Origin of the sequence: Marinobacterium zhoushanense, from assembly GCF_014641945.1 — a bacterium.
GTDB lineage: Bacteria > Pseudomonadota > Gammaproteobacteria > Pseudomonadales > Balneatricaceae > Marinobacterium_D > Marinobacterium_D zhoushanense.
Window position 1 is genome coordinate 270,362 of the sequence record NZ_BMIJ01000004.1, and the last position, 57,671, is coordinate 328,032.

Consider the following 57,671-nt stretch of genomic DNA (forward strand, 5'->3'; position numbering starts at 1 on the left):
AATCAACGCTTCGACACCCACCACCTCGCCGGTGGTCAGACGGATCTTGGGCTGATACACCAGAGAGAACTCACTCTTCTCCAAGGCCCGGTGCAACTGAGCTGCGATCATATAGCGGGAGCGGCGCTTCTGATGCAGCTCCTGCGAAAAGAAGCTGTACTTGTTCTGCCCAAGCTCCTTGGACTGATGTAGAGCCGCTTCCGCCGAGCTGAGCAGTTCACCCGCGCTGTCTCCATCCAGAGGATACACAGCAGCCCCGATACTGGCGGTAATACGCACCTCCGTGGCATTCACCAACACCGGCATCGAGATTATTCTGGACAGATGTTCAATCCGTGTGTGCAGATTGTCTTCGGTGATTTCGGTCAGGATCAGATTGAATTCATCACCGCCAGGCCGCCCGGCGGTATCTCCGGCGCCCAGCGCCCCATCGATTCGATCGGCGATGGTTTTAAGAACCTCATCGCCACACTGCTGACCGAAGCGCTCGTTGATCCGTTTGAACATGTCCAGGTCAATCGCAAGCACTGCGATACTGCTTACATTGTCCCTGGCATAGCGCGTGGCCATCTCCAAACGGTCCTGGAACAGACGCCTGTTCGCCAGCCGGGTCAGATCATCGAACAACGCCATCTGCTGTATGCGTGCTTCCGAACGCTTTACTTCGGTCAGATCATGGAAAATCGCCGCATATTGGGTGACGCGCCCCTCGGCATCCGTAATCGCCGTAATGCTCAGCCACTCAGGATACACATCGCCGCGTTTCGTACGGTTCCAGATCTCTCCTTGCCACTCGCCATGCTGACGTAGCGCGCTCCACATACGGTCATAGAAGACGCGATCATGGCGGCCGGAGCTGAGAACCTTGGGGTTCTTGCCAATTACCTCATGCGCTTCATACCCCGTGATCGCGGTAAATGCTGGATTGACGCTTTGAATTGCGCCAGCCGCATCGGTGACCACGACGCCCTCCATCGACGCATTGATCACCCGCTCAATCAAGCGAAGATTCTGAATCGACTGCTCCAGCGCCTCGCTATTGGTCAGCAGCATTTGACGCAAGCGCGACACGTAGTCCCGCTCGACGCTGCGCAAAATATCGGTATAGGACAGCAGCCGTGTAATCCGCCCTTGTTCATCCTCGAGACCAAGGTGGCGGAAGCCATGACGACGGAAGATTTTGCGGGCCACGTAAAGACTGGTATCGGCCGCAACCGAGACCAGTTCGGACAGTGTGAAATCTCGCAGCGGCCGACTTAACGAGTCTCCCGACGCCAGAATACGGATCACGTCGGATTCGGTCAGAATATAGTGAATATCGCCATTTCGGATCAGCACAGCACTTTGGTTGTGGCTGCGCAACAGCGCGATCGCCTCACGCATCTGGGCAGACGCATCCAGCATCAGGGCACTGGCTGGCGCGATATCGGACACACTGCGCAGAAACAGATCGTGTTCGATCCCCTGGCTGTTAACGATATCGCTCTCGCTGGCGATACCGATCAGCTTTCCCCTGGTGTCGACCACAATGGCGTGCTTTAGTTGCTGTCCTAACAGCTCGACGCCTACCTCATCGACACTGGTTTCAGCGCCCACAATCAGAAGCTGAGTCGACATGACATCGGCAACGGGCAATTCGCGCCCCTGTGGGCCCGCTTTGATACAACAGCTCATCGCCTCACGGGTTGTCAGCATGCCGACTGGAGTTCCATCGTCGCAAATCAGCACAGAACCGATATGGTGGCCGGACATGAGCTGCAGCGCGTACTCAAGGGTATCGCCCGGATCGCAGCAGACCACGTCAGTTTGACATATACGCGCTACCGCCATGCCGTGGTTCATCAGTACTTCAGTGTTCATGCCGGGTGAAACGCTGTCCGTCGTTTAGAGTTGAAAATATGGCAGCATTGTAACAGCTGAGGGTAATTGCGGTAAGGATAAATCCCCGCTCGGCAGCCGACTGTAAAATTCAACCAACATCTTGTCTTGCTGACGATTTTCCTCAATTAAATACTGTATGATCTAACGATAGGGAAACGCGCGTTCGGAGTTAACACACATGCCTCATCCTCTCGCTACACTGACGGCGCTGGTCGAACAGATCGCCCGTACTCAAGACCCAGCCGCCATCATGGAAACGATCGTGCAGCGTCTTAGTGAACTGCTGGAGGTCGAAGTATGCAGCATCTATCTATGCACGCCCGAGCGGGATGCCCTGATACTTGCTTCTACGCAGGGCCTTTCCGATGCAGCCGTCGGCAAGGTGAGCCTGGCCATGAACGAGGGTTTGGTAGGTCATATCGCCGCCACATTGAGCGCCGTAAACCTTGCCGATGCACCATCGGACGATCGTTTTGTCTACATCCCCGAGACCCATGAGAAGCCCTATCATCGTTTCCTCGGCGTCCCCCTGTTGCATCTGCGCAAACTGGTCGGCGTATTGGTGATACAGGGCCATCAGCGCGAACCTTTCAGCGACGAGGATGAAGCGTTTCTGATCACCGTGGCGTCGCAGCTCGGCAGCACACTCTACCAGCTGCATCGGGACGGCAAGTGGATGTCCAACCTTCAGGATGTCTCTCCTTTTCGCCGCTATACCGGTATCAAAGGTGCCCCCGGAGTAGGCCAGGGGCGTCTGTGGCTGATCCACCCTCACCTGTCACTCGCCGACGTCAAGGAGGCGATGACCAGTAACCCTGCGCAACAGAAAAGCGATTTTGCCGACGCCCTCGAAGCCGTGCGCAAAGAGCTCGAGTCGGGTTCCGGCAAATTAGGCCAGCACCTGCCGGCAGACGTTCGCGCACTGTTCCACGTCTACGAGCTGATGCTGCAAAGCCCGGAACTCAGTGAGGGTGTATTGCGACTGATCAACGGAGGCGCGTCTGCAGACTGGGCACTGAAGCAGACCATCGATGAGATGGCCTCGATGTTCGAGCAGTCCAGCGATCCTTATATGCAGGCGCGCAGCGAAGATATACGCAATATAGGACAGCGGATCCTGAACCAGATCCTCGAACGTGACCAGCAGGTTCTCGAGGCCCCGGATGAAGAGCTGATTCTTGCTGGCGATCTGATCAGCATCGCCGACCTGGCGAGTTTTCCGCAGCAGCGTATCCGAGGCCTGCTTTGCACCGCCGGCTCCACGCTATCGCACACCGCAATCGTGGCCAACGCCTTGGGTATACCTGCGGTCATGGGCGTCGAGGGCCTCGAGCCAGAACACTATCGTGGCGCAAGGGTAATCATCGACGGCAACCGTGCCGAATGCGTGGTCAACCCGCCCCAGGCGTTGATGAACGAATATAAGCGCATGATCGATCAGGAGCAGCGCTTCATGCGCGATCTGGATCGATTACGCGACATGCCGGCGGAAACCCTGGACGGTATGCGCGTTAAACTGCTGACCAACACCGGTCTGCTCGCTGACGCCACTCCGGGGCTTCAGCGTGGTGCGGAAGGGGTCGGCCTGTACCGTTCGGAAATCCCGTTCATGATCCACGACAGCTTCCCGACGGAGCAGGAGCAATACCGCCTCTACAGCAAAGTGCTGAAGGCCTATGCGCCGCGTCCGGTTTCAATGCGCACGCTGGATATCGGCGGGGACAAACAACTGCCCTATTTTGAGATCAATGAAAGCAACCCCTATTTAGGCTGGCGGGGTATTCGCTTCACGCTCGACAACACTCAGCTGCTGGTCAGCCAGATCCGCGCCATGCTGCGTGCCCATGCTGAACATGGCAACCTCAAACTGCTGGTGCCGATGATCAGCCGTGTCGATGAGATCAAGACCGTCCGTGAACTGGTGGAGAAAGCGGCCGAAGCACTTAAACGTGATGGAATCGAGGTCGGCATACCGGAGATCGGGATGATGATCGAGGTGCCCTCAGCAATGTTGCTGCTGCCCAAGCTGGCTCCCTATATCGACTTCGTATCAGTGGGCTCCAACGATCTTACGCAGTACCTGCTGGCGGTGGACCGCAACAACCCCAGGGTATCGAACCTATTCGACAACATGCATCCGGCGATGCTGGTTGCGCTCGAGCATATCCTCGGCCAGTGTCGTCAACTTAATCTGCCGGTATCCCTGTGTGGCGAGATGGCGTCGGATCCCGTCGCCGTGCTGATGCTGGTAGCCTTGGGTTACGACTGCCTTAGCCTTAGCGCCTACAATATCCCGAAGATCAAACTGCTGATCCGCTCGCTACATCACGCCGATCTGCTTCCGCTGCTGGAACAGGCACGCCACTGCTCCGACGAAACACAGATAAGGGCACTGTTTTCACCGGTACTCGAGCGCCTGGGCTGGTCATCCGATCATCGCCAGCCACCGGAGCAAAGCAAACCGCAGCCTTAATCTCCCTTCCGGGCGGCCTACTGCCGCCCACCCCCTTTAAAATTCATCACAACGAAGAAAAACAGGAAAAATTTTCACTTAAAAAACTCATTTTTTGCTTGCTGCAAACGCGCTTCTGCCGTCCAATTGCGCCGCTCTCCTGCTGCCGTTACCAGCCTGCGCAGCGCACACTCAATATCGTGTAATACTAAAATCGATCACATAATTCTGCGCTCGACGATCCGATAGCTCCCGTCTCGGATGATTGCGCGTTGACAGGATAATGGTATGAAAATCTGCTTTCTGATGTATCCCTGGGAACAGGTAAAACCCGATACCGACAGCACACTGCGCATGGTGCATGAAGCGGTTCAGCGCGGCCATACCGTGGCGATCACCTCACCGGCGAGTTTGACTATTCGAGAAAGCGTGGCCAGCGCCTTCTGCAATGTGTTCGCTAAAAAAAGCCGCGTAACGGATAATTTTTCCAGTTTTTACCGCAATGCGGAGTTTCGCCGCAGCCGCCTGCCCCTGGCCGGATTCGATGTCATTATTGTGCGACTCAATCCGCCGCTGGATACGATCATCCTCAATTTCCTCGACTCGGTGCAGGACGATGTCTTCATCATGAACGACATCAACGGCATGCGCATTGCCAACAACAAGCTCTATACGGCTGCTTTCACCGGCCCCGCCGCCAAATACATGCCGACAACCCATGTCTCGAAGAACCGCGACTATCTTGAGAAAGTGCTGCAGGAGTCGCCGGGGGATCGCATGATCCTGAAGCCACTCAACGGTTTCGGCGGCAAGGGCGTTATCGTGGTCGAAAAGAGCGCCCGACAGAGCTTCCGTTCGCTACTCGATTTCTATGTCGGCTCGGGTAGCAGCAGCAACTATGTCATCCTGCAGGAGTTTGTCGAAGGCGCCGAGAATGGCGACGTCCGCATTCTGATGCTCAACGGCGAGCCGATCGGGGCGATGCGCCGAATCCCGGATGAGAACGATGTGCGTTCGAACGTTCACGCCGGCGGACGCGTGGTCAAGCACACGCTGACCCGTGAAGATAAGGAACTCTGCCGCGCAATCGGCCCCAAGCTGGTTCGCGACGGCCTGTACTTTACCGGGCTGGATGTGATTAACGGCAAGTTGATAGAGGTGAACGTTATGGCACCTGGCGGTATTGTCCGTATCAACAAGTTGAATCGTGTGCGCTTACAGCGTCAGGTACTGGACTTCGTCGAGAACGTGGTGGAAGCCAAAGCGCTTGTCGAGCGACAGAAGAACGCCTTCCGCCAGGCGATAGACGATGCAAACACTCTCTGAAGCCCGTTTACTCGAGCTGATCAGTCAGCGCCGCCCCGTGCATGCACGGATACGCGGCGCCGGCCTGCGGATCCGCATCGATCATTATCTGCCGGTGGTGGCCTGCGTCCTGCACGCCGGCACCACTCTCCCAGATGACTATGGCGAGCGTCTTGCCGTTAACGACGAACAGCGTCAGGCACTGGAGGAGCGCGGCTGCGAGCACCTTGCCGAGCTGATGCCGATCTCCATCATCCAGGAGGAGTCGCGGCTGGCCTGTGACCTGAACCAGCCGCTCAGTCACTGCTTACCTGAACATAGCGACGCCGGCGCCATCTGGCAGCGCCTCCCCACCAAACGGATGCGCGAACGAGCCGAGCGCAGTTATCGCCGTTTCTACCGTATCCTCGACGCCCTGATCGATATCCTGGAGAGCAAGGGCGACGCCTGCCTGGTGGTGGATCTGCACAGCCATACCCTGAGCAACCACTCGACAAGCCTGTTCCATATACCGACGGAGACCGGCGTACATGATGGAAAACAGCCACTCATCGAAGCGCTGTTAAAGCAGCTGGCGCGTGTAAAGCTGCCTCAGCTAACCACCAGCGTCAGCAGTGGGCCCGACAACGTGGAGAGCCACCAGCTCGCCAACGATATCGAAAGACGGCACGCCAACACCCGTGTGCTCAGTCTGGTAATTTCACCGATCTTTCGCGAGCCGAAAAGTGGTGCCGTATACCCCATACTGACGGAAGCACTGGCCAGCGCACTGCATGAGGCGCTGCTCAATACCGCCGCTCACCATGCCCATCAGCACTCCGGACGACCGGTAAACGTGCATGACCTGCTGCCTGACCGCCTGCCGTCGGAGGTGCTGAAGATCGACCGGGCGTTGAAAAAGCTTGCCCGCGGCCTGGAAACCCTGCTGTACATCAACCCGATCAACCTGAGTGCGGAACAGAGGCGCTTCCAACGCAGTAACGGACGTTATGCACCCGAATTCCGCTATCGCCCGTTGCGGATCGACCCTTTTGCACATCGGGAGAAACTCTACCGTTTGCCGGTGGATACGATTCGCGATCCTGCCCTGCGCCAGCTTTATCGCGAAGCGATCGATGCCCTGGCTCAGCGTATCGACCTACTGGTCAGCATCGGCAGCGAGCGCTTCCTGTACAACTCGTTACGCTACTACGGTGAGCCTGACGACATTGATCTGGCCAACGCCCGCTTCCTGCTGCACGCCGCCGAGCGCCAACAGGAACAACAGCAGAAAAGCTGCAGTGCCGAGCAGATGCTGGAGTTTTTCAGCCGCCGTGCCCGGGAGTGGGGCCTGCACTGTCGCACGGAACTCTCAGACCGAATACTCGCCGCCGCCATGGTATCAAGCGGGCGCAACGCACTACTGGTGAGACGCGACGCACGGGTAACGGAGTCAGAGATGCAGGCGCTGGCTCACCATGAGCTCGGCATCCACATGGTGACAACGTTAAACGCCCGCCGCCAACCTCTGCAGATATTCAGTCTCGGCCTCCCCGGTAACACCCATGCGCAGGAGGGGCTGGCCATACTGAGCGAATACCTCTGCGGCCACCTGACTCTCGGCCGTTTGAAAACGCTGGCGTTAAGGGTGATCGCCGTACACCAGATGCTCCACCATAACGACCTGCGCCGCACCTGGCGTACGCTAACGGAGGACTATGGCTGCAGCCCGGATGAGGCGTTCAGCATCAGCGCCCGCGTGCATCGTGGCGGTGGTTTTACCAAGGACCATCTCTATCTCAGCGGCTTTCGCGAAGCGTTGCGACTGTACCAGCAAGGTGATATTTCGGCGCTGCTGATCGGCAAAACCGGATTCAGCTACCTTCCACTGCTGCAGGAACTGCTGGCCCGAGGCTTGCTCCAGCCGCCCGAGTATCAGGCCCCTGCACTGACTGCGCCAGTGGAGAGCCACCCAGAGATAGACTACCTGGTGCGCAGCATCCGTTAGGCACGCAACTGAACACGCCAACAAAGAGAAAGGTCGCCAAGGCGACCTTTATAATGCATTTCACGTTGAACTTGGGAAGGGATACATAACATATCAAGCTGGCACACACTGGACCGGTGCCAGATCCATCAACGCCCACTGACAGTGGTGCTCCGGCACACCCAATCTGGAGCGGACTATCAGTTGACTGCAACCAAGATGAACGCCAGCTGAACGGAATACCGAACCGGTTCCGGCTCAAGCGCCGTGCGTCATCCCTTCAATCCGATTTAGTTAAAGCACTGTTTTACCGGCCTGCAATTTTAGCAGCAGGGTCAACAGCCTCAACAAGCGTGCTAGAATGGCAACAAAGCTGCGCCAGGGTGCGGCATGGCTACGAATCTGCAGAAGAACGATCAAGTATGAACATCGACGATCTACTGGTACAGGTTATCGAACCATCCAGGGTGCAACGCCATATCATCATCGAAAGCCTGCGCCAGCTGGGGATCCACGATATCGAGGATTTTGAGTCTGCCGAACCGGCTTTGGAGCGCATGCAGTCGGTCAAGCCCGATATCGTCATGTCGTCCATGCACCTACCCGACATGACCGGCACCGAGCTGGTGTCAAAGATGCGCGAAAGCCCCGATCTGTCTGAGATCACCTTTCTGCTGGTATCGACCGAAACGCACTACCGTTATCTCGAGCCCATACGTCAGGCGGGCGCTATCGCAATACTTCCCAAACCTTTCAGTCGAAACGATCTAATGCGTGCGCTGCAGAGCACCATGCACTATATCAACGACCGGCAGCACGAAGAGGACGACGACCTGTTCGACGATATGCGGGTGTTGCTGGTGGATGACAGCGCCCTGTCGCGCAAGTTCGTGCATCAGGTACTGACCGCCGCCGGCATACAGAACATCGTTGAAGCTCAGGATGGTGCAGAGGCATTACAGTGCTTGGCTGAACAGTCCTTCGACCTGGTCATATCGGACTACAACATGCCCAACATCGACGGTTTGGAGCTGGTGGATCATATCCGCAACCACAGCACTCAGCCAACCGTACCGGTGATGATGATCACCTCAGAGCAGAACAGCAGCCGGCTGGCCGCGATCCAAAGCGCCGGCGTTTCGGCACTGTGCAGCAAGCCTCTGTCCTACGATATGGTCAAGCAGCTCATCCAGCAGCTGGTGGCCGACCGCGACCTGTAAAACGCAACAGCCACCCGAGGGTGGCTGTTGCTGTTGCTTTCAGCAGTGTTTAAAGCTGGCTATTTGCCCTCATCGAGCAATCGCTGGGGATCAAAACCCATGATCAGTGCGCCCCAGTGCTGGCCGTTCAGATAGAGCGGGATCGACAGATCGTTCAACACCTCACCGGTATCACGGATGAAGGTCTGCATCAGGAAGGGCGCCGTGTGGCTTGCACGGCGTTTCTCGGCGCGGTTGCCGGCAAAAATACGCTTGTTTCGGCACTGCACATTATCGACCTCGAAGTTTCCGGAGATCGGCTTCGATACCTTGGTATGATGCGCCGGGGCGTAGCCGTTGCGATCAACAGCGATGGCATAGATGAAATCCGGTCGCTGCTGTATAAAACTGTCGAACAGCGGACGCAGCATCTGCTCGTAGGCCTGGGTATAACCCACTTCAAACTGTTCCGGGCTGCGCCCCTCATTGATTCGGCGATAGTTATGATCGAACAGATTCAGGCCCCGGGACTGCAACTGCTCGAGCGCCGCCGTCGTTTGCTGCGCCCACTTACGACCGGTCAGAATCATATCTTCGAAGCCGCCGAAGCCGATGATAAAGCGCGACAACAGCTCCTGCGTTTCCTCGGTAGAGAGTTCAAGGCGTTCGGAATAGGACAGCGACTGCTCCATCTCGGTCTTGATACCCGCCGAAAGCTCGGTGATCTGAGCAACGTGGCTATGCGACTCTTTATTGGTATAAGAGAGTTCATCGATCGCCGCACTGATACCCGCCAACTGGGAGTTCACCTCCTCGAAATCATGCACCAGGCGCTGGAACTGTTCGCTGGTATCACCGATAAACTTCTCGGTACTTTCAATACCGTCAAGAATCTCGCGCGCGGCCTCTCTGGTATTGCCCACCAGCTTTGCCATCTGGCCGATATTGGTATCGATTTCGGTGGTCGCCTCGCTTACCTTCTGCGACAGGTTACGTACCTCGTCAGCCACCACCGAGAACCCGCGCCCCGCATCGCCAGCACGCGCCGCCTCAATGGAGGCATTCAGTGCCAACAGGTTGGTCTGCTCGGAGAAATCCTGCACCATCGACAGGATACGGGTGATGTTTTCGGAGTTTTGCCCCAGTGATGTCACTGTTTCCTGGAAGTTTCCGGCCAGTTGGCGGATAGAGCCGATCTGCTCGAGTACGGTATGCAGCTCCTGATTTGAGGACCTTACCTCCTCCATATTGGTGCTGTTCTGCTCGTTGATCCTCAGCGTTGTACCGGCGATCTCATCGATCGCCTGGGTCGCTTCACTGCTGGACTGGAACACCAGTTGCGCCTGCTCCTCCTGAGTATGCGCAGAGCCCTGTGCCTCTATCACCACCTTTTGCAGCCGCTTGGCACTGACCGAGACGTTGACCGAACGGCGACGGGTTTCAGCGATAATCCGCTTCAGGTTTTCCGAGAATTCGTTGTAGGCCCGCGCCATTTCCGATATCTCGTCGTAGGTGTAATCGGGAAGAGTGGCCGAAATATCGCCATCCTTCTCACTGATCGCCTTCAGCACTGCGGTAATTTCGCGTATCGGGCGCAGGAACAGGTGGCGCATGAAGAAGATGGTGCCGATGCCGGCGAGCACTGCAAAGCTGATCGTCGCCAGTGCGTAGAACCAGAAATTATCGAGGGATCCACTCAGACTCGCCAACTGTTCCGGATCGATCCCTGCCTTACCCAGCGCCTCCCTGATCTTGCCCGCATAGACAGTCCCCAGTATCACCAGCGCTACGTGCGGCAGCAACAGGAACAGGACATTGCCTACGATCTTTTTGGTCAGAGAGTTGAACAGTGCTCTTTCTATCGCCGTATATAAGCCCATTGCCTTCTCGATCTCTTACGCCAGATGGCTGACCATCGGCAGATGATTTTTCTAGTTATAGTAGCGTCGTTTTTCGAGGACACTCCTTATCCTATTACGCCAGTGAGATGGTCGCGCCTAAGGTGTGCTAACCACAACCCTCCAAAAGTCTAATTCACCACATCAAATAGGGGTACGCGGTTGAAAGAGCGCTCCTGTATTGACGATAGTCAGGACAATGACGGGCCACCAGCGCCCAGAACCCTCGTCCGTGGTTCATTTCGGCGAGATGGCAGAGTTCATGAATCAGTACGTAATCTCGTTGCTCCGGCGGCAGATGCAGCAGCCGCCAGTTCAATGCAATCTCGCCACGCGCATTGCACTGCCCCCATTTGCGACGGTAATCACGAATCTGTACCGAACTCGGCGTCAAACCGCACTGCTCGCCAAGCTCGCCGCAGCGCGCTACAAGACGCTGCCCGGCCCGCTTAACCATCCACTGCTTGAGCAAGTCACGGGCGGCGTCAGTCTCATCCCGTCTGACCCGGCTGGACAGGGTTAGCTGCAGATGCCTATCCGCAATTGCCACTTCGGAGGTAGCACCTCGGCACCAGCCCAGAGTGTACGCCAGCCCTTCCAGTGCAATACGCCCGCCCTGCTCAATCACGACGGCATGGCGCTCAAGCGCCTGAGTCTGGGTTTCCAGTCTCGGCACAATCCAGTCGGCTTTACTGCGTACCCAGCTCTCGACCCACCCAGCGTCGGCAAGGGCCGGTACTCTCACCTCGACACGCCCCATATCCACCATCAGCGATGCGGTGCGACGGCGGCGACTACGCACCACTTGATAGCTGAATGGCAACTCTGCCGCCATCTATTTACCCCTATCCTCAGCATCGACGCGGCGCACAGTACGCAACGCGCGATAACAATCATTTATAGCGGCCAGCAGGTCGCGTCTTTGAGTACTCTTGCCGGCATAGCGAACAGCCTCGTCCTGGCGCGCCAGCGACTCCATACCGGCGCTCAACTCCGGATACTCCGTCACCACCCGTATGGCATACCTTTGCAAGGTTTCGTCGGTCCGCCGCGGAATGCCCAAACGCTCAAGCCGCGATATCAAACGCTGTAAGGCTCGGTCAATAGGGTCCTTGGGCTTGGCGCGGCGCCCCTTGAGCTGCATCCAGGCCATGACCAGCATGACCGAGGCGAACGGGAGCAATAGCGCAAACACCATTTTCAGCATACTGACCTGTCCCATCAACCCTGCCAGTAGCTCCATCTGCTGACCCTGATAGTTCAGCACCCAGCGATGCCAGTTGAAGTTCAACGCCTCTATCTGTCGGCGCAGATCGACAAGCCAGCCACTACCACCAAACCGCCAGCGCGCCAGGGGCGTATCGGCGAGAAACGCCGGATCCCCGGCGAACACCCGATCGGCGGTTTCTACGATACGCTCGGGCGATACCGCTGCAGTTGGATCAATACGCACCCATCCCCTATTTTCTATCCAGTATTCGACCCAGGCATGCGCCTCGTATTGACGGACCGTGATATAGCGCTCGTAGGGGTTCCACTCCCCGCCCTGATAACCACCCACGACCCGTGCCGGTACACCGATGCTACGCAGCAGAAACGCCAACGCTCCGGCATAATGCCCGCAGAAGCCCTGCTGGGTATCGAACAGAAATCGATCGATCGGCTCCTGCCCCAGTGGCGGCGGGGTCAGTGTATAGGTGAAAGAACGGCTGAACTGCCTCAACACGATAGCGACAAATCGCTCCGGGTTCTGATCTGCCTCCTGCCACCACTGTTCTGCAACTTCTCGACTGCGCTGATTTCCCTCGTTGGGCAGTTGCAGGTAGGCCGAGCGTTCCCGCTCCGACAATATCGGCTGCAACCGATACTCAAGCGCCGACCTCAAGCGGTAGTGCAGCCGCCTATCCACGCTGCGTACCGAATATAGCGTCTGTCCGGGGCCGAAACGCATCCCCTGGGGCGCCGACAAGGGCTGATCCAGCGCTACCAACCAGTTGCGATTGGAGGGTTCATAGACCACCTCATAGCTGAGCGACCTGCGTATCTGAGCCAATGTTTCCGCCCCTAGGTACCGGTGCTCATAGTCGCCTGGAACTCTCCAGCTACGACCGTCAAACTCACTGTAGATCAGCGAGCGCCAGTAACGCTGGGCGGGGCCCGGTACCTCACCGTCGAATCTGACCCTGAACGCCAACTCTGCCGATTTCGTCAGCTGCGAGATGTCACCCGGGGCCAGGGTATCGGAAAGCCCGGACAGTGCACGCTGCTGATTCATGGATACCGACCAGAGCGGCCCGATCCTCGGGAACAGGATGAACAAAACCAACATCAGCGGCAATGAGAGCGATACCAGGCGCAACGAACGCTTTAGCGGCCGGATCAGATCGGTCCGCAGAGGGTCCTGATAGATACTATTCAGGGCGGCGACCACCAGCACAACATTGAGCAGGGCGTAGAGTGCCATGGCGATACTCTGGTGGTACAGGAACGCGGTGGCGCAGACGAAAAGGGCTACGTAGAGCAGCACCAGCGCATCGCGACGATGGTAGATCTCGACCATCTTCAGCGCCAACCCCGCCACCAGCAGTGCCACGGTTGCATCCATGCCGGTTTCGCGACTGAAGCTGAGCAGCAAGCCAGCCGCCACGACCAGGATCAACAGCAGCTTCACTGACCAGTGTGGCAACGGCCAACGCCCGGTATGAATCATCAAGCGGACCGCCGGGGTAGCAAGGCAGAGCCCTATCAGCCAAAACGGCAGCCAGGCCAGATGAGGGATCACAACGCCCGCAAATGCGATCAACTGCCATATCACAGCAGCGCGGCTGATCTGTCGCATGACCTCTACGCCCCCTGTCCGAACAGCGCCAACTCTCGCATGACCCGCAGTCGGTGGGCCTCTCCCGAAGCCGGTGCCAAGCTCACACCCGGTATACGCACGCCGTAGGGCTGCTCACGCTGAGTCAACTCCAGCGCCCAGTAACAGATCCCCGACAGACGCTCCTCCTCGCTCACAGCAGGCCAACGATCCCAGTCCAGCCACACCTCGTCGCTCGCCGCCCCCGCATACTGCTTGACGTGCAACCCCTGACCTCGTGCGTACACCTTCCAGGCCACCTGATGCAGGGAGACACCGTTTTCATAGCGCGAAAAACCATTAAAATCCTCGAACCCCTGCGCCCTTGTCCGTCTCGACTCCATTGCACCATCCCCACCACCACTTTCGGGCGCCCGGCAGGGTAAGGGTTTGGGATAGACCAGCGCTCTGAGTCCGGTATCGAGCCACGTCCACGCCCGGAATAATCCGAGTGGAAAATGGGTCTCCAGCTTCAGCGGTCCGGGGTATAGCCAGCCTCGTCTCGGTGCGGCGCAGGCGAGTTCGATTTGCGCCACCCGCTGATCGGTCAGATCCAGTGTTAGCGGAGTGCCCTGCTCCCAGCTCAGCACCAACTGCTCATGATCCCGCCCCTTGGCCGCCCTGAGTTCAACGGTAAAACCGGCATGCTCTCCGGCATAACAGGCGTGTCCGCGCAGCGCGGTCACTTCCAGCCCGGCCAGATTTGCATAGGTTTGAATGATCGAGAGGATGAACAGGCTGACCAAGAGAAATGTCAGACCGTAGGCCAGGTTACTCTCGTAGTTGATCGCCAGAAGCAGCAGCATCAGCAGCAGGAATATAAAGCCGACGCCTGCCGCCGTGGGCAGAATATAGATGCGATTCTGCGTCAATCTCACCGTTCTGCGGCGCGGGAAGCGCCTCAGGCTCCAGTTACGCAACAGGCGCGAGAGTCGACCTATGCCGAAAACCTCAGCCCAGGACATCGACCTGCGCCAGCAACTCGTTAACCAACCGGGTACCGGCATGGCTGCCGATATCTTCGGCAGTCCGTATACGGTGTCCTATCACCGGTTCGAGCACCTGTTGAATATCCTCGGGAACCAGGTGCGCACGCCCCTCCAGCCAAGCCCAGGTGCGCGCGCAACGCAGCAGCGCCAGCGCGCCGCGCGGTGAGACACCATAACTGAACAGCTCCGAATCCCGGGTAAATTGCACCAGCCGTTGCAGGTAGTCGATTACACTGCTCGAGGCATGAATAGTGGCACAACGCTGCTGTACCTCGACCAGCTCATTCGGTGTCAAACAGCGCGGCAGTGTACTTAATTCGGAACGGGTATCCCCGCCAAGCAGAAGCTTACGCTCCACTTCCGGTGCCGGATAGCCGAGCGATATCCGCATCAGAAAGCGGTCAAGCTGGGACTCAGGTAACGGGAAGGTACCGTACTGGGTGGCAGGATTCTGCGTGGCAATGACGAAAAATGGCTTGGGTAGCCGATAGGTATGGCCATCAACCGTTACCTGCCCCTCCTCCATCGCCTCCAGCAATGCACTCTGCGTCTTAGGCGTGGTGCGGTTGATCTCATCGGCAAGCAGCAACTGACAAAAAACGGGACCGGCGTGAAAGCGGAACTCACCGCTAGCCGGTTCGAAGACCGATACACCGATAATATCGGCCGGCAACATGTCCGAGGTGAACTGAACTCGATGATCCTCAAGACCGAGTACCCGGGCAAGGCCGTGAGCCAGCGTGGTTTTTCCCATCCCCGGCAGATCTTCAATTAATAGATGGCCCTGCGAAAGCATGCAGGTCAGTGCCAGTCGCAACTGCTGGCGTTTGCCCAGCAGCACGCGCTCCAGCGCGTTCAGCGCATCCTCTACCGCATTCAATAGTGGGTCCGACAAGCTAACTCCTTGTGTTGGCCAAATCCCTGCGCCACATTGGCGTAAATTCGGTTTTCAGGCAACCTTTGATCGCGATGCCAGAATCCTGGCCACCAGTTCGTTGGCGCTACACCAAGCCCCTTCGACATCACCGCCACACAGCCAATCACCGCAGGCACCGATACCGCTCTGCTCATCCCATAACGCCACGTCCCGGTTTTGGCCAGGCTCCGCTCGGGCATAGAGCCAACGGTGCACCCTCTGCTCCAGGAGGGCAGGTGTCTCACCAACCACCCTGTCGAAAGCCCGCCGCAAGTCGGTGGCCACCAGGGACGGTTCCTGGTTTACATTCGCTTGACTCCAGGCTTCCGTGGCCTGGATTACCCAATTCTCGCCCTGACGCTGGGGTTTGCTGCTGTCGCGCACCAGTTTGCCAATGACCGGGTGACCGCCCTCCAACCAGTCGATTTCGGACAGCCGAGCCGGACGGGATGCAAGCGATACCAGCAGAGTCCAGACCGGAACCACCGCCACCTGCTCCGCCTGCTGGCGAAATCTATGGATAGCATCCAACAGTTTCGTCGCCTGAGGTGCTGGAGCTGCTACGACAGCAGCATCGAAATGACCTAGCGCCTCACCGGCGTTATCACGCAGCAGGACCCCTTCACGATCGGGCCAGACCACGCTGACAGTGGTTGCCGTGCGTAACTCAACCCCATCCGCCAGGTGTCGCGTCAGACTGCTGGACCTGGGTACGCCTACCCAACCCGATCGATCGGCACGCTTTTCGAACGCCAGCGTACTGCAGCGCGGACGCCAGGGCTGCGCGCCACTGGCGATCAGCCAACGCTCAAATTCGGGCGCAGTCGCCTCGACCATGGCACAGCCAAGGTCCACACTGGTATCGCCCAGTGGAGCCGAGGCCAAACGTCCTCCGGTTCCCCTGCTTTTCTCGAATACCGTTACCGCATACCCTTCCGCTTTCAATAATTGTGCGGCACGCATACCCGCTATACCGCTACCGATTATTGCGACATTTTTTATTCTCATTGCAAACTCCCTCTCTCCGCTTCCAAGGGCTCAGCCAAGGCCGCCTCTATATCCTTTAACAATCGATTACTATCCGGTGACGTCATACTTGAATAGGTTTCGACAACCTCTCCGTCACGTCCGATCAGATACTTATAGAAGTTCCATTTCGGCCGGGTGCCGCTGACGTCGACCAGATGGCGCCAGAACGGGTCGATATCCTCCCCGCGCACATGTGTCTTGCCGAACATCGGGAACTCGACCCCGTAGGTGGTTCTGCAGAACTCTTGTATCTGCTCCTCCGTTCCCGGCTCCTGCCCGCCGAAATCGTTGGAGGGAAAGCCAAGCACCGCGAAACCGCGCTCACGGTAGCGAGCATACAGGGTCTCCAAGCCATCATACTGTTTGGTGAACGCGCAGCGGCTGGCGGTATTGACGATCAACAGCACCTGCCCCGCATATTGCTCGCAGAGCTTTATCTCCGACTTACCGGCCAGAGTCCGTACAGTGAAATCCAGCGCCGGCGGACAGCCGGCCACCGCCGATTGCGAGCCCAACATCAGCACTACTCCTGTTACTAACCAGCCAACAACTCTGCCCATCCCCTTTTGCCAGCGCATCAAGTCGCCCCTTACACCGTTATATCTATAACTGACATTATGCGGCCCAAGGGGTTTCATTTTGATGCGTGCGGTGAAACGATTTGCGACACCCCGACAGGCTGTTCAAGTCATCTAGGTTGCACAGTACATCTGAGCTGGTTAGCATTGCGCCTGAACCCTTTATGGGAGCACTGCACAACCACTCAGTCATCCCCCGCGTGAAATGTCTCCCGCCGGTTAGCCCCGGTTTCACGGCATCGCTCCAGCAGGTTGTCTGTGCGGTCACGCACCTCCTAAACAGCAGGAGAAACAAGATGCAGATTGCAGCGAACGCCGTTGTATCTATCCATTACCGTCTGACCAACACCGCTGGCGAACAACTGGACAGCTCGGAAGGTCAGGAGCCGCTGGCATACCTGCACGGCGCCGGCAACATCATCCCGGGTCTTGAAAATGCGCTCGCAGGCAAGATCGTCGGCGACAAGCTGAGCGTAACCGTGGAGCCGGAAGAAGCCTACGGTCCGGTGAAAGAGGAGCTGGTACAGGATGTGGATCGTGCGAACTTCGAAGGCATCGATGTAATCGAGCCCGGGATGCAGTTCATGGCACAAACCCCCTGGGGTCAGCAGCCAGTCACCGTGGTCAGCGTGGAGGAGGACGTCGTCACTCTGGATGGCAACCACCCGCTCGCCGGCCAGACACTGAGCTTCGATGTGGAGGTCGTCGAAGTCCGCGCGGCAACCGAAGAGGAGCTGTCCCACGGCCATGTTCACGGCCCCGGCGGTCATCACCACTAAGCACCGCAATAGACAATAAAAAAGCCCGTTCAGGCGAAACTGAACGGGCTTTTTTGTCAGCGGACCTAGGCTATGCCCGCGGGCATATGGGCGTCAGGCGCGGCCATTTACCCGGTGTAGGGATTAGCTCTGCCGATCGTCCGAAGTCGCCTCGATACGGTGGATACTGAGGTCGGCACCGTTGAACTCCTCCTCCTCAGTCAGGCGAAGTCCGGTGAACAGCTTCACGCCGCCGTAAACCAGCAGCGCACCGCCAACGGCCACCAGAACACCCACCAGAGAACCGAGCAGCTGGGAGATCAGACTGACGCCACCGAGGCCACCGAACGCCTCTCCGCCGAAGATCCCGGCAGCAACACCGCCCCACACACCACATAGACCATGCAGCGGCCAAACACCGAGCACGTCGTCGATCTTCCAGCGATTCTGCACCAGCGTGAATACCCAGACGAACAGCGCCCCTGCCACACCACCGATCACCAACGCACCGATGGGGTGAACCAGATCGGAGCCGGCACAGATCGCCACCAGCCCCGCCAGCGGGCCGTTATGGATAAAGCCCGGGTCGTTACGGCCCAGGATAGTCGCCACCACGATTCCGCCAACCATCGCCATCAAGCTGTTGACCGCCACCAGACCGGAGATCCCGTCCAGGGTCTGGGCAGACATCACGTTGAATCCGAACCAGCCGATACAGAGTATCCAGGCCCCCAGCGCCAGGAACGGGATGTTGGATGGCGGGAAGGCAACCAACTTATCACCGCGGTAGCGGCCACGACGTATGCCAAGCAGCACTACCGCCACCAGCGCGATCCAGCCACCAACGGCGTGTACAACGACAGAGCCGGCAAAATCATGGAATGGCGCGCCATACTCAGCTTCGAGCCACGACTGAAATCCGTAGTTGCCATTCCAGATCATCCCTTCGAAGAACGGGTAGATCAATGCCACCGACAGCGCCGAGCAGCACAGCAGCGGCCAAAAGCGTGCGCGCTCCGCTATACCACCGGAGACGATTGCCGGGATGGCGGCGGCAAAGGTCATCAAAAAGAAGAATTTGACCAGATCGTAGCCATTCTGTTGTGCAAGCGTGGCGGCGTCGTCAAAGAAGGTGACACCATATGCAACCCAGTAACCGACAAAAAAGTACGCCAGCGCGGAGAAGCCGAAATCGGTCATGATCTTGACCAGAGCGTTGACCTGGTTTTTGTGCCTGACCGTTCCCACTTCCAGAAACGCAAAGCCTGCATGCATGGCAAACACCATGATCGCCCCCATCAGGACAAACAGGGTATTAGCGCTCTGCATCAGGGTTTCCACTGCACTATTTATTGTTTCCACGGTTTCTCCTGCCTCAATAAAGTGCACAAATATCGTGCAAAATAGAAAGCCAAACGCACCATAGATGCGCATCTATTTTCTGATTTATATTGCCGAAGCGGGTGAAACAGTCCAGTTTTACAGTTTTTTGATCATAAAACGTCCAAAAAACAGTAAAAACGCACTATAGAGGGACACTCCAAAAGATCGGCGCACCAAATTAAGCAATTTCTATGCCGCAAATTGGTGCGCCCGAAGCATTAAATCAGGTTCAAGAGCGGTGGCGGATCTCAAAGACCGTATGAATACGGGCATTGCGTTTGAAGTCGGGATCCAGCGTTTTAGCCGTTATATCGCGAATATCAAACGCGGACAGCGCTTCGTAGTCGAGGCTGAAGCGGCGGTAGTTGTTGGAGAAGATCAGCAATCCGTCGGGACGCAGCAGCTGCATCGCATCGCTGATCAAACGCACGTGGTCGCGCTGCACATCCAGCACTTCGCGCATCCTTTTGGAGTTGGAGAAGGTGGGTGGGTCCATGAAGATCAAATCGTAGCGCTGGCGGTGAGGCTTGGCCAACCACTTGAAACAGTCCTCCTGCACCAGCAGATGCTTCGACGGATCAGCGCCGTTGAGATCCAGATTACGCCGCGCCCACTCCAGATAGGTCGCGGACATATCCACGCTGGTGGAGTTGCGTGCACCACCCACGACAGCATGACAGGTGGCCGATGCGGTGTAACAAAAAAGGTTAAGCACCTCCTTGCCGGCGGCAAGCTGCTGAATCATCCGTCGTACCGGGCGGTGATCGAGAAACAGCCCGGAGTCCAGATAGTCGTGCAGGTTAACCCTGAGCTGCACGCCATGCTCAACCACCGTATAAAAGTGGCCGGTTTCGTTGTGCCTTGTGTACTGGTCGCTACCCTGCTGGCGCTTGCGCTGCTTGAGCACCACCTGCTCCGGGGTCAGCTCGAATACCTGCTGCACCACCCGCACCACCTCCTGCACCCGGTCGAACGCCTTGACCCGATCGACACTGGCCGGCGGTGCATACTCCTGGATCATGACCAATGGATCGTAGTAATCCACGGCCACCGCGTACTCGGGAATATCGGCATCGTAGACGCGAAAACAGCTGATGCCCTCGCGCTTGCGCCAGCGCATAAGCTGCTTCAGGTTTTTACGCAACCGGTTGTCGAACATCTGCGCCTGCGACGAGAGCGGCTGTTCAGCAGCACCTCCCTCAGCCTGCTCTTTTTCATGCACCTGAAACAGCAGCAACTGACTGGGGATCGCGCCGTTGAACATCCGGTACTGTTTGTCCGCGCGCAGCTTCATCACCTTGCACAAATCGGGATTGCCGGTAAACACCGCTACCCGCCAACCCGCGAAGTGTTTGCGTAACAGCTGGCCGAACAGCTGGTAGAGAAACATCAGCTCGGACTCTTCGCCCAATCGCTCACCGTAGGGCGGATTGGTAACCACGAGACCCGCGCCGGGTGCATCCGGTCGCTTCAGCCTTGCAAGTTCTCCGTGCTGCAGGGTCAACAGATGTTCGACCCCAGCCTGGCGCGCATTCTGGCTGGCACGGGCCAGTACCTGCGCATCGGCATCGTAGCCTATAAATCGCACATCACAGCGCTCCAGCCCCCGTGCACGGCGTTGCTCCGCGTCATCGACCTGCTTCTGCCACAACGACGCCTGGTGACCCAACCAGTAAGAGAAACCGAATTGACGCCGAAACAGCCCGGGGGCAATATCCGCCGCCATCAACGCCGCTTCGATCAGCAGGGTGCCCGAACCGCACATAGGATCGAGCACCAGGGTCAGCTGCTCCTGCGCCTCCGGCCAGCCGGATCGCATCAACACTGCGGCGGCCAGGTTCTCCTTCATCGGCGCCGCCCCAGCCTGGCGACGATAGCCGCGACGATGCAGGCTCTCACCGGAAAGATCCACAGCCAGGCTTACCTGCCCCTTTGCCAGATGGGCATTCACCCGCAGGTCGGGCTGGACGCGCTCGACCGTCGGGCGCTTCCCTGTGGCATCGCGGATCTGATCGACAATTGCGTCCTTAACCTTCAAGGCACCGAAATGGGTGTTATTGATCGCCTCGCTCTTGCCGCTGAAATCAACACAGAACGTACCAGTCGAGCGCAGATGTTCCAACCAGTCGACACTCTGCACCAGCTGATACAGCTGTTCAGCCGATGCGGCCTCGCCTTCTGCGATCTGCAGCAATACCCGGTTGGCCAGTCGAGACCACAGGCAGACCGTATAGGCAAGTTCCAGATCACCGTCGAAATAGACCCCAGCCACGGTCTGCTTGGTACTGCCAGCTCCGAGCGACTGAAGCTCCTGCTCCAGGAGCTGCTCTATTCCCTTCGGACAGGTAACGAAAAATTTCATGGCAGTTATTTGGCTCCCGCTCGACATTGATTCAGCTCAAGATGTTCCCAGGCCGGAGGTGAAAAATTTTCACGGCCCCTTTTTCTGTTGCAATAGAATTACAAGCTTATGAAATAGCTAGTTTTTTTGCAGTAGCGTCGTGCAAATTACTATCACCATCCAAAGTTATATAGTTTTTTTAAATTACGCCCCGAAACCAAAATTCGATATGAATGGAGACTGAATCGATCGAAATGATCCTTTCAAGGCGTCAGGCGCCGCGAAAAGAGTCACGGCGTTTTTTCGAAGAATAGAACAATGCGAGGCGCACTTATGAAAAAACAGAAACGAGATCGTACCTCAACTCTGTTCAACCGTGGATTCCAGGCCGGTCTCTGTGGCAAGTCCCAGAGTGAATGCCCTGTCCAGGCAATGGAACTGAGAAGTCACTGGATGAGCGGTTGGCGTGAAGGACGAGAGGCACACTGGAGTGGAATGTCCGGCGTTTCTGCAATTCAGGCTAATCCGTCATTACATTAACCTATTGATCTATATCTTCCTACGGGGGCTATTCACCCGCCAGCATTACCCGGCAAGTTTTAGCCCCGATGCTGCTCAGCGCTTGGCGCTGTGCAGCATCGAAATCTCCTCAAGCGCTTCTCTGATCAGCCTCGGCCCACGGTAGATGAAACCGGTGTAGATCTGCACCAGGCTCGCGCCCGCCTCCAGCTTCTCAGCCGCATCGAACCCTTCACAGATTCCGCCGACACCGATGATCGGCAGTGCACCACCTAACTCGGCCGCCAGGGTACGGATCGCCACATTGGCGCGACTACGCACCGGTTCACCACTAAGACCGCCCGCCTCCTGCGACAGGGGCGAGTCCTCAATCCCCTCGCGTGACAGCGTTGTGTTGGTGGCAATCACACCGTCCATCTCGTAGTTCTTCAGTGATCCGGCGACCAGCGCCAGTTCCTGCGCGTCCATATCCGGCGCAATCTTGACCGCAATCGGTACGTAGCGACCGTAGATACGGGCTAAACGTGCCTGCTCCGTTTTCAGCGCATCGAGCAGACTGTTCAATGACTCGCCAAACTGCAGCGTACGCAGTCCCGGGGTATTGGGCGAGGAAACATTCACGGTGACGTAGCTGGCGCGGTCATACACCTTGCGTAGACAGAGCAGATAGTCGTCGTTGGCCTTGCTGTTGGGAGTGTCCTTGTTCTTGCCGATATTGATACCGAGCACACCCTTGTAGCGACTACGCTCCAAATTGACCAGCAACTGATCGACGCCATCATTATTAAAGCCCATGCGGTTGATGATGGCGCGATGCTCCGGGATACGGAACAGACGCGGTGTCGGATTACCGGGTTGAGGCCGGGGAGTCACCGTACCCACCTCGATAAAACCGAACCCCAGCGCCGCAAGGCCGTCGACCGCTGAACCGTTTTTGTCCAGACCCGCCGCCAAGCCAACCGGATTAGGGAAGCGTATCCCCATCACCTCGACCGGCATCGACAGATCATGAGATTTGATCATCCGATCAAGTCCCAACGAGGCACCCATGGACAGGCTGGCAAGCGCGACATTATGCGCGACCTCGGGGTCGAGTCTGAACATTAGCGTGCGAGCAAGGTCGTACAGCATGTTTCCTCTTCAGGCGCTGAAAATGTGATTGCGCATTATAACGATCCCTAGCGGCAATAGCACCTTGATGCATAAAGAGTTTAGAGTCGTTGGATATCGATCAGCCGGCCATCGGCTCCGTAGCGGATACGGTAACGCCCACGGATGCCATTCCGGGTAACAAATCCCCGCAAGGCATTAGCGGGGAAGCGCACCGTCCTGCCATCCAGCGTGCGTGCCACAACACTTTCCACCTCGCCACGATAAAGCCGCAGGTACTCATCCGCGCTGATATTCAGATCCACAATCAGCTCATTCATTTCGTTGTTTCACCCTGTCGCCACCTTCGCCCCTCGTCTGCAGAAAAATTCCTTTTCTCTACGCGGTTGCGATGAATTTTACCTTAGCTGATAATGAGTTGGATCATCGTCTATGATGAAGTCTATACGGTCCGGATTACTGAATGCGACGAACTCTAGCTGCGTTGTTACTGCTGGTAACTGCAACAACCGCTCATGCGGAGGCGCAGGCGACGCTGGACCGGACTAACATCACCGCTCTCGACAACCTCACGCTCACACTTGAAATTGACTCACGGACCGAAGACCGGCCGGATTTTGCCCCGCTACACCAGAATTTTCGTATCCTGGGAAGCAAACGCACGCTGATCTCAACCCACAGCAGCAGTGGCCGAGCGGTTCGCACGCGCTGGCAGCTCACACTCCGCCCGCGAACCGCCGGCACCATCGACATACCCAGCCTGATAGTGGCCGGACAACCCACTAACACCCTTCGAGTGGAGGTCAGCGACGTGAGTCCGGTGCTGGGTGGTCAGCCCGGAGCCGTAGCCTTCTTCGACAGCCGCGTCGACAGCCGGGAGGTCTATGTCGATGGTCAACTGCTCTATACCGCCAGGCTTTATCACCGCAATCCACTACCCGACAAAATTCGCTTTTATCCACCACACGCCGGTAACAGCGATATTCGAGAATTGGGCGAGCGGCGCCGCTACGAAGGCGAATACAGGGGCGAGCCCTACCTGGTCACCGAGCAACAGTATGCGATCTTTCCCGATCAGGCCGGACCGTTGATCATCGATGGTCCCCGACTTGAGCTCTCCGGTACGCCGGAACAGGATCTGATTGAACTACAGGGTGAGACTCTGGAGGTCGAGATTCTGGAACCGGCACATAAAAGCACCCTGGGTATCTGGCTTCCGGCCGAGCGGCTATCGTTGGAGGAGAGCTGGACGCCGCCGCAGAATCTAAGACCCGGCGACAGATTTACCCGGGAGTTGACACTGACTGTCACCGGGATTCCCGCCGACAAGCTGCCGCAACTGATGCCGCTGCAGAACGACGACGTATATGTCGAACTCCAGGACGTGAGCCTGACCGAATCATCCTCCCAGTTCGGCCTGGTCAGCACAAGGCGCGAAACCGTCGTGATCGAGCCGCTGGGCGCCGGTGACTTCATTCTGCCAGCGATCGACCTGCACTGGTGGGATGTTGGCCTGGACAGAGGCCGGCATGCGGCGCTGCCCGCCCGTCAATTCCATGTCAGCCAGCCAGCGCTGATGGAGGGATTGATCGGCACGGCCCAAGCGGCTTCGTATTCGCCCGTGGATGGCCAGCTGCCGCTCAATACAAACCAATACCTTATGCTGGTCGGGCTACTGACGCTGCTCAGCCTCACCAGCTCGCTGGGCTGGCTTTACACCTGGTCAAAGCTGCGCAAGTTCCGGGCTGATAACAGTGCCGAGCAGCTGGAGGAGGAGATCAGACGCCAGCGTAAGCTATTGCTGGCCAACGAGCGTGCCGAACGCAACACCTTCCAGGCCCTGGCCATCGCCTGCCAGCAAAACAGTGCCCTGCTGGCAAAAGCGCGCCTGACCGAGTGGGCGCAGAACTTCTGGCCAGAACGCAGTATCGACAGTCTCGAAGCGATCTGCGATGCCGCACGCAACCAGACGCTGGACTACCTGGTATTGGACCTAGAGCAGCAGCTGCACGATAACGCCGAGCTCTGGCAGGGCGATCTGCTACTGAAAACCATCGATACGCTACGCCGGCGCCGCCAGAGCAGCATGGCAAGCGACATCCAGCAGGAAAGCTATCTGCAAGCCTCCTGAACCCGAGAAATGGAGATAATGCGTGACAAACCGCTACCGCCGCCATAATGAGCTGATGATCCGTATCGGCCTCGGCGGTGTCGACGATGAGGAAAATCCACGCGCAATCCTCTGGGGCAAGCGCCTTGAGTGGCCGATGCTGTTGCTGGCGATCTGGATCATTCTGGACTGGTACCTAAAGGCCAAAGGCCTCAGCGACCCCTTCTTTACTCAGTTTACCGACTGGTTCATCTGGACCTGTTTCAGCGCCGAGCTCAGTATCATGCTGGCCCTGGTCGACGATCGCTGGCGCTACCTACGACAAAACTGGCTCAATCCGATAATTATCCTCACCGGCATACCGGTGCTTTTTGGCGTCGATCTGTTCTACTCAGGGGTACTGAGAAGCCTGCGTTTGTTGATCATGCTCGGCATTCTGCTGAAAGTCTCGCAGGATCTGCGCCAGATACTGTCACGCCACCATCTTGGCAAAACGATGGCGATCGCATTTCTGTTTCTGGTGATCTCCGGTTTCCTGATCTCCGGTATCGACCCGGCGTTCAAGGGCCCTCTCGACGGTATATGGTGGGCATGGGTAACGATGACCACCGTGGGTTACGGCGATTTGGTGCCCTCAACGACCGAAGGGCGTCTCTTCGGCATGTTGCTGATTCTTGCCGGAATCGCCCTGTTCTCGATGCTTACAGCCAGTTTTTCGGTTTTCTTCATCGAACGGGACGAGAAGGAGATGGTTGAGAAAGAGGATCGCAACATTCAGCGAATCGGCCAGCTCGAGGCCCGGCTGGATAGAATTGAACATCACCTGGCCCGCGCGGTAACCACGCTGGAGCGACTGGAAGCCCTTGAAGCGCGAGAACGCTCCCCGCGCCAGTCGGAGAAAGCGGATCCTAGCCAGAAGCCTTCAGAACCTGAGTAAGGGCCGCTTCCAAACCGGTATACTTGAACCGAAACCCACTTTCCAGCAGCCGTTTGGGAACCACCCGCTGCCCTTTCAACACCAGCTCACTCGCCTCTCCCATCATCAACTCCAGCACCACGGCGGGAACACGGAAAAAGGCCGGACGATGCAGCACCTTGGCCAGCAAGCGACTGAACTCCTCATTGGTCACCGGATGCGGCGACGTCAGGTTGAACGCACCGGTTAACGTCTCGTGGTCGAGCAGATGCAGGATTGCCGCCACCTCATCGTCCCGATGGATCCACGAGATCCATTGGCGCCCCGTCCCTATAGGACCACCCAACCCCAGCTTGAACGGAGGCAGCATCTTTGCCAGCGCACCACCACCCGGCCCCAGAACCATACCGGTTCGAATACAGCAGACGCGGACACCGTGGTCCGAGGCCTTGTACGCCTGTTCCTCCCAGGACGCGCACAGATCGTGCGCGAAACCGCCTTTGGTTGCCCCCTCTTCGTCCAGCTCGCGATCACCCTGACTGCCGTAGTAGCCGATAGCAGAGCCACTGACCAGCACCGCCGGCGGCTGCACCGCACGACCAATCCAATCCACCAGTTGCGACGTCAGCTGGACACGGCTCTCCAGCAGCAGCCTCTTGCGCTTATCGCTCCAACGCCTATCGGCGATGGGAGCCCCGGCCAGATTGACCACGGCGTCGATATGGCCCTGGATCTGGGCTAACTCGGAGTAAAGTTCGACACGGGCATCGAGTTGCGCTGATTCGGGCCGTCTGCTCAACACAGCAACCCTGTCGCCGCGCGCCAGCAATGCCTTAACGAGTTGGCGTCCGATAAAACCGGTCCCGCCTGTGATCAGGACTCTCACGATTATTCTCCCTCGCCTGGTTCCGGTATATTGCATCTATCTATCAGGAGATTAGCACACTATGTTTACCGGAATTGTTCAGGGCCGCGCCCGGGTTGTCGCCATAGAACGCCATCACGAGTTCATGCGGCTCACGCTCGCATTCCCCGAAGCCTGCTGCGACAACCTGCAGACAGGCGCCAGCATCGCCCTGAACGGTACATGTCTGACGGTTACGCAATTCAACGCCAACCAGATCAGTTTCGACCTGATCGCCGCCACACTGAGCACCACCAATCTCGGTGTCCTCAATGTCGGTGACCACGTCAATTTCGAACGCGCCGCCCGTGTCGGCGACGAGATAGGCGGTCACACCATGTCCGGGCACATCTTTCAGACTGTGAAGATCCTCACGATCGAGAGGAGCGAAGACAACTGTGTCATCTGGTTCGAGCGGCCAGCGCCCATCGCTCGTTACCTGCTTCCCAAAGGATTTGTCGGCCTCAACGGCTGCAGCCTGACATTGGCACAGGTAGAGCCCGACCGTTTCTGCGTGTACCTGATTCCCGAAACCCTACGGATGACAACGTTTGGAGCGCTGACCGAGGGCACCGACATCAACGTGGAGATCGATCCGCAAACACAGGCGATAGTCGACACCGTCGAACGCTACCTGACGGAGCGCCAACAACTCTGAATCCGGGGTAGTCTGATGACGGGTCAGCCGACCCGTTCATCATCGACCAGGGCCTGGTAAAGGTCGCGATACTCGTCGGACTGCTTGAGTCCAAACAGAGGATCGGTTGGTGAAGGGAGCTCCTGTTCCAGGGTTGTCCAGTCCTTGTCACCCGCTATCGCCTCTATTTTCGGGAACAGCTTGCTCTCCTCGAAGTCCAGGTGTTCACTTTCACGCTGAACGAACTCCGCGAGAGCATCGATCAGAGAGTCCAGCGGCACCACTGCGGCATCGTGCAGCACACCGTCAATCGAGTCGTTGAGATGGGTTGAAAGCTGCTTCAGCTCCGCATGCTCATCCTCACACGCCTTCATCATGTTATCGAGCTCGGTGTCACGACCCTGAAAATACGCAAGCATGCGATCTTCCCGCGGATGATGCTGGGTATCGGCATAGCCGCCGACGTAGCTGACCACATCAGACATCAGCTGGAAATTGGGGTGGGTACCTGCCCTGAACCGCTCGACCTTGCGTTCGAGCATCTCAAGCAAGCGCTTTAGATTACGATGCTCTTGATGCAGCTCTTTCATGATCGTCATCTTGGAAACCTCCGCGTGAACGAATACTCAACTTCACTATAGCCAAGTCTGACACCAAGCAACTGGCCCAGATCAATAAAGCTAGTCGCTATTCAGAGGATCTCAAGCAGTTGAGATAAAGAGGTGATACGAAGATCCGTAAGTTCCGGCCAGGGCGTATGCACGCCATGGTCGATATGGATGGTAGCAGTACCGCAAGTCTTTCCCGCTTCCAGGTCATAACGAAAATCACCGACCATAACCGCGTTATCCGGCGTCGTACACCAACGCGCAAGCAGCAACTCGATCCCCTGGGGGTCAGGTTTGGGTCGCACCTCATCACGGCCTAGAACATCTTGAACATCGAAATAGCAGTCTGCGCCAATCGCCGTCAGCGCCCGCAGAGCAACGGTTTGGGAGTTTCGGGTCAGGATGCCGAGGCGACAATCGCGTAGATACAACAGGTCGAGCAGCTCCACTACGCCAGAGGCAGGTTCCGTCTGCTCTGCGTAAAACAGCTCAAGCTCATCCAGCAGTGCCATTTGTCGCTCCCGTTGGGGCGAGGGCAGCGCCGCCAGCGAAGCCAGAATATCGCTGTTCGGTGCCAGACCCAGTTCGGTACGGATACGGGCAAAATCATGAACCGGCCGGGTCAGTGTGCCGTCCAGATCGAAGACCCAGTAACGTCGCTTACCGATATCGCTCACTGCCGATGGCCCTCCCCATTCTGGATGCTGTCGGGCAGGTCGGACTCGGTATCGATCAGATCCAGCAACATGCCAAGCTTGTGCTCGATATCTTCGAGCAGGCTGCTGCTGAGACTGTCGACGCGCGGCGTCACCACCTCCTCCAGTTGCACGATACTGCGCTGACTCTCCCGCAACGCCTGCAACAGATTACGCGAGCGTTTCTTGTTGCTGTCGGTCAACTGTTCGATGCGGTGCAACGTATGGCGCAACTGGTCATCCAGATCCTCAAGGTGCTGGCTAACCGCCAGTATCCCCTTGCTCAAGGAGTAGTTAACCCCCTCAACCTGATGTTCCAGCTGAAAAACCGCATCTCGAAAACGGGACAGGAACTGCTCACCCTCCCGGTCCATATAGATCGCCAACAGCTCCTCGGGCAGCAGTGCCCGGTTTCGACCATCGGTACGGATACGATATTCGCCACCATGGGTACAGTAGGGTTTGAGGTGTCCGCTGGGGATCTCGATCCGGAGAATAGGGTGGGATTTGGAGAGGTTTTCGGTATAGATCTTCAGTTCGATATTGGGAATGCACTCGGTAGCTTTATTGACCAGCAGCAGGCGGGCGCGGTCATCGACATCACAACCGACCACCCGACCACGCTGTACCCCATCGGGACTGGTGTACTCATCGATGCCGATGAGCAGGGTACCACCGAGGGGAGCGTTGGCAAATGCAACCAGGTCGGCACTGCGAACAGCCTGCACCTCGCGCTTGAAGTCGACGTTAACCCCCTCCGGCGCCGCCAGCAGCTGCTGGGTACGCCGGCTGAGACGTCGAAACTCGCGCTTCATCGCTTAACCCTTGGCGTCAGCCGTAAAGGGCGTCATCGAACGGATCAATCGGGCGCGCCAGCATCTCGTCATCACGAAAATAGAGCACTCTCCCCTGAAACTTGAGGCCCTTGCCCGCGAACCAGCGCTCCATCTGTTCACGCCCCTCTTCCGCTTGGGAGCTATGGAACCAAGCCAGCACTATGCGATAGAAATACAGACCGAACAGTGCTGCCGAGGCACCGAGAAAAAAGTCGGATGCCAGTGCAAACAGCAGCATCACCAGACCGCCAATCCACACCCGGCTGGCACGTGCATCTTTGTATGCATCGTTAGCCAGCGTGAACTGCTCCTGATACTTCAAGAAACGTCGGTAGTTCTGCTGCAGATCGAACTTATCAGCCGAGCTTAATTTTCTGTCCATCCTATATCGTCCTGACAATTGTGTTGTTTTCGTTTGCATCAGACATATCTAGAGCGTAGCGCAAGCCGACTAAACCAGGCTCTTGCTGACCACCTCATACACATCCCTGGACAGCTCGCCACTGTCGAGTATCCGAGCAAGCTGCGCTTTCATCAGCAGCTGAACCTCTTCAGGGTAGCGTTTCCAGCGCGTCAATGGCGTCAACAGTCTGGAAGCGATCTGCGGATTCTGCTTGTTAAGCTGGATAATCCAATCCGCCAGATAGGCATAGCCACTACCATCGGCAGCATGGAAGCTCACTGCATTCTGGCCGCAGAACGCGGCAACCACCGAGCGCAACTTGTTGGGGTTGCGTGCATCGAACAGCGGGTGCTCCTGCAAGCGTTGAACGCGCCCCAGAGCGCCCGGCCATGGATCGCTGGCCTGGATCGAGAACCACTGGTTCATCACCAGCGCCTCATGCTGCCACTGAGCCTGGAATTCGGCCAGCAGGCGTTCACCCGCCTGACGGAATCCGGAGTGCACCACCAGCGCCAGCGCCGCCTGTTGATCGGTCATGTTGTCGGCGTTGTTGAACTGCTCCTCGGCCAGGGTGAGCCAAACCTCCTCCCCGGTAGCCAGCAGGTAACCCAGGCTCAGGTTTTTCAGGCTTCGGCGCGCGCAAGCGGCCGCATCCGGCGCATAGGGCTCTTCACTGCTGCTACGGTTGTACACCGCGCTCCACTCGGGGAGCAACGCCTGCGCCAGCGCTTTGAGCAGGAACTCGCGTACCTCGTGGATCGCCTCGACGTCGATCACATCGGCCAACTCTGACAGGTAGGCTTCGCTGGGCAACCGCAGCAGGTGAGCGACCATGGCTGGGTCCAGGCTGGCATCAGTGAGCAGGCTACGCCAGGTATCGACCAGCGATTCGGGCAAGCGCAGCTCACGTCCGCTACGGTAGTCCACCATCAGCGATTGCATCAGCGCTACAGCGATACGCTGACCGGCATCCCAACGATTGAAGCCATCACAGTCATGCCGTAGCAGATGCAGTAATTGCTCGTCACTGTAACTGAAACTGAGTTTGACCGGTGCAGAGAACCCACGTAACAACGAGGGTACCGGACGCTCGGACAGGTCATCGAAGCTGAAACTCTGCTCCGCATCGGTCAACTCCAGCACGCCGGCCGCAAGCTCTCGGCCGTCGGCTGCAAGCAGACCGTAGGCGATCGGCATATGGAATGGCAGCTTCTCATCCTGCCCCGGCGTTGCGGGGCAGCTTTGCCGAAACGTCAACCGGTAGCAACCGGCGACGTCATCCCAGCTATCGCTGACCTGGATTCGCGGCGTACCTGCCTGGCTGTACCAGCGTTTGAACTGGGTGAGATCTCGTCCGGAAACATCGGCCATCGCCTGGACGAACTCGTCGGTGGTGACCGCCTGGCCGTCATGCCGCTCGAAATAAAGGTCGGTACCCCGACGGAACTGCTCGGGCCCGAGCAGAGTGTGCAGCATGCGCACAACCTCCGCGCCCTTCTCGTATACCGTCAGGGTGTAGAAGTTGGAGATCTCAATAAAGGATTCAGGCCGCACCGGATGCGCCATGGGACCGGCATCTTCCGCAAACTGCGCGGTACGCAACAGGGACACATCTTCGATGCGCTTGACGGTGCGAGAGTTCATGTCGGCCGAGAACTCAGCATCACGGAAAACGGTAAAGCCCTCCTTCAGACTGAGCTGGAACCAGTCGCGGCAAGTGACACGGTTGCCCGACCAGTTGTGGAAATACTCGTGCGCAACCACCCCTTCTACACGCTGGAATGCGGCGTCGGTGGTGGTCTGGGGACTGGCCAGCACACAGCTGGTATTGAAGATGTTAAGCCCCTTGTTTTCCATGGCCCCCATGTTGAAAAAGTCGACGGCGACGATCATGTAGATATCCAGATCGTACTCGCGACCATAGACCTGCTCATCCCACTGCATCGCCCGTTTCAGCGACAGCATGGCGTGGTCCAGCTTGTCCAGATCCTTGCTGTCGGCATAGATCTGCAGTTTCACCGGCCGGCCAGAAGCGGTGGTGTAGCTATCCTCGAGCACAGCCAGATCACCGGCGACCAGCGCGAACAGGTAGGCTGGCTTAGGGAAGGGATCCTCCCAGGTCACGAAGTGGCGGCCATCGTCCTCATAGCCGGACTCCACCGGATTACCGTTGGAGAGCAGCACCGGGTATCGGCTGCGATCGGCCACGACCCTGGTACGAAACACGGACATTACGTCGGGACGGTCAGGATAGAAGGTGATGCGCCGGAACCCCTCCGCTTCGCACTGGGTGCAGAACATGCCGTCCGATTTGTACAGTCCCTCCAGCGCCGTATTCAGTTCAGGATGAATACGGGTCAGACACTCAAGGGTAAACTCCGTCGGCACCGAGGGAATCGTAAGCAGCTCTTCATTACGGCTAAAGTCACGCTCCGACAGGATCTCACCATTGATGCTTAGCCGACAAAGCTCAAGCGTCTCGTGCCCATGCAGCTCCAGCGCTGCCTTACTGCGCGTGCAGGCGGGGTTGCGTCGTACCCGCAGGGTCGCGCGGACCAGGGTTTCCTGCTCATCAAGCTCAAAACGCAGCTCGGTATGCTCTATCAGATAAGCGGGTACCTGGTAGTCTTTCAGGTAGATTGGCTGCGGCTGCTGATTGTGTTGCGACATTATCTCTCCTGACTCACGCGCTGATGCTGACCCGATAGGCACCAAACTTGCGGATATTGATCACTCCACTATCCAATATCAGATACTGCCCCTTGATACCAAGCAATGTACCGCTCACATCTGGACTCTTATCGAAGTTGAATGTCGCGATCTTTTGCGGATATTCAAGTACCGGGTATTCGATCCTGACCGCCTGCTGATCCGACAAATTGCGGATAGCCTCTGCACCATACTCGCTCTTCAGCGTTTCAATTTCACCTGCGCATAGCGTCAACAGGCGATCACGCTCCGCTTCGAGCTCTACCGGAGGGACATCCCCTTTCAACATGGCGCGCCAATTGGTTTTGTCACTGACATGAGCGGCGAAGATCTGTTCCAGCAGACCCGAGTGGAGACGGTTATCCACTTCCAGGATCGGCAGCGCCTCAATAGCTCCCTGGTCGATCCATCGCGTCGGAATCTGAGTGCGCCGGGTGATGCCCACCTTGAGACCGGAGGAGTTTGCCAGATACACGATATGGGGGGCGAAGCAGTTACGCTCTCCCCAAGCCGGATCACGACAGGTCCCCTCATGAAAATGGCAGGTTTCCGGTTTGACGATACAGCTGTCGCATTGCGGCAACCGCGTGAAACAGGGGTAACAATACCCCTGGTTGAAGCTTTTGCGGGTTTTACGACCGCAGTGTAAACAGTTGATCTGCCCCTCATAGTGCAGTGCTATCGGTTGCCCCAGCAGCCGGTTCATATCGATCAGGCTGTCATCATCCAGCCTCAAGCGATAGCGGACGGGGCTTTCGAGGGCCACTTCCATCTTGCGCAACGCGCCGGTACCAAGTAACTCCATCGACAATTACTGTTCCGTCAGAATCTTCAGCGTTTCGGCCTGCAGCGGATCGCAGCCGTGCTGCTTGCCGTCAGGACGGGTACGATCGATATAGCCAACACGCTGCTCATCCGGCATCTCGCGCCTATGCTCATAGGCGATCACGGCGCGCAGACTGGTCTCGCGCTGCTCCTGGCTAAGGCGTTCGCCGTTGGGCCATTTGCCCAGTTCAACGGCACGCTTGAGCGCGTTATACACATCGGGCGTCATCGCCTCGATCATCTTTTCAAAGTTCATCGAACATAACTCCTGCAACTGGCGTCCGGAACCGACAATGTTAGCACAGAGCGGTATCGTTCAGCGCGGCCCAAACAACCTTCCCAGCGGCCACCAGGCCAAGCCTGCCAGCAGCCCGACTAAGTGAGCGGTGTTGGCGATCGCGCCCAGCCCCGCTCCCTCCAGCACCCCGGTGAAACCCAACGCCAACCAAAGCACCATCAGCCCCATCAGCGCCGGAGGCAGGTTAAAGCGGTAGCGCGACTCCAGCCGATCCCAGAGCCAGGTATACCCCAGCAGCCCGAATACCACGCCGGACATACCGCCAAACATGGGCCCGGAAATCAGGTATTGCGCGACATTGGAGGCGATACCACTGAACAGCACCACGCCCAGCAGCGCCCAGCTGCCCTGCAGCAGCTCGATTCGCTGACCGACCACCCAGACCCAAAGTAGATTAAACAGGATATGCAGCACACTGAAATGAAGAAAGATCGGCGTAATCAGCCGCCACCACTGCCCTGAAGCCAACATCGCTTCCAGACTGTCGTAGCGGATCCCCTCACCTACTATTCTGAAATCGGTCAGCGTCAGCAGCGCCATCCACTGCTCACTTCCGCCAAATCCGATCAACAGCGTACACAGAAAACTCAGACCAATCAGCGCCAACGTCATGCGAATTCTAAGCGGCGTCGCCATCGATGGCACGACACGCCGCTTTCGGTTGGTACGGATCTCAACTGCATCCAGATCCCCGCCGTCACGCCAGAAGCGATACAGGGTGCGGACCTGCTCAGCGTCTACAGTTTGTGAAACCAGCAGAATCTGCCGCCCCTCCTTCTCTAACACGCGATGCGGAACCTCATGCTCCCACAGCAACGCAGTAAACGGCGCTAGATCCTCATCCAGCGGCACGTCCAGAACGGGGATCAACTGCCCAACTCCGTATCCAAGCGCCCCACCTCTCGCGCCACGTCCACCCAGACAAACTTGTCCTTGCGCAGCACTTTCTCATCGTCCAGACGATACGCTACCAGCTTGCCGTATTTGACCGCACTGTAATCAAGGCAGGCGATATTATCGGTCAACGGAACCGGCAGTCCCTCGCACCAGTAGTGGCCCATGAACAGCAACTTCTGTTCCGGCCCGTAATACAGCAGGTCCGCATGCTGACTATCGGTTAACGGCAAACGCGCAATATGTTCGGGCAAGGGGTCGGGCTGAAACACTACGTCACCCATACGCTGGGGGTCTTCAGCCCAGAACTTGGTACGGAAGAAGCGTCGCTTGAAACCATCCTTGCTGACGATAACCTCATCGTTGGGCAGGCGCAGGTGGGTACCCCGCAGCAACCTGTCCATCACCTCCCACTCGAAGCTCTCAGGCACAGCGGAACGGTGCAAAAAATCCCTGTCTATGCGATTTCCACCCTGCTCAGACCTGAACCTGTCGATAAGTCCCTGATGCCAACAAGCGTGCACGGCCCGGAACCGCTCGGTCTCCAGAAAGAGTGGCAGTTGCATGAACCACTCCAGATAATCATCCAGCTCCGCCTGATGACCGCTGAACTGATCGAGTGTTTGCTGAATGATGCGTTGATGGCGTGGTGTATGCTCGCGCAGGTAACCATCGACCCCGCTGCCCGGTGTCAGGTAGCAGAGCAGGTTGTACTCATGATTACCCATGATGATCTCTGCCTGCCCGGCCTCAACCATCCCCCGCACGATATGCAGCGCTTCGCGTATATGAGGCCCCCTGTCGACGATATCGCCGATAAAGACCGCTTTACGCACCGGGTGTTGGTAAACCCCGTCAATCCTGCGATAGCCCATCCGATCAAGCAGCAGGCACAGGCTGATCGCACAGCCGTGCACATCCCCGATCAGATCGACCCCCTGAAAACCGTTGCTCACAAGACCCACCTATTCACCCAACTTAGTACCCCAACCCAACTTCTCACGGCATGTGCGGTAGAAGTCATAATTGAGCGGGTGCAGAAGTTTTAATTTATGCGGCTTCTTGTGGATTGTCACGGTATCGCCCGGCGATAGCGCAATGTTCATCTGCCCGTCACAGGAGATCGATGGATAGGTTTCATTACGCTCGCTGATCACCAGCTTGAGCTCACTGTTACCATCCACAACGATCGGACGGCTGGAGAGGGTATGGGGGAACATCGGCACCAGCACCAAAGCATCCAACTTCGGATGCATGATGGGCCCGCCACCCGACAGTGCGTAGGCCGTGGAGCCGGTTGGGGTCGATACGATCAGGCCGTCCGAGCGCTGCGTATAGACGAACTGCCCCTCGATATAGAGTTCGAACTCGATCATCCGGGTAGCCTTACCCGGGTGCAGCACACAGTCATTTAACGCCGTGGACTCGGCGATCGGCTCCCCCTCGCGCTTGACGGTTACATCGATCAGGAAGCGGGTATCGACAGAGTAGCGACCCGCAAGCACCTCACCAACCTTCTCCTCTATCTCGTCCGGCGCAATATCGGTCAGAAAGCCCAGATTACCTCTATTCACGCCCAGCACCGGCACATGACTCTGCGCCAGAGAGCGGGCGGCGCCGAGCAGGCTGCCATCGCCACCGACAACAATGACCAGATCGCAGGCTTCTCCCATTCGGGATTGCTTGGCGACTTGGCGCCCATGACCCGGCATCACCTCAGCGATTTTCTGATCGAGTATGACGTTCAACCCCTGATCGTCCAGATAACGGATCAGCGATTTCAAGGTATCGATCACCTTCTTACTACCCAGACGACCGATTAACCCGATGTTGCGAAAATTCTCCATACTCTACCCTTAGTTATGCCTTTAGGTTGGGACACCGCTAAGTGCTTCATTATACGAGCTGCGGCCCAACAAAGGCAGACGCGCCGGTTTCAACACGTGACAGCATACCCCTGCGCCCCTGCAAGCCCCCCGAGTGCAGCAACAACACCCTGCTACCCGGCGCAATCTGCCCCCTGACAACACGGCGGTTCAATGCCGCCATCATCTTCAAGGTATACACCGGATCCAGCGGGACGCCGATTCGACACTCAAAGCTTAACAGGAACGCCGCCAACTCATGCGTCAGCTTGGCATAACCGCCGAAAGCGCCGGCATGATCCAGACACCAGCCCTGCGGATCCGACACCTGAGCCTGGCTCAACAACTCACGCACCCTATGCTCGCCCGCGTCTCCCAACGCCAACACCGGCACACCAACAACCTGAGTCCGAGAAGGCTTTCCCGCGATCACGCCGGCAAGCGTGCCGCCTGTACCCATCGCACAAACGAAATAGTCCGGAGCAGACCAGTCCGAGCCCTGGACAGACTGCCAAATGGTCCTGCAACCTTGCACGGCATCAGCATTACTCCCCCCTTCGGGCAATACTTCCCAGCCGAGGTACTCTTGCGCCAACGTCGCCAAAAAAGCCGGGGCGTCCCTGTCGCGGTATTCATCACGACTGAGATACACCAACTGCATCCCCCAGCGCTGCGCGTCCTCCAGCATCGCTGTTGAAGCCTGAGCCGGATGACCTCGCACCATCCCCAACGTCCGTATACCAAAAGAGTTACCGACATAAGCCAGGGCATGAAGGTGATTGGACCAGACACCCCCAAAGCTGAGAACCCGAGGCCGCTCGCCTGATTCGAGCCGCTGCAGCAGAGGAAGCAGCTTGAACCACTTGTTCCCGCTGATCTGCGGATGAAGAAGATCAATGCGCAGCAGCCCCACCGTAATGTTGTACTGACGATAGAAAGCGCTATGCAACGGCGTTACACTGGCCAACCCTGTCTGAAACGACGCTGACTCCCGGCTCAATTTACCCGACACTTCACCTCGCCCTCAGCCGCACTTCCCGGCCATATTCTGACGATTATCAATACTACCCTCGGCCAATCACTTCGACACAAAGAATCTGTAGTTAAACATGTTGATGGGGATTAAAGTACGCCACACAACGCCTACCAAAAGGAGATTTAAGGCATGCTCAGCGCATTCAATCGCTATCTGGACGCACCGGATCTTGGAAAACTCATACTGCGTGTTTCATTCGCAGCAATGATGTTTCTGCACGGCTGGCACAAGGTTACACACGGAATCGACGGCATATTCAAGATGCTGACCGCCCACGGCCTACCCGAGTTTATTGGCTACGGCGTCTACCTTGGCGAAGTACTTGCCCCCATCCTGCTTATTCTCGGCATTCTAACTCGACCCTCCGCACTGCTTATGTTGGGCACCATGGTATTTGCCTGGCTTCTTGCCGGCACGGAGCAGACCTTTACATTGACCAAAGTTGGGGCATGGGGCATCGAGCACATGATGGTATATTTCTTCGCTTCCCTGGCGATCCTCTTTTTGGGTAGCGGCCGCTACTCAGTGGTCAGCAATCCGAACCTGCGTTGAAAGCCCGGCCGCAAAGAGTCCACGTCGTTTCGATGCGGACTCTGACCAACGCCAGATCAACTGCCCAGAACCTGCCAAGACTCGCTCCATATCACCAAGTATCGGCACGAGCGACAACAGATCGCGTGCAATACAAGGGGGGAGTGGAATATTAGGGTTGCGTTGCTTACGGGGTGAAGAACTTGAAGTGGTGGAATCTACGGGCTCGGCAACCCGAAACACCTTGAGAGCCGCCTGACGGGTATTCCAACCCAGATATCTCAAAGCTGGCGGAACGGACGGGACTCGAACCCGCGACCCCCTGCGTGACAGGCAGGTATTCTAACCAACTGAACTACCGCTCCGCGTCTTGGTGGGCGAAGAGGGGTTCGAACCCCCGACCCTCTGCTTGTAAGGCAGATGCTCTCCCAACTGAGCTATTCGCCCAAAACGCTGGCTTCTTATTACGACCCTCTTCAGCACTTCGAGAGAGAAGTTGGCGGAATTCACGACCGCTCCTGTGAAGAGCGCGAGCCGGAACTCCTTGAGAGCGGACAGGCAGGTATTCTAACCCATATCTCTCAAAATTGGCGGAACGGACGGGACTCGAACCCGCGACCCCCTGCGTGACAGGCAGGTATTCTAACCAACTGAACTACCGCTCCGCGTCTTGGTGGGCGAAGAGGGGTTCGAACCCCCGACCCTCTGCTTGTAAGGCAGATGCTCTCCCAACTGAGCTATTCGCCCAAAACGCTGGCTTTATATACGACTCTTCAGCACTTTGAAGAGAAGTTTGCGGATTCACGACCGCTCCGGTGAAGAGCGCGAGCCGGAACTCCTTGAGAGCGGACAGGCAGGTATTCTAACCCATATCTCTCAAAATTGGCGGAATGGACGGGACTCGAACCCGCGACCCCCTGCGTGACAGGCAGGTATTCTAACCAACTGAACTACCACTCCGCGTCTTGGTGGGCGAAGAGGGGTTCGAACCCCCGACCCTCTGCTTGTAAGGCAGATGCTCTCCCAACTGAGCTATTCGCCCAAAACGCTGGCTTCTTATTACGACCCTCTCAGCACTTCGAGAGAGAAGTTGGCGGAACGGACGGGACTCGAACCCGCGACCCCCTGCGTGACAGGCAGGTATTCTAACCAACTGAACTACCGCTCCAGCTTCGCCCTTCAGGTGTTACCCCTCAGAACGGAGTGCGAATTTTAATGTCTTTTCCTGTGTTGTCAAACGGTTATCGTAAATATTTTTTCACACATGGCGTATTGACTCACTGCGACTTTTAGCATCACACCAAACTGAATACGGCTTAAACCTAGCACTGATATTGCCTCTCGGCACTATGTGCTTTATACCACTAACGCCCCACCCCTCCCACCGTCAATGGATGGGCGCCTGGCCGTCGATTTCAGAGCGCCTCAACTGGTATCGTTACACCATCACTGGCAAAGAACCGCTAACCATGGACTCAGATCTCGAAAAACTGTTGGACCGATTTATCGAGCAATCGATGGAGGTACAACAAAAGCACTACGGCGCTTTACCCCAACTCCCATTCGATCCGGATTGGCCCTCCGCCTGCGTTGTCGAAAGCGAGCCAAATGCAGACCAAAGTGTTCATTGGCATCCAGTAACACAGCAACCCGCCAGCGATATGTTCGAACGCTTGGCCAAGGTGCTGGAGATCGAGCTTCACCCGGACATCCGCACCTGGTATACGCGTTATTGGTCCGACCCACTGCCGGCACGCCACCCGGACGGCGAACTTACGCTGCTGTTTTGCTGGAACGAGGAGGATATGGAACGTCTGCGCGGCAACCAGCTGGGCCATTTAATGGCGAAACAGAAGCAGCGCCACCCGCTGTCACTGTTCTTTGCCTGTACTGACGGCGATGAGTTCATGACTGTCGATAATCGCGACGGCAGTGTGTGGCTGGAACGCCCCGGGCGCAAACCGATCAAGCGACTGGCCGGCTCACTTAGCGAATTCCTGGCAGCGCTGACCCCTCTACCCATAGCATACTCACTCAAGCAGTGATACGAACATCCGCCCCCCAAAAAAATGTAGGTTTTATATCAATCACCAAGTGACTGGGCCTTGTCACAACTCCGACAAACACTCTTCCCCCTTATACAAAACAGATCTTTAGCGACGGCTTGCTCCTTGCACTACCGCTTCTGCTTTAACCATTAGATCAATAAGAGGGATAAGCGTATGGCTACCATCTACTTTTCGTCGCCTCTCATGGCGCACAACAAGAAGGTCGAAGCAGTAGCAGGCAAGCGTTCCACACTTCTCGGCGTGGCGAAGGAGAACGAGATCAAGATCCCGTTCGAGTGCCAGGACGGAGAGTGCGGTTCCTGCCTGGTTAAAGTGGTTCATCTCGATGGCGAGCGCATCAAAGGTATGATGCTGACCGACAAAGAGAAGAACGTTCTGAAATCGATAGGGAAGTTGCCAAAATCGGAAGAGGAGCGGGCTCAGGTCAAGGACCTGCCACCTACCTTCCGGCTCGCCTGTCAGACCATCGTCACCGACGAGGATCTGCTGGTTGAGTTCACCGGGGAACCGGGCGGCGCATAACCGCCCCGCACCCTTTCATCAAACCTCATGGTCTCCCGACCATGAGGTTTTTTCCTAACGACTGTCTCCAATCGAGCGTGCCAGTAGCCGACTGATCTGACACATGGGCCGCCCCGACTCCTCATGCCAGTGGTTGAACGCCTGCTGCACCAGCTTGAGATCCTTTTGACCGGAGGGCTTCTTCTCCACCACCCCTTGCGCCTTCAGCGCCGTCACCACATCATCGGTCAGCATGAAGGTGTCCTTACCAACCATTCGAAGAAAGTACGCCCCCGAATTTCCGCCCAGCTGCGCGCCCTGCTTTTTCAGCAATGTCCAGAGCGACACAATATCGGTCACCGGCCAGTCCGCCAGAAATCGCCCAAATCCTCCATGCTTCGCCGACAACTCAGCCACCATCAGCGCATTGATCCTGGCGGCCTTGAGCTTGCCCAGATGGCGAATCAGCGCTTCGTTCTGCATCATCAGCTCGATCTGATCATCGCTGAGCAGTTGTACCTTTTGCGGATCAAAGCCAAAGAAAGCCTGCTCGAACGCGGGCCACTTGGCATCCACCAGCGAATGCTTCAGACCGGCACGAAAGATGCGCCGAGTCATATCCGAGAACAGCCGGTCATCCGGCACAACCCCGAGCGCATCCCTGCTCAACGGTTCATCACCCAGCATCGCGTCCAACGACAGTTCAGGATGAAGGTTTTGTGCTTGATGGCACAGGTCGGCAAAGGATTTCATTCCGCCTCCTAGCAGAGTGGTATTCGTCACCGTTCCCATTGAAAGGTGCGTCAGTTTCTATCCGGACCGCAGCGCCTGCGCTGGCAGCCAGACACGAGCTCGATTGTACTGTTTTCGGCCGAAGCGTATCATTGGCGGCCTTTATCCACCCGCATACCCAGGCAGCTACACGCCCCGGCGCACGATAGACCGCCCGTACGTCACTCCTGGAACTCAGGATCGAAATACACGATGCCAGCAATCCGCAAATCGAACAAGCTGATCAACGTCTGCTACGACATCCGCGGCCCAGTTTTGCAGGAAGCCAAACGACTGGAAGACGAAGGCCATCGCATCCTCAAGCTGAACATCGGCAATCCTGCCCCCTGGGGGTTTCAAGCACCCGAAGAGATCGTACAGGATGTCATTTACAACCTGCCCGGCGCCCAGGGTTACTGCGACTCCAAGGGGCTGTTTTCCGCTCGAAAAGCGGTGATGCAGGAGTGCCAACGCAAGGGTATTGCACATGTCGGCATAGAGGATATCTACATCGGCAATGGCGTATCGGAGCTGATCGTGATGTCGATGCAGGGTTTGCTGAACGACAACGATGAGATGCTGATCCCGGCCCCGGACTACCCGCTGTGGACAGCGGCGGTCAGCCTGGCTGGCGGTAACGCCGTACACTACCTTTGCGACGAGCAGTCGGACTGGTATCCGGATATCGACGATATCCGCGCCAAGATCACCGAGCGTACCCGCGGCATCGTGGTGATCAACCCCAACAACCCGACCGGCGCACTCTATCCGCCCGAGCTGCTCGAGCAGATCATGGAGCTGGCACGCGAGCACAAGCTGATCGTATTTGCCGACGAGATCTACGACAAGATCCTCTACGACGGCAGCGAACATACGTCGCTGGCCTCCCTGGCCGATGACGTGCTCTGCCTGACCTTTAACGGGCTGTCGAAAACGTACCGCGCCGCTGGCTTCCGCTCCGGCTGGATGATCGTCAGTGGGCCCAAGCATCAGGCCCGTGACTATATTGAAGGGCTGGATATGCTGGCAAACATGCGTCTGTGTGCGAACGTTCCCGCCCAGCACGCCATTCAAACAGCACTCGGCGGATATCAGAGTATTAACGAGTTGATCGTGCCCGGCGGCCGGTTGTTTGACCAGCGCGAGCTGGCCTGGGAGATGCTCAATGCGATTCCCGGCGTTTCCTGCGTAAAGCCCAAGGGGGCAATGTACCTGTTCCCGAAGCTGGATCCGAGCCGCTATCCGATTCGCAACGACGAAAAATTCGCGCTCGACCTGCTGATACAACAGAAGGTGTTGATCGTGCAGGGCAGCGGCTTCAACCTGCCGGACACGCAGCATTTCCGCCTCGTTTTTCTCCCCGGTGCCGACCTTCTATCGGAATCGATCGAGCGTATCGCCAACTTCCTGCAGAGTTACGAACAGTAACGGCTATTGCTAAAAACGCGTTCACCGATTTTTTTTCGGCGAACGCGTGAAACTTTCGTGTCATCGCTGCGACATATGCTTAAATTCAATAAGAATCTGAATGCTTGGTCTGTCGTGGCGATCTGCATGGATTGACGGCGGGCTATGACATACCCAATCGGAACACTAGCGGCTGCTTGCGGAGCGTAAAATGTTTTTGAAGATCAAGAAAAACCTGGGCATCTACATGGAGCACAATGGCCTGGAGAAACAGCGTCTGGTGCCAGTAACCTCCAACTTCCTGCTTAATCTGGACCATATTTCTGAACTCTCCTTTTATACCATCAAGGAGCTGAAGATCCGCTACGACCTGGAGGGCCACGAGTTCGAGCTACCGATCAACACACGCGTCATCCATATGCAGATGAGCTACCTCTATGCGTCACACAAGGATCACGTGAAGAGCAATGATCAGGTAGTGGAGCGGCAGTACTATAAGCTCTATTTCTTCCCGGAAAACGTGGAGCCGTATGAAGAGCTGCGCGGCGCCATAGAGGAGAAGGTCGCCAACCTTTAAGCCCGCTATCTAAGCCCCCTCATCATATAACATTGGCGCCTGTGCGATCAGGCGCCCGACCGTCGATAGAGCAAGGCTTTAAGTCCCTGTTCGGCGTCCCGCTCCGGAAAGTCTTCAGCCAGCGGCAAGCGCTGCTGAAATTCAAACCCGGGCGCTTCACCGACCATTATCTCGCGCAGAAACGTCTCACTATGGCCTGGATCATTATGACAGGCCAGCACCCAGCTGCCGGGCAGCGTCAACTGGTCAAGCCGGCGCAGCACCTTGCGATAGTCGCGTTCGGCCACGAAACTTCCCGGCTGGAAGCTTGGTGGATCGATAATAATCAGATCATAGGGCCCCTGGCGACGCACACGACTCCAGGAGCGCAGCAGGTCCAGAGCCATGTAGCTTACCGCATCCGCAGCCATTCCATTATGCTGATGGTTGCGCCGCCCTATCGACAGGGCTCCGGAGCTCATATCGAGGTTCACTACCGAGTGCGCCCCACCGGCCATCGCAGCTATCGAAAAGGCGCAGGTGTAGGCGAACAGATTGAGCACCCTGGCACCGGAGGCGTTCTCCCGTACCCATGCCCTGCCCGGGCGCATATCCAGGAACAGACCGGAGTTCTGGTTCTGCAGTGGCCGCACCTGATAGCGCAGCCCCAGCTCCTCGACAATCAGGGTTTCAGCCACCTCGCCCGCCACTACCTCGGACCTGGCTTCGCGACCACGGCCACGCAGCTGCAACACCACGCCCATGACCTGAGGCTGAGCCATCAAATGCTCGACGACTGCATCCAGCGGCGTTGGCACTTCGGGTGCGTAGACGCGAATCACCGCCACCGGCGGCAACCAGTCGATCACCAGCCAATCAAACCCCTCGAACAGCCCGCCACGGCCGTGGAACAGGCGGCGCACCTCATTGCTGGAGCGTGCCAACTGCTCACTGATACTATCGACAACTCGCTGCACGACGCTCCCCACACCCGGAAAACGGCAAATTATATAGAGCCGCTATCGCCATTGAAACTTTGCCGCCACGCCCCAATCAAAGGCAGAGCACAGCGCATTCAGCGTTGGCGCAAACACCTTCAACAAAAAGGGACATGAATAGATCATGATGAGAATTATGCTGTTTCTGGCCACAAACCTGGCGGTCGTGCTGGTTGCCAGCGTGACACTGAAACTGCTGGGCGTTGACTCCTACCTCGCACAGGGCGGGCTGAACTACGGTTCACTGCTGGTGTTCTGTGCCGTCTTCGGCTTCGCCGGTTCTTTTATCTCGCTCTTCCTGTCCAAGACCATGGCCAAAATGGGCACCCGCACCCAGATCATTGAACAACCGCGCACCGCGGATGAACGCTGGCTGGTGGATACGGTTGCGGAGCTGGCGCGCAATGCCGGTATCGGCATGCCGGAGGTGGGTGTATTCCCCGCCCATCAGGCTAACGCCTTCGCCACTGGCTGGAACAAGAACAATGCGCTGGTAGCGGTGAGTTCCGGTCTGCTGCAGCGTTTCCGTCCCGAGGAGGTACGTGCAGTATTGGCACACGAAGTGGGCCACGTGGCCAACGGTGATATGGTTACCCTGACCCTGATTCAGGGTGTGGTGAACACTTTCGTCATGTTCTTCGCGCGAATCGCAGCTTACGCGGTCGACTCTTTCCTGCGCCGGGGAGAAGATAACAATGGCGGTGTCGGTATCGGTTATTACATCACCACATTCGTGTTCGAGATCATCTTCGGTATCCTCGCCTCGATGATCGTGGCCTGGTTCAGCCGCCGCCGCGAATACCGTGCCGACGAAGCGGGGGCAGATCTGGCCAGCAAGGGCGCCATGGTCGGCGCGCTGCAACGTTTGAAGGCCGAGTACGGTTTGGCGGAAGACCTGCCTGGCCAACTCAATGCCTTCGGCATCAATGGCCAGTTGAAACAGGGGTTGATGGAGCTGTTTTCCAGCCACCCGCCGCTGGACGATCGTATAGCCGCGCTGCATAAACGCGGCTAACACCCAAGGTAAGGCTTTAAAAATCAGGGCCCGGTCTATACCGGGCCCTGTTTTTATTTACACCCAACCATCTAGCGCCGACCTGAATCCAATCGACACTAAACGCACAGCTATTCACTCGACTCGATACAGCACATGGTCTCGATAACCGGTATGCACCGGGATCAATCCCGCCAGGTCATGATCGGTATCCCTGTCACCGCTATCCACCAGCAGCGGCCTTCCCTGCAGCGCCTTGAGCTTTGTCTTGGTGGCCACCACGTAGAGCGAATGCCGACCGCAGCGCGCCAGCAGTTCAGCACTGAGCTGCTGATTTCCCCGTCCGATCAGGTGGCCCTGACCGCCGATCGGGGTGATGACGATGCGAACCGGATAGCCATCGGTCAGCGCCAATAACTGCTGCGCGGTGCAGTCCGCCGCGATCAACTGACCATCCTCGATGAGATCGACGCCGAGCAGCGTGTTGGGTAATCCCAGGTGCGCCATGATCGCCGCTACAGTGGAGCCCGAGCCCATGATATAGCGCACACCCGACTCCATACTCTCCTCGAAGTCGGCCGCGATATCATCCAGCACCAGGGCTTCATCCTCTCGCGCGCCATTTTTTACATGCTGCAGGTAGCGGTGCTCGCTCGGCACCAGCAGTTCGCCGTAATAACGCGCCCTGACCTGACCGGCCCTGAACGCCTCCTCGTCGATATCGCGGACCTCCGCGTTAGCCAGGGTCACCAGCTCCCCGCGAATCAGCATGGCGACAATTTCGCCAGCCGCCGAGGGTGTAATCGCGTAGACGCCGGAATGGATCTTCACCCCGGCCGGAATGCCGAGTACGGGACACTCAGCACCCAGTACCGTACAGATATCGCGCGCGGTTCCATCACCACCGGCGAACAGGATCAGGTCGGCACCGGCATCCGCCAACGACCGCGCCGCGTGCTCGGTATCCTCGGCGGATGTCGGCTCCTGTGCCGGGGTTCCAATCACCACGGGTTCGAATCCCGCCTCACGCGCAACCCGCTCGCCCATGGCACCGCCCCAGGTCAACAATCTGAACTCCAACCCCTTGAGCGGCACAAGCGCATTCATTGCCCGCTGCTCCGCTCTAGGCTCGGCCCCCAGAGACAGCGCCTGCGCTACCGTTTCGGCGCCGTCGCTTCCCTTGAGTGCCACGCTGCCACCAAGGCCGGCCAGCGGATTGATGATCAAACCGAGGGTAAAACTCATTTCTCCCCTTCCAGCGGCAGGTAGCCGGTTTCCACCAGGTATTGCTGATACACGAACCCGGCCAGGATCAGCCGCGTATCCTCCTCCAGATCGACAAACTCGACCCCGTGACTGATCACGCTAAAGCTGCCCGACTCGCCTTCATAGATATTGCGTATGATCGCAGGGGCCAGAATCACCTGATCGATACCGTTGACCGCCACGCGAGCGGTCACGAACAGTTTTTGCCCCACCTTGCCAAGCACACGGTTGGACTCGACGCAGGCCCCCGAGGTGTGAATATCGGTACAGATAGCCCTGAGTGGAAACCCGGAGACTGCGGCATCCATCTCGTCGACATCAACAGAGACGGCCAGGTTAACCGGTACGCGAGTATGGTGGCGCACCCGATGCGATTCGACCTGAGTCGGACAAGCCAGATGCCAGTGCCCGTAGGGGGTAGTGGTCACCTTGAGCAAGCGGGTTTCAAAGGCACAGATCCAGTTGCCGGCCATCAACCGGACGGTCACTGGCGCACCTTCATTGATCAGGATCGGCGTTCCGGTACTGCGCGGCGCCGACACTATAACCGAGCCACCATCGCGAAATCCGATCAACTGCACCGTGTAGCGCCCCCTCGGAGAGCGCGTTTCAAGACGCACCCGCTCACCAATCTGCGGGCGCAGTTCCGCCAGGGTTTTGGCTACTTGTCCATCAAGTGCGGGTTGAAATCGCGTCATACAGCGTCGATCTGATTCAGGGTAAACGCCCAAGCTTACGCGATAACGGCGCTAAAACCGAGATTGCCGAGCAATTCGACCTGCCCCTCATCCTCCAGTCCCTCGATGCGTAAACTGGAGAATTCGCGACGTACCGGATAGCCCTTGCGCAACTGATCAAACGCCTGCATCCGCTCCTCCGGTGGTAGATAGAGAGTGGCGCGCAAGGCGCGGTCATCGCGATAGGGGTCGTAGGTGAGTGCGATCGGCTTGAGCGGATCGACCGAGCGGTTCACCAGCAGCGCTGCCACCTCCGGCTCAGGCAATACCGAATCCAAGCTTATCTGCACCGGTTTTCCCAGCCAGTTGCACACCTGCTGATAGAGCATCCAGGTGCCGCGAATCTTGCCATCGAGGCTGTAACCGGCGATATGCGGCGTCGCGATGACGCACTGCTCGGCCAGCTCGGGCAATACCAGAGGCTCCTCCTCCCACACATCCAGCACCAGTTGAACGTCAGCTCGCCGGCGCATGAACCTGATTAACGACCAGTTATCGATAACCGGGCCGCGGCCAGCATTCAACAGAATCGCACCCGGTTTGAGCAGCTCGAGATTGTCTTCGTTCAGCAGATGGTAGGTGGGATGATCACCGCCCTCGGTCAGAGGCGTATGCAGTGCCACCAGGTCGACTTCGCCCAACAGCTGCTCGAGATCGACAAACCCTTCGCTGCCCTCCCGCTCAGCCCGGGGCGGATCGCACACCAACACCTCGACACCCAGCGCCCGTAAGCGATTGACCAGACGACCGCCGACGTTACCCGCACCGACTACACCCAGGGTTCGCGTCAGGGGATCGAGCCCCTGCTGTGCACAGAGGTGCCAGAGCGCACTCAGTACATACTCGACCACGGCATCAGCGTTACAGCCCGGCGCGCTGCACCAGGGGATACCGCGACTGTCCAGCCATCCGGTATCAAGATGATCGGTACCGATGGTAGCGGTGCCGACAAACCCCACCCGACTGTTGGCCAGCAGCTGTTCATCCACCCGCGTAATCGAGCGCACCAGCAGCACATCCGCGTCGGCCACATCGGCCGCGTTCATACTCCGCCCCGGAAGTCGACGGATCTCTCCGATATCGGAGAAAAGTGCATCGAGTGCTGGGATATTTTCATCCGCCAGTATCTTCAGTCCAGGATTCACAAGGCCTCCGGGCTTTACAAAAGGGTAGGTTTCAGGCTCAATTCCGCGCCATTATAGAGCCCTCGTTTTACAGCGGAAACAACCCCTCTTGATCGTGCACTGGCAAAAAGACCGGGACTACCGGGTCATCCGGATATATCGCGACCTGGTCGGTGACTGGGTCGTCGAACAGTGCTGGGGGAATGCCTACACTTGCCAGCAAAGTCACACGCTGGTCGACTCCCGCCAAGCCGCCCGCGCGATGATGCTGCAGATCAACCGCAAGCAGCGCAAGATGGGGTTTCGACGCAGCGCGCCGGGGGAGGAGCAGCTCGATTTCGGTTTCGAACTCGGCTAACCCTGCAAGCGCGTAGCGGCTCCTGCAAACATGTGGCACGACCATCAGTGCGACAATATGTCACTTTTGCATTGCCGATGCCCATCCTAAACTGAGGCCCCAGATGACAAGCTCAGATAAAGCACTCACCGGCCGCTGGATACGCCCACTCTTCACCATAGTGCTGGTAGCGACATTGGGCACGTTGACGCTGTTGCTGCCTGGCTGGCTGCAGCCGGAAACAGCAGAGGGCATCCAACTTAAACCGCCAGCCTGCGACCTGAACCAGGGATCCTGTCGGTTGAAACAGGGAGATATCGAGCTGGCGTTCTCCCTTGGACCTGCGCCGATTCAATCTCTGCAGGAGCTAACGGCACGACTCACACTCCAGGGAGTCGACGTGGAACGCGTCCACCTCTCGCTCGAGGGGCGAGATATGTATATGGGTCTAAACCAAACGGAACTTACACCTACAGGTACCGATGGCGGTTGGCAGGGCACCACCGAACTGGCCGCCTGCACCACCGGAAGCATGGTATGGCGTGCGCGGCTTACGCTGGAATCGAAACGCCAGCATTACGTCACCTGGTTCGATTTTGAGGCAAAATGACGATGCAGCAACTGAAAACACTAAAGATCCTGCTGATCCTCAGCGCCTGCCTGCTGGTCGGAATGGTAACAGCGTTTCTGCTCAAACCCACACAAGTGGACGTCAAGGCCAGCGGCCATAAACTGGGCGGCGATTTTACCCTCACCTCCAGTGCCGGCCCGGTTTCACTGAGCGATTTCAAGGGCAAGGTGGTGGCGATCTATATCGGCTATGCATCCTGTCCCGATGTCTGCCCAACGGCCCTTGCCGTACTCAGCCAAGCCGTTAGAAACCTGCAAGCGGAACAGCGCGACCAGGTGCAGGGCATCTTCATCAGCGTGGATCCGGAGCGGGATACGCCGGAGAAGCTGGCCCAGTACACTCAATTTTTCTCCGACCGGCTGATCGGCGTGACCGGCAGCCGCGAGCAGATCGACCGGGTGGTGCGCCAATACGGCGCCTTTTATCGGGTAGTGGCGCTGGACGATTCCGCTCTCGGTTATGCGGTTGACCACTCCTCGCGGCTTTACCTGATCGATCGCGACGGTGAGCTGGCCGGCACCCTTATCCATAATTCGACCCCAACCGAACTGAGCAGCTGGTTGCAACGCCTGCTCGCTGACTAAGGAGAGCTGAACATGATGAAAGCCCTGACCAGCCTGCTATTAAGCGCTGCACTGAGCACACCGCTCTGGGCCGCGGATGTCCAGGTTAGCGATCCGTACGCGCGGGCAGTCGCCCCTGGCCAACCCAACAGTGCCGCGTTCATGCAACTGGAGAATCGCAGTGACAAGGCCATCAGCCTGACCGGAGCCGCCTCGGGCGTGGCACAGTCTGTCGAGCTGCATGCCCACATAGAGGATCAGGGCGTGATGCGGATGCGCAGAATCGACGCGATCGACCTCGCGCCTCATCAGCAGGTCAGTCTCCAGCCTGGTGGCCTGCATGTGATGCTGATCGGTCTTAATCGCACACTTGCCGTGGGCGAGGAGCTGGCATTGACCCTGTCGTTTTCAGACGGCAGTCAGCAAACCCTTAGCCTGCCGGTACGTCCGATAATGCCGATGGGCAATATGAGCCAGCACCAGCACCAAAACTGATCAACAGAGCTTACAGCCGCGCAAGCGGCTGTCGAAATGCCCGTACACCAGCAGGCAAACCTCCTTCTCGCTGGCCTGGCCCAGATAATCCACATGATCCCTGTCACCATAGCTGGCACTGTATAGCCCAGGCGCGGAGGCGACCGGCACCACCCGGTAGCTTTTCAGCCCTACCTGGTACACGCCGGCATAATGCGGGTAGTGAACCTGGCCATCTGCGCCCAGCTGGAGCCAGCCGGGACCGGCATCGAATTGGCGCAGGCCCGGCACCTTGAGCGGATTATCTGAATGCAGCGCGAGAAAAAAATCGACCTGACCCGCCGTATCGAACACGCCCAGCACCCAAAGCGAGGGCTCGCCGGTTAACGACAGCGCATACAGATACCAGTAGGGTTCACCATCGACATCGATCCCCAGCCGATGGTAAAGAAAATCCTTGGAGCGACAGATCGAATGATCCAGCAGGCTAGCCGGTAACACCGGCGCCGCGAAACCACCAGCTGAGGTATCAGCCGGCAGCGACTGCACCTGCCAGCGGCTCGCCTGAATTTTCAGCTCGCGCATAGCTCTCTCCTACTGGCAGATGGCGATCCAATGCGAATCTGTCAGCGCTCAAAACAGGAGTTTGATAGTAGGTCCGCAATGCAGACGACAGGGCCTCGACCCGCTCCGGCAACCCTTGCTCGAGCAGCTCCAACACCCTTGAATGAACGTTATACATGAACCGATTGCTAGCCCCTAGACCAGCGGACAGGTTGTCGGCACTGAAATGAAACCGGTGTCCAGCGGATTCCGACAGTATCCATTCGTATGCCTGCGGCTGCACCTCCACGCGCTCGAACTCCGCCTGCTCCGCCGCCGTCCGCCCATCCGGCTTATACCAGTAGCCGAAGTCCACCAGTGTACGCCGTTGCGCACCGGCAACGCACCAATGCGCGATCTCATGCAAGGCGCTAGCAAAAAAACCATGGGCAAACACAACACGGTGGTGCGGATACAGCTCATCCGCCGGCAGGTAGATGGGCTCATCCTCCCCTGCGACCAGCTCGGTGTTGTAGCTGGTGAGGAAAAGCTTGTTAAAGATTCGGATCAGGTCCTGTATATCCAGATCGCACATCACTGATACACCTGCCAACGCCGGTCGTTCAGCCACCAGCTCTCGCCGCTCTGACGATCGATACGTACTGCGACGAACCCCTTAAGATCCTGATCGGCACGCTGCAGCTGCACCGCATAGCGCGAGGCAGGCAGACTCCCCGCTTCCTCTTCCAGCCTTACCCAACTGCCCTGGTCCGCGAGCCAGGTTTCACCGCTGTCGACACGGTAGCGGATCAGCACCCAGCTTCCCTTTGCGGTATACGCACTGGCGACAGCGAACAGGTCCCCGGCATCCGCTAAACCAAGCTGATTGACCGTTTGCATCAGCTGATCGATGGCATCATCGATCAGCGCCCCCGAACCTGTGGCATCGGCCTCTCTGTCACTGGAGGCCTGATCCTCGGCCGCCGTCCTGACGCTGCTCGCCGACAGATGCTGCAGACGGGTCAGCAGAATCTGGTTCATCTCCGCCTGCTGCTTGCTCGCGCTGTTCAGCTGGATCAGCTGCTCCTGCATCAACACCAGTCGACCGCTGAGCTGATCGAGCTGATTCGAAATCTGTGCAGTGTTCACCGGCCGGCTCGGAGCGTTCTCAACTCCAGCATCGACCGCAGGGCTGCCCTGGTCGGACTCGGTCGCAGCTGCGGCCTGTCCGGTCTGCAGATCGGACTGGGGTTGAACGTTGGCGGCATTACAGCCTGCCAACAGCAGACTGAGCGACGCGCCCAGTATCACACGACTGAACAACACGAACACACTCCTGGAAATTTGCGTTGGAGGATTGTAGCAAACTGCACGGATCTCGTGACCTGACTTCAGTCAGACGCCACAATCGTAGTGCTGAGCTGCCCCTCAGTGCCGTTCGAGCCCTGCCATGACAGCACCAGCTCATCGCCCACATCACCGACAGAGAAACTGAAACGGAAATAGGGCTCATACCAAAGGCTGTCGCCGATGCTGGCGCTGAGCAGACGCTTGTCCGATTGAAACAGCTCGAATCGATCGAGCCCCTGCTGCAACACCGCGGTAGCATCAAGCTGCTGCACCCGCGACGACAGTGGCGCGACGGGGCGCAGCTCGACGTAGTTGACCTCTCGACGGCGCCAGGCCCGTAGCTCCATCGATGCCATGAACGAATCCTCACCAACATCGGTCAGCGCATCGGACGCTGCCGATGAACCGGCGGCACTGGGCACCTCGACCGCGGGAGACGTCAAACCCGTTCCCGGCCCCGGGCTTTGCAGGGCAGCAGATGCGGCAGCAGTGACAAGGGCGTAATCACGCCGGGCCGCAAGGATACGATCTTCGGTACGCACGACAACCAGCACCCCGCCACCCCTAGCCCTGAACCGGGTCGATAGCTCCGGGCGAACCTCGGGTTCCAGGTCAAACCTTGCCAGCTGCACCGGCTCGACCTCGTCGGTGAGCAGCGTAATCGACTGCACCCTATCCTGAAACACCCGGATCCCTATCGGCACCGGTACTAAAGGATCGACCTGCCTGGGCAGCTGCAGCAGGATATCGGCGGAGGATTCATACCGAGGAGCGACGACATAGGGTACCTGCAGGTTACCGTTTAGCAGTGGAAGATCGGCAGCCGCAGGTTCACAGAGACTGAGTAGAATCAACAGCACTCCCGGCTTCAGCCAACTTACCGACATCTCACCTCCGCTTCCGTTCAGCCCACACGCAGCTGACGCAATTTGCGATACAGGGTGCGCTCACTCACCCCCAGCTTCGCGGCCAGCTCTCTGTTATCACCCTTGAATCGCGCAGCCACCTGGCGCAGATATCGGGCTTCCAACTGGTCCAAGGGCGTTATCGACTCTGTAATGCCGATAGCCGACAGATCGCCATCGGGCCGGTCAACAAGCTCCTGCGGCAGCTGTTCAAGATCAAGCACAGCATTATCGGCCAGCAGAATGCCGCGTTCGAGGATATTTCTCAACTCCCTGATATTGCCCGGAAAATCATACCGTTCCAACGTTTTTAACGCCGCCCTGCTGACACTCACCCCCTCCCCGCCCGGCAATCGCCGCAACAGCACTTCGATCAGCAGCGGCAGATCGTCGATGCGCTCTTTCAGTGTCGGCAGAGGGATAGGGAAGGGGGAGATGCGGTAATAGAGATCCTGACGAAAACGCCCCTCCTCCACCATCCGCCTCAGATTACGGTGAGTGGCGCAAACCAGGCGTATATCGGCATGCTGAGGCTCGACACTGCCCACTGCCCGAAACACACCGGTTTCGATCAGGCGCAGCAGCTTGACCTGCTGCGGCAGCGGAATCTCGCCGATCTCATCGAGAAACAGGGTACCACCGCGGGCCACATCGACCAGACCCCGCTTACGGCTCACGGCGCCGGTAAAGGCCCCCCGCTCGTGTCCAAACAGCTCACTCTCGAACAGGGACTCGCTAAGCCCCGAGCACTCCACCGTGACGAAGGGCTTGCGCGATCGCGGGCTGCTATCGTGCAACGCCCGCGCGACCAGCTCCTTGCCAGTACCCGACTCTCCGAGCAGCAGTACGCTGATCTCACTGGGCGCGGCACGGTGCACCAGCTCCAGCATACGATTGAATGCATCCGAACGTCCGACCAACCCCTCTTCGTTACCGGCACGTGCACTTGCCTCGCGCACGCAGTGCATGATCTCGAGAAAGCAGATCACCTCCCCGTTGCGGTTGTGTACCGGTTGCATCTCGACATCGACGTGCTCCTCGCCCAACGGAGTGTTATGCAGGTGCAGCAGCCGCTGACGTTGACCACTCTCGCTGCAGCGCTTCAACGGGCACGACTCGCCCGCCTGGTCACAGGGCACGCTATAGCCATGTGAAACCTCATAGCAATGTCGTTTCAGCAGGGGGTATTGGTCGCCGTAAACCTCTCGGTAGGCGGTATTGGTCGCTAGTATGCGATAGTCCAATCCGATCAGGGTCGCGGGTTCGGCGATCCCTTCCAGGATCTCGCCCATCTCGGTGGCGACCTGGTGTAATTCGGTGGGCATGGATATCTCCAGAGCAAGTGTCAAATTGACACAGATGGCAGCATCATCTGCCAATTATGGCACTGCGACACTCTGTCACTGCCAGCCATTAGACTAAAGGTGTATAAAGTTCAGCCAAGTTTCCCGCAATCAACGTCTGAGGCGGCCTTGGGTTAACCGGGGATCGGCCGGCGCCAAGCTGGCATGGTTTCTGCCTTATCTGTTGTTGATTGTTCAAAACCAGGTCCAACCCATCTCTACCAGGAGAAGCTGATGATCACCGAATCGATCGTTGATCTTTCACGGTTACAGTTCGCCATCACGGCGCTGTACCACTTCCTGTTTGTACCGTTAACGATCGGCATGACCTTCATGCTGGCGATTATGGAATCGGTCTATGTCATGACCGGCAAACAGATCTACAAGGATATGACCCAGTTCTGGGGCAAGCTGTTTGGCATCAACTTCGCGCTGGGCGTCACCACGGGCCTGACCATGGAGTTCGAGTTCGGTACCAACTGGGCCTACTACTCCCACTATGTCGGCGACGTATTCGGCGCCCCACTGGCGATCGAAGGGTTGATGGCGTTCTTCCTCGAATCCACCTTCGTCGGACTGTTCTTCTTCGGCTGGGATCGTTTATCGAAAGTTAAACACCTGATGGTGACCTGGCTGGTCGCACTGGGCTCCAACCTGTCGGCAATGTGGATCCTGGTAGCCAACGGCTGGATGCAGAACCCGGTCGGTGCCGAGTTCAACTACGAAACCATGCGTATGGAGATGACCAGCTTCGCCGATATCTACTTCAATCCAGTGGCGCAGGTGAAGTTCGTGCATACCGTCTCCGCCGGTTACTGTACCGCCGCGATGTTCGTGCTCAGCATCAGCGCCTACTACCTGCTCAAGGGGCGCGACCTGCCGTTCGCACGCCGCTCCTTCGCCATTGCCGCCGGCTTTGGCATGGCATCCGTGCTGTCGGTGATCCTGCTCGGAGACGAATCCGGTTACGAGATCGGTGACGTACAGAAAACCAAGCTGGCCGCGATCGAGGCGGAGTGGGAGACGGTCCCCGCCCCCGCCCATTTCACCCTGGTCGGGCTACCCAACGACGAGACCATGGAAACCGACTATGCGGTACGTATTCCCTACCTGCTCGGCCTGATCGCCACACGCTCGATCAGCGAAGAGGTTACCGGGATCAAGGAGCTGATCGAGCAGCACGAACTGCGTATCCGTAACGGCATGCACGCCTACGCCCTGCTCCAGCGTCTGCGCAAGGGCGAAGATGGCGGCGAACTGCGAGCCGAGTTCGAGCGCGTCAAGAACGACCTCGGCTACGGCCTGCTACTGAAGGCTTACACACCCAACGTGGTGGACGCCACCGAGGCGCAGATCCGGGCCGCCGCACGTCACTCGATACCGCCCGTGGCGCCGATGTTCTGGACCTTCCGCATCATGGTCGCCAGTGGCTTCTGGATGTTGCTGGTGTTTGGCCTGAGCTTCTATTTCACCGCGCGCCGCACCGTATTCCACAAACGCTGGCTGCTGCGCCTGGCCCTGTTCAGCCTGCCGGTACCCTGGGTCGCGTCAGAGATGGGCTGGTTCGTCGCCGAGTTCGGCCGCCAGCCCTGGGCGATCGGCGAGGTGCTACCGACCTTCATTGCCACCTCCAGCCTGACCGAAGCGGACCTGATCGGCAGTTTGATGGCGTTTGTCGGCTTCTACACCCTGCTGGCAATTATCGAGATGTACCTAATGATCAAGTTCGCCCGCAAGGGACCGAGCAGCCTGCACACCGGCCGCTATCACCATGAGCAGCGGGTCCGCGCAGAAGCCGTGAACGCCTGACAGGAGTTGAAAGCATGCTATTCGATTACGAAACGCTGAAACTGATCTGGTGGGCACTGGTCGGCGTACTGCTGATCGGCTTTGCCATCACCGATGGCTTCGACATGGGCGCCTGCGCACTGCTGCCGCTGCTGGGCAAGACTGATACCGAACGCCGCGTGGTGATCAATACCGTCGGCCCACATTGGGAAGGCAACCAGGTCTGGTTCATCACCGCAGGCGGCGCGATCTTCGCCGCCTGGCCGGCGGTTTATGCTGCGGCCTTCTCCGGCTTCTACTGGGCGATGCTGCTGGTGCTGTTTGCGCTGTTCTGCCGTCCGGTAGGTTTCGACTATCGCTCCAAGATCGCCGATCCGCGCTGGCGTAACGCCTGGGACTGGGCTCTGGTCGTCGGCGGCGTGGTGCCTGCGCTGGTGTTCGGTGTCGCCTTCGGTAACCTGCTGCAGGGGGTACCGTTCCAGCACGACGAGTTCCTGCGCCCAAGCTATCAGGGCAACCTGTTTGGCCTGCTCAACCCCTTTGGCCTGCTCACCGGCGCGGTCAGCCTCGGCATGCTGGCGATGCACGGTGCGGTCTGGGTGCAACTGCGTAGCGAAGGCACGGTCAATGCGCGCGCACGCCGACTGGCCCAACTCTGCGCACTGATCACCCTGGCGGGATTTGCCCTGGCCGGTATCTGGCTAAGCGGTAGCATCGACGGTTATCAGATCGTCTCGGCACCCGCGCACGACGCACTGTCCAACCCTCTGGCGAAAGAGGTGATTCGAGCCGAAGGCGCCTGGCTGGCCAACTACTCAGCCTACCCCGCTACTCTGCTGGCACCGGCGCTGGGTTTCGCCGGCTTG

55 protein-coding genes and 7 tRNA genes (2 of these 62 running past the window's edge) are annotated in these 57,671 nt (G+C 57.8%); 21 read left to right on the top strand and 41 right to left on the bottom strand.

What is annotated here, in order from left to right:
* Positions 1-1,860 carry the 5' portion of an EAL domain-containing protein gene (locus IEX40_RS10960; RefSeq protein ID WP_188748161.1) on the bottom strand. Its footprint begins 678 nt before the window's first position, so the window shows 1,860 of its 2,538 coding nt (coding positions 1-1,860); its start codon is at positions 1,858-1,860; the stop codon falls past the left edge of the window.
* A 199-nt stretch (positions 1,861-2,059) separates the two neighbouring features.
* On the opposite strand from IEX40_RS10960, the gene ptsP reads away from it, so the two are divergent.
* The 4 genes from ptsP to IEX40_RS10980 all read left to right on the top strand — a co-directional run bounded on the left by ptsP (position 2,060) and on the right by IEX40_RS10980 (position 8,824).
* Positions 2,060-4,354, top strand: coding sequence for a phosphoenolpyruvate--protein phosphotransferase (ptsP, locus tag IEX40_RS10965; protein ID WP_188748163.1), 2,295 nt, complete (start codon positions 2,060-2,062; stop codon positions 4,352-4,354).
* A gap of 267 nt (positions 4,355-4,621) precedes the next feature.
* Complete coding sequence (gene gshB / locus IEX40_RS10970; protein WP_188748165.1) at positions 4,622-5,659, top strand: glutathione synthase; 1,038 nt, start codon at positions 4,622-4,624, stop codon at positions 5,657-5,659.
* Positions 5,643-7,625 carry a flavohemoglobin expression-modulating QEGLA motif protein gene (locus IEX40_RS10975; protein ID WP_188748166.1) on the top strand — a complete coding sequence of 661 codons (1,983 nt, stop codon included), beginning with the start codon at positions 5,643-5,645 and terminating at the stop codon, positions 7,623-7,625. The genes gshB and IEX40_RS10975 overlap by 17 nt, the downstream gene beginning before the upstream one ends.
* 401 nt (positions 7,626-8,026) lie before the next feature.
* Positions 8,027-8,824: a response regulator gene (locus IEX40_RS10980; protein ID WP_188748167.1), complete on the top strand. Its 798-nt coding sequence runs from the start codon at positions 8,027-8,029 to the stop codon at positions 8,822-8,824.
* Positions 8,825-8,883: 59 nt separating this feature from the next.
* Here the strand turns inward: IEX40_RS10980 and IEX40_RS10985 are convergent, their stop codons facing one another.
* From IEX40_RS10985 to IEX40_RS11015, 7 genes are all read right to left on the bottom strand, one after another.
* Positions 8,884-10,683, bottom strand: a complete 1,800-nt coding sequence (locus IEX40_RS10985) for a methyl-accepting chemotaxis protein (protein ID WP_188748168.1) — start codon at positions 10,681-10,683, stop codon at positions 8,884-8,886.
* A 154-nt stretch (positions 10,684-10,837) separates the two neighbouring features.
* Positions 10,838-11,536, bottom strand: coding sequence for a M48 family metallopeptidase (locus IEX40_RS10990; RefSeq protein ID WP_188748169.1), 699 nt, complete (start codon positions 11,534-11,536; stop codon positions 10,838-10,840).
* Complete coding sequence (locus IEX40_RS10995) at positions 11,537-13,540, bottom strand: transglutaminase TgpA family protein (protein ID WP_188748170.1); 2,004 nt, start codon at positions 13,538-13,540, stop codon at positions 11,537-11,539. It abuts the gene before it with no gap.
* Between the two features lie 5 nt (positions 13,541-13,545).
* Positions 13,546-14,523 (bottom strand): DUF58 domain-containing protein, encoded by a 978-nt coding sequence (locus IEX40_RS11000; RefSeq protein WP_188748171.1) that lies wholly within the window; start codon positions 14,521-14,523, stop codon positions 13,546-13,548.
* Complete coding sequence (locus IEX40_RS11005) at positions 14,510-15,442, bottom strand: AAA family ATPase (protein ID WP_229680711.1); 933 nt, start codon at positions 15,440-15,442, stop codon at positions 14,510-14,512. The genes IEX40_RS11000 and IEX40_RS11005 overlap by 14 nt, the downstream gene beginning before the upstream one ends.
* Before the next feature lie 54 nt (positions 15,443-15,496).
* Positions 15,497-16,471, bottom strand: coding sequence for an NAD(P)/FAD-dependent oxidoreductase (locus tag IEX40_RS11010; protein ID WP_188748172.1), 975 nt, complete (start codon positions 16,469-16,471; stop codon positions 15,497-15,499).
* Positions 16,468-17,010, bottom strand: a complete 543-nt coding sequence (locus IEX40_RS11015; protein ID WP_188748173.1) for a glutathione peroxidase — start codon at positions 17,008-17,010, stop codon at positions 16,468-16,470. Before IEX40_RS11015 ends, IEX40_RS11010 begins: the two co-directional genes overlap by 4 nt.
* Before the next feature lie 356 nt (positions 17,011-17,366).
* Between IEX40_RS11015 and IEX40_RS11020 the strand changes: the two genes are divergently transcribed.
* The gene (locus IEX40_RS11020) at positions 17,367-17,849 is read left to right on the top strand and encodes an FKBP-type peptidyl-prolyl cis-trans isomerase (protein ID WP_188748174.1); all 483 of its coding nucleotides are present in this window, start codon (positions 17,367-17,369) and stop codon (positions 17,847-17,849) included.
* 123 nt (positions 17,850-17,972) lie between these two features.
* Here IEX40_RS11020 and IEX40_RS11025 read toward each other — a convergent pair whose 3' ends face one another.
* Positions 17,973-19,190: an ammonium transporter gene (locus IEX40_RS11025; RefSeq protein WP_188748175.1), complete on the bottom strand. Its 1,218-nt coding sequence runs from the start codon at positions 19,188-19,190 to the stop codon at positions 17,973-17,975.
* A gap of 250 nt (positions 19,191-19,440) precedes the next feature.
* Positions 19,441-21,573 carry a bifunctional 23S rRNA (guanine(2069)-N(7))-methyltransferase RlmK/23S rRNA (guanine(2445)-N(2))-methyltransferase RlmL gene (gene rlmKL / locus IEX40_RS11030; protein WP_188748177.1) on the bottom strand — a complete coding sequence of 711 codons (2,133 nt, stop codon included), beginning with the start codon at positions 21,571-21,573 and terminating at the stop codon, positions 19,441-19,443.
* A 312-nt stretch (positions 21,574-21,885) separates the two neighbouring features.
* On the opposite strand from rlmKL, the gene rmf reads away from it, so the two are divergent.
* Positions 21,886-22,092, top strand: a complete 207-nt coding sequence (rmf, locus tag IEX40_RS11035; RefSeq protein WP_188748179.1) for a ribosome modulation factor — start codon at positions 21,886-21,888, stop codon at positions 22,090-22,092.
* Positions 22,093-22,167: 75 nt separating this feature from the next.
* On the opposite strand, the gene IEX40_RS11040 is transcribed toward rmf, so the two are convergent.
* Together IEX40_RS11040 and IEX40_RS11045 are read right to left on the bottom strand one after the other, a co-directional pair.
* Entirely contained in the window at positions 22,168-23,202 is a 1,035-nt protein-coding gene (locus IEX40_RS11040; protein WP_188748181.1) for a quinone-dependent dihydroorotate dehydrogenase, read from the bottom strand.
* Positions 23,203-23,282: 80 nt separating this feature from the next.
* Positions 23,283-23,501, bottom strand: coding sequence for a DUF2835 domain-containing protein (locus IEX40_RS11045; RefSeq protein WP_188748183.1), 219 nt, complete (start codon positions 23,499-23,501; stop codon positions 23,283-23,285).
* Positions 23,502-23,644: 143 nt separating this feature from the next.
* Between IEX40_RS11045 and IEX40_RS11050 the strand changes: the two genes are divergently transcribed.
* Both IEX40_RS11050 and IEX40_RS11055 read left to right on the top strand, forming a co-directional pair.
* Positions 23,645-25,312, top strand: a complete 1,668-nt coding sequence (locus tag IEX40_RS11050; protein ID WP_188748185.1) for a BatD family protein — start codon at positions 23,645-23,647, stop codon at positions 25,310-25,312.
* 22 nt (positions 25,313-25,334) lie between these two features.
* Positions 25,335-26,228 (top strand): potassium channel family protein, encoded by an 894-nt coding sequence (locus tag IEX40_RS11055; RefSeq protein ID WP_229680712.1) that lies wholly within the window; start codon positions 25,335-25,337, stop codon positions 26,226-26,228.
* On the opposite strand, the gene IEX40_RS11060 is transcribed toward IEX40_RS11055, so the two are convergent.
* The gene (locus tag IEX40_RS11060; protein ID WP_188748186.1) at positions 26,200-27,093 is read right to left on the bottom strand and encodes a TIGR01777 family oxidoreductase; all 894 of its coding nucleotides are present in this window, start codon (positions 27,091-27,093) and stop codon (positions 26,200-26,202) included. The two genes, IEX40_RS11055 and IEX40_RS11060, sit on opposite strands and share 29 nt — an antisense overlap.
* 61 nt (positions 27,094-27,154) lie before the next feature.
* On the opposite strand from IEX40_RS11060, the gene IEX40_RS11065 reads away from it, so the two are divergent.
* Complete coding sequence (locus IEX40_RS11065; protein WP_188748187.1) at positions 27,155-27,769, top strand: riboflavin synthase subunit alpha; 615 nt, start codon at positions 27,155-27,157, stop codon at positions 27,767-27,769.
* 23 nt (positions 27,770-27,792) lie between these two features.
* Here IEX40_RS11065 and IEX40_RS11070 read toward each other — a convergent pair whose 3' ends face one another.
* The 11 genes from IEX40_RS11070 to IEX40_RS11120 all read right to left on the bottom strand — a co-directional run bounded on the left by IEX40_RS11070 (position 27,793) and on the right by IEX40_RS11120 (position 37,893).
* Positions 27,793-28,347: a hemerythrin domain-containing protein gene (locus IEX40_RS11070; RefSeq protein ID WP_188748188.1), complete on the bottom strand. Its 555-nt coding sequence runs from the start codon at positions 28,345-28,347 to the stop codon at positions 27,793-27,795.
* Between the two features lie 92 nt (positions 28,348-28,439).
* The gene (locus tag IEX40_RS11075) at positions 28,440-29,033 is read right to left on the bottom strand and encodes an HAD family hydrolase (protein ID WP_188748189.1); all 594 of its coding nucleotides are present in this window, start codon (positions 29,031-29,033) and stop codon (positions 28,440-28,442) included.
* Positions 29,030-29,866, bottom strand: a complete 837-nt coding sequence (locus IEX40_RS11080; RefSeq protein WP_188748190.1) for an AlbA family DNA-binding domain-containing protein — start codon at positions 29,864-29,866, stop codon at positions 29,030-29,032. Before IEX40_RS11080 ends, IEX40_RS11075 begins: the two co-directional genes overlap by 4 nt.
* A 16-nt stretch (positions 29,867-29,882) precedes the next feature.
* On the bottom strand, positions 29,883-30,269 hold the full coding sequence (locus IEX40_RS11085; RefSeq protein WP_188748191.1) for a hypothetical protein: 387 nt from the start codon (positions 30,267-30,269) through the stop codon (positions 29,883-29,885).
* 69 nt (positions 30,270-30,338) lie between these two features.
* Complete coding sequence (gene pepN, locus IEX40_RS11090; protein WP_188748192.1) at positions 30,339-32,960, bottom strand: aminopeptidase N; 2,622 nt, start codon at positions 32,958-32,960, stop codon at positions 30,339-30,341.
* Positions 32,961-32,973: 13 nt separating this feature from the next.
* Positions 32,974-33,804 (bottom strand): DUF2797 domain-containing protein, encoded by an 831-nt coding sequence (locus IEX40_RS11095; RefSeq protein ID WP_188748664.1) that lies wholly within the window; start codon positions 33,802-33,804, stop codon positions 32,974-32,976.
* A 6-nt stretch (positions 33,805-33,810) separates the two neighbouring features.
* Entirely contained in the window at positions 33,811-34,080 is a 270-nt protein-coding gene (locus IEX40_RS11100) for a YeaC family protein (protein WP_188748194.1), read from the bottom strand.
* A 60-nt stretch (positions 34,081-34,140) separates the two neighbouring features.
* Positions 34,141-34,992, bottom strand: a complete 852-nt coding sequence (locus IEX40_RS11105) for a rhomboid family intramembrane serine protease (RefSeq protein WP_188748196.1) — start codon at positions 34,990-34,992, stop codon at positions 34,141-34,143.
* Positions 34,989-35,972 (bottom strand): metallophosphoesterase, encoded by a 984-nt coding sequence (locus IEX40_RS11110; RefSeq protein ID WP_188748198.1) that lies wholly within the window; start codon positions 35,970-35,972, stop codon positions 34,989-34,991. The genes IEX40_RS11105 and IEX40_RS11110 overlap by 4 nt, the downstream gene beginning before the upstream one ends.
* 9 nt (positions 35,973-35,981) lie before the next feature.
* A complete protein-coding gene (locus tag IEX40_RS11115; protein ID WP_188748200.1) occupies positions 35,982-36,863 on the bottom strand; it encodes an NAD(+) kinase in 882 nt (293 codons plus the stop codon).
* Between the two features lie 49 nt (positions 36,864-36,912).
* Positions 36,913-37,893 carry a 1-aminocyclopropane-1-carboxylate deaminase/D-cysteine desulfhydrase gene (locus IEX40_RS11120; RefSeq protein WP_188748202.1) on the bottom strand — a complete coding sequence of 327 codons (981 nt, stop codon included), beginning with the start codon at positions 37,891-37,893 and terminating at the stop codon, positions 36,913-36,915.
* A gap of 153 nt (positions 37,894-38,046) precedes the next feature.
* Here IEX40_RS11120 and IEX40_RS11125 point away from each other — a divergent pair, with 153 nt between their 5' ends.
* Complete coding sequence (locus tag IEX40_RS11125; protein ID WP_188748204.1) at positions 38,047-38,469, top strand: DoxX family protein; 423 nt, start codon at positions 38,047-38,049, stop codon at positions 38,467-38,469.
* Positions 38,470-38,736: 267 nt separating this feature from the next.
* On the opposite strand, the gene IEX40_RS11130 is transcribed toward IEX40_RS11125, so the two are convergent.
* From IEX40_RS11130 to IEX40_RS11160, 7 genes are all read right to left on the bottom strand, one after another.
* Positions 38,737-38,813: transfer RNA gene (locus IEX40_RS11130), tRNA-Asp, on the bottom strand.
* A gap of 6 nt (positions 38,814-38,819) precedes the next feature.
* Positions 38,820-38,895, bottom strand: a tRNA-Val gene (locus IEX40_RS11135).
* A gap of 141 nt (positions 38,896-39,036) precedes the next feature.
* Positions 39,037-39,113, bottom strand: a tRNA-Asp gene (locus tag IEX40_RS11140).
* Between the two features lie 6 nt (positions 39,114-39,119).
* Positions 39,120-39,195 (bottom strand) — tRNA-Val (locus IEX40_RS11145).
* A gap of 136 nt (positions 39,196-39,331) precedes the next feature.
* Positions 39,332-39,408 (bottom strand) — tRNA-Asp (locus tag IEX40_RS11150).
* A gap of 6 nt (positions 39,409-39,414) precedes the next feature.
* Positions 39,415-39,490: transfer RNA gene (locus IEX40_RS11155), tRNA-Val, on the bottom strand.
* A gap of 49 nt (positions 39,491-39,539) precedes the next feature.
* Positions 39,540-39,616: transfer RNA gene (locus IEX40_RS11160), tRNA-Asp, on the bottom strand.
* Between the two features lie 301 nt (positions 39,617-39,917).
* On the opposite strand from IEX40_RS11160, the gene syd reads away from it, so the two are divergent.
* On the top strand, positions 39,918-40,493 hold the full coding sequence (syd, locus tag IEX40_RS11165; RefSeq protein ID WP_188748206.1) for a SecY-interacting protein: 576 nt from the start codon (positions 39,918-39,920) through the stop codon (positions 40,491-40,493).
* A gap of 177 nt (positions 40,494-40,670) precedes the next feature.
* Positions 40,671-41,039, top strand: coding sequence for a 2Fe-2S iron-sulfur cluster-binding protein (locus tag IEX40_RS11170; RefSeq protein WP_188748208.1), 369 nt, complete (start codon positions 40,671-40,673; stop codon positions 41,037-41,039).
* A gap of 54 nt (positions 41,040-41,093) precedes the next feature.
* Here the strand turns inward: IEX40_RS11170 and IEX40_RS11175 are convergent, their stop codons facing one another.
* Complete coding sequence (locus tag IEX40_RS11175) at positions 41,094-41,771, bottom strand: DNA-3-methyladenine glycosylase I (protein WP_188748210.1); 678 nt, start codon at positions 41,769-41,771, stop codon at positions 41,094-41,096.
* A 231-nt stretch (positions 41,772-42,002) separates the two neighbouring features.
* Between IEX40_RS11175 and IEX40_RS11180 the strand changes: the two genes are divergently transcribed.
* On the top strand, positions 42,003-43,217 hold the full coding sequence (locus IEX40_RS11180; protein WP_188748212.1) for a pyridoxal phosphate-dependent aminotransferase: 1,215 nt from the start codon (positions 42,003-42,005) through the stop codon (positions 43,215-43,217).
* 190 nt (positions 43,218-43,407) lie between these two features.
* Positions 43,408-43,773 (top strand): hypothetical protein, encoded by a 366-nt coding sequence (locus tag IEX40_RS11185; protein ID WP_188748214.1) that lies wholly within the window; start codon positions 43,408-43,410, stop codon positions 43,771-43,773.
* Between the two features lie 47 nt (positions 43,774-43,820).
* Here IEX40_RS11185 and IEX40_RS11190 read toward each other — a convergent pair whose 3' ends face one another.
* Entirely contained in the window at positions 43,821-44,729 is a 909-nt protein-coding gene (locus tag IEX40_RS11190; RefSeq protein ID WP_188748216.1) for a class I SAM-dependent methyltransferase, read from the bottom strand.
* A gap of 145 nt (positions 44,730-44,874) precedes the next feature.
* Between IEX40_RS11190 and htpX the strand changes: the two genes are divergently transcribed.
* A complete protein-coding gene (gene htpX, locus IEX40_RS11195) occupies positions 44,875-45,765 on the top strand; it encodes a protease HtpX (RefSeq protein ID WP_188748218.1) in 891 nt (296 codons plus the stop codon).
* A 114-nt stretch (positions 45,766-45,879) separates the two neighbouring features.
* Here the strand turns inward: htpX and IEX40_RS11200 are convergent, their stop codons facing one another.
* The 3 genes from IEX40_RS11200 to pdxB are packed head-to-tail and all read right to left on the bottom strand — an operon-like array spanning position 45,880 to position 48,892.
* Complete coding sequence (locus tag IEX40_RS11200) at positions 45,880-46,989, bottom strand: ATP-NAD kinase family protein (RefSeq protein ID WP_188748220.1); 1,110 nt, start codon at positions 46,987-46,989, stop codon at positions 45,880-45,882.
* Positions 46,986-47,708 (bottom strand): flagellar brake protein, encoded by a 723-nt coding sequence (locus tag IEX40_RS11205; protein WP_188748222.1) that lies wholly within the window; start codon positions 47,706-47,708, stop codon positions 46,986-46,988. The genes IEX40_RS11200 and IEX40_RS11205 overlap by 4 nt, the downstream gene beginning before the upstream one ends.
* A 35-nt stretch (positions 47,709-47,743) precedes the next feature.
* On the bottom strand, positions 47,744-48,892 hold the full coding sequence (gene pdxB, locus IEX40_RS11210) for a 4-phosphoerythronate dehydrogenase PdxB (protein WP_229680714.1): 1,149 nt from the start codon (positions 48,890-48,892) through the stop codon (positions 47,744-47,746).
* Positions 48,893-48,986: 94 nt separating this feature from the next.
* Between pdxB and IEX40_RS11215 the strand changes: the two genes are divergently transcribed.
* The 4 genes from IEX40_RS11215 to IEX40_RS11230 all read left to right on the top strand — a co-directional run bounded on the left by IEX40_RS11215 (position 48,987) and on the right by IEX40_RS11230 (position 50,897).
* On the top strand, positions 48,987-49,229 hold the full coding sequence (locus IEX40_RS11215) for a hypothetical protein (protein ID WP_229680738.1): 243 nt from the start codon (positions 48,987-48,989) through the stop codon (positions 49,227-49,229).
* Between the two features lie 103 nt (positions 49,230-49,332).
* Positions 49,333-49,818, top strand: coding sequence for a hypothetical protein (locus tag IEX40_RS11220; RefSeq protein WP_188748225.1), 486 nt, complete (start codon positions 49,333-49,335; stop codon positions 49,816-49,818).
* A 2-nt stretch (positions 49,819-49,820) separates the two neighbouring features.
* Positions 49,821-50,423, top strand: a complete 603-nt coding sequence (locus IEX40_RS11225; RefSeq protein WP_229680715.1) for an SCO family protein — start codon at positions 49,821-49,823, stop codon at positions 50,421-50,423.
* Between the two features lie 12 nt (positions 50,424-50,435).
* Positions 50,436-50,897 carry a copper chaperone PCu(A)C gene (locus IEX40_RS11230; protein ID WP_229680716.1) on the top strand — a complete coding sequence of 154 codons (462 nt, stop codon included), beginning with the start codon at positions 50,436-50,438 and terminating at the stop codon, positions 50,895-50,897.
* Here the strand turns inward: IEX40_RS11230 and IEX40_RS11235 are convergent, their stop codons facing one another.
* From IEX40_RS11235 to IEX40_RS11255, 5 genes are all read right to left on the bottom strand, one after another.
* The gene (locus IEX40_RS11235) at positions 50,898-51,461 is read right to left on the bottom strand and encodes a hypothetical protein (protein ID WP_188748228.1); all 564 of its coding nucleotides are present in this window, start codon (positions 51,459-51,461) and stop codon (positions 50,898-50,900) included.
* Positions 51,406-52,014, bottom strand: coding sequence for an elongation factor P hydroxylase (locus IEX40_RS11240; RefSeq protein ID WP_188748230.1), 609 nt, complete (start codon positions 52,012-52,014; stop codon positions 51,406-51,408). The genes IEX40_RS11235 and IEX40_RS11240 overlap by 56 nt, the downstream gene beginning before the upstream one ends.
* Complete coding sequence (locus IEX40_RS11245; protein WP_188748232.1) at positions 52,014-52,745, bottom strand: hypothetical protein; 732 nt, start codon at positions 52,743-52,745, stop codon at positions 52,014-52,016. Before IEX40_RS11245 ends, IEX40_RS11240 begins: the two co-directional genes overlap by 1 nt.
* 65 nt (positions 52,746-52,810) lie before the next feature.
* The gene (locus tag IEX40_RS11250; protein WP_188748233.1) at positions 52,811-53,656 is read right to left on the bottom strand and encodes a thiosulfate oxidation carrier protein SoxY; all 846 of its coding nucleotides are present in this window, start codon (positions 53,654-53,656) and stop codon (positions 52,811-52,813) included.
* Positions 53,657-53,673: 17 nt separating this feature from the next.
* The gene (locus IEX40_RS11255) at positions 53,674-54,999 is read right to left on the bottom strand and encodes a sigma-54 interaction domain-containing protein (protein WP_188748235.1); all 1,326 of its coding nucleotides are present in this window, start codon (positions 54,997-54,999) and stop codon (positions 53,674-53,676) included.
* Between the two features lie 252 nt (positions 55,000-55,251).
* Here IEX40_RS11255 and IEX40_RS11260 point away from each other — a divergent pair, with 252 nt between their 5' ends.
* Together IEX40_RS11260 and cydB are read left to right on the top strand one after the other, a co-directional pair.
* Entirely contained in the window at positions 55,252-56,826 is a 1,575-nt protein-coding gene (locus IEX40_RS11260) for a cytochrome ubiquinol oxidase subunit I (protein ID WP_188748237.1), read from the top strand.
* A gap of 14 nt (positions 56,827-56,840) precedes the next feature.
* Positions 56,841-57,671: the 5' portion of a cytochrome d ubiquinol oxidase subunit II gene (gene cydB / locus IEX40_RS11265; protein ID WP_188748239.1), read on the top strand. It continues 312 nt past the right edge of the window; 831 of the gene's 1,143 nt are visible here — the first part of the coding sequence; it begins with the start codon at positions 56,841-56,843; the stop codon falls past the right edge of the window.

Bases quoted from the DNA above. Each gene is read 5' to 3' on its own strand.
- IEX40_RS11095 (WP_188748664.1), bottom strand. From the start codon at position 33,804: ATGGAGTTACTTGGTACCGGCGCGTTGCGCAAGATGGAAGTGGCCCTC.
- IEX40_RS11100 (WP_188748194.1), bottom strand. From the start codon at position 34,080: ATGAACTTTGAAAAGATGATCGAGGCGATGACGCCCGATGTGTATAAC.
- IEX40_RS11260 (WP_188748237.1), top strand. From the start codon at position 55,252: ATGATCACCGAATCGATCGTTGATCTTTCACGGTTACAGTTCGCCATC.
- IEX40_RS10995 (WP_188748170.1), bottom strand. From the start codon at position 13,540: ATGCGACAGATCAGCCGCGCTGCTGTGATATGGCAGTTGATCGCATTT.
- IEX40_RS11225 (WP_229680715.1), top strand. From the start codon at position 49,821: ATGCAGCAACTGAAAACACTAAAGATCCTGCTGATCCTCAGCGCCTGC.
- gshB (WP_188748165.1), top strand. From the start codon at position 4,622: ATGAAAATCTGCTTTCTGATGTATCCCTGGGAACAGGTAAAACCCGAT.
- IEX40_RS11220 (WP_188748225.1), top strand. From the start codon at position 49,333: ATGACAAGCTCAGATAAAGCACTCACCGGCCGCTGGATACGCCCACTC.
- IEX40_RS11015 (WP_188748173.1), bottom strand. From the start codon at position 17,010: ATGTTGGGCTCGCAATCGGCGGTGGCCGGCTGTCCGCCGGCGCTGGAT.
- IEX40_RS11050 (WP_188748185.1), top strand. From the start codon at position 23,645: ATGCGACGAACTCTAGCTGCGTTGTTACTGCTGGTAACTGCAACAACC.
- IEX40_RS11010 (WP_188748172.1), bottom strand. From the start codon at position 16,471: ATGAGAATAAAAAATGTCGCAATAATCGGTAGCGGTATAGCGGGTATG.
- rmf (WP_188748179.1), top strand. From the start codon at position 21,886: ATGAAAAAACAGAAACGAGATCGTACCTCAACTCTGTTCAACCGTGGA.
- IEX40_RS11230 (WP_229680716.1), top strand. From the start codon at position 50,436: ATGATGAAAGCCCTGACCAGCCTGCTATTAAGCGCTGCACTGAGCACA.
- IEX40_RS11125 (WP_188748204.1), top strand. From the start codon at position 38,047: ATGCTCAGCGCATTCAATCGCTATCTGGACGCACCGGATCTTGGAAAA.
- IEX40_RS11180 (WP_188748212.1), top strand. From the start codon at position 42,003: ATGCCAGCAATCCGCAAATCGAACAAGCTGATCAACGTCTGCTACGAC.
- rlmKL (WP_188748177.1), bottom strand. From the start codon at position 21,573: ATGAAATTTTTCGTTACCTGTCCGAAGGGAATAGAGCAGCTCCTGGAG.
- IEX40_RS11235 (WP_188748228.1), bottom strand. From the start codon at position 51,461: ATGCGCGAGCTGAAAATTCAGGCGAGCCGCTGGCAGGTGCAGTCGCTG.
- pepN (WP_188748192.1), bottom strand. From the start codon at position 32,960: ATGTCGCAACACAATCAGCAGCCGCAGCCAATCTACCTGAAAGACTAC.
- IEX40_RS11185 (WP_188748214.1), top strand. From the start codon at position 43,408: ATGTTTTTGAAGATCAAGAAAAACCTGGGCATCTACATGGAGCACAAT.
- IEX40_RS10980 (WP_188748167.1), top strand. From the start codon at position 8,027: ATGAACATCGACGATCTACTGGTACAGGTTATCGAACCATCCAGGGTG.
- htpX (WP_188748218.1), top strand. From the start codon at position 44,875: ATGATGAGAATTATGCTGTTTCTGGCCACAAACCTGGCGGTCGTGCTG.
- IEX40_RS11205 (WP_188748222.1), bottom strand. From the start codon at position 47,708: ATGACGCGATTTCAACCCGCACTTGATGGACAAGTAGCCAAAACCCTG.
- IEX40_RS11020 (WP_188748174.1), top strand. From the start codon at position 17,367: ATGCAGATTGCAGCGAACGCCGTTGTATCTATCCATTACCGTCTGACC.
- IEX40_RS11065 (WP_188748187.1), top strand. From the start codon at position 27,155: ATGTTTACCGGAATTGTTCAGGGCCGCGCCCGGGTTGTCGCCATAGAA.
- IEX40_RS11085 (WP_188748191.1), bottom strand. From the start codon at position 30,269: ATGGACAGAAAATTAAGCTCGGCTGATAAGTTCGATCTGCAGCAGAAC.
- IEX40_RS11115 (WP_188748200.1), bottom strand. From the start codon at position 36,863: ATGGAGAATTTTCGCAACATCGGGTTAATCGGTCGTCTGGGTAGTAAG.
- IEX40_RS11080 (WP_188748190.1), bottom strand. From the start codon at position 29,866: ATGAAGCGCGAGTTTCGACGTCTCAGCCGGCGTACCCAGCAGCTGCTG.
- IEX40_RS11250 (WP_188748233.1), bottom strand. From the start codon at position 53,656: ATGTCGGTAAGTTGGCTGAAGCCGGGAGTGCTGTTGATTCTACTCAGT.
- IEX40_RS10985 (WP_188748168.1), bottom strand. From the start codon at position 10,683: ATGGGCTTATATACGGCGATAGAAAGAGCACTGTTCAACTCTCTGACC.
- IEX40_RS11200 (WP_188748220.1), bottom strand. From the start codon at position 46,989: ATGAGTTTTACCCTCGGTTTGATCATCAATCCGCTGGCCGGCCTTGGT.
- IEX40_RS11040 (WP_188748181.1), bottom strand. From the start codon at position 23,202: ATGCTGTACGACCTTGCTCGCACGCTAATGTTCAGACTCGACCCCGAG.
- IEX40_RS11175 (WP_188748210.1), bottom strand. From the start codon at position 41,771: ATGAAATCCTTTGCCGACCTGTGCCATCAAGCACAAAACCTTCATCCT.
- IEX40_RS11000 (WP_188748171.1), bottom strand. From the start codon at position 14,523: ATGTCCTGGGCTGAGGTTTTCGGCATAGGTCGACTCTCGCGCCTGTTG.
- syd (WP_188748206.1), top strand. From the start codon at position 39,918: ATGGACTCAGATCTCGAAAAACTGTTGGACCGATTTATCGAGCAATCG.
- IEX40_RS11170 (WP_188748208.1), top strand. From the start codon at position 40,671: ATGGCTACCATCTACTTTTCGTCGCCTCTCATGGCGCACAACAAGAAG.
- IEX40_RS11045 (WP_188748183.1), bottom strand. From the start codon at position 23,501: ATGAATGAGCTGATTGTGGATCTGAATATCAGCGCGGATGAGTACCTG.
- ptsP (WP_188748163.1), top strand. From the start codon at position 2,060: ATGCCTCATCCTCTCGCTACACTGACGGCGCTGGTCGAACAGATCGCC.
- IEX40_RS11070 (WP_188748188.1), bottom strand. From the start codon at position 28,347: ATGACGATCATGAAAGAGCTGCATCAAGAGCATCGTAATCTAAAGCGC.
- IEX40_RS10975 (WP_188748166.1), top strand. From the start codon at position 5,643: ATGCAAACACTCTCTGAAGCCCGTTTACTCGAGCTGATCAGTCAGCGC.
- IEX40_RS11255 (WP_188748235.1), bottom strand. From the start codon at position 54,999: ATGCCCACCGAATTACACCAGGTCGCCACCGAGATGGGCGAGATCCTG.
- IEX40_RS11240 (WP_188748230.1), bottom strand. From the start codon at position 52,014: ATGTGCGATCTGGATATACAGGACCTGATCCGAATCTTTAACAAGCTT.
- IEX40_RS10990 (WP_188748169.1), bottom strand. From the start codon at position 11,536: ATGGCGGCAGAGTTGCCATTCAGCTATCAAGTGGTGCGTAGTCGCCGC.